Source organism: Streptomyces sp. CG 926 (assembly GCF_003148825.1).
Classification (GTDB): domain Bacteria; phylum Actinomycetota; class Actinomycetes; order Streptomycetales; family Streptomycetaceae; genus Streptomyces.
Genome location: NZ_QGGZ01000016.1, coordinates 112,985 through 154,082, shown reverse-complemented (window position 1 = coordinate 154,082; position 41,098 = coordinate 112,985). Strand labels below are relative to the sequence as shown.

Annotated in this window: 36 protein-coding genes and 2 pseudogenes (1 of these 38 only partly in view); 21 read left to right on the top strand and 17 right to left on the bottom strand. The window is 71.6% G+C overall.

The window, feature by feature from the left end:
• Positions 1 to 343 precede the first annotated feature (343 nt).
• A complete protein-coding gene (locus tag BCL76_RS39285; protein ID WP_181382858.1) occupies positions 344 to 754 on the top strand; it encodes a hypothetical protein in 411 nt (136 codons plus the stop codon).
• A 91-nt stretch (positions 755 to 845) separates the two neighbouring features.
• Here BCL76_RS39285 and BCL76_RS34135 read toward each other — a convergent pair whose 3' ends face one another.
• Complete coding sequence (locus tag BCL76_RS34135) at positions 846 to 1,469, bottom strand: TIGR03086 family metal-binding protein (RefSeq protein WP_258310066.1); 624 nt, start codon at positions 1,467 to 1,469, stop codon at positions 846 to 848.
• 333 nt (positions 1,470 to 1,802) lie between these two features.
• Here BCL76_RS34135 and BCL76_RS34130 point away from each other — a divergent pair, with 333 nt between their 5' ends.
• From BCL76_RS34130 to BCL76_RS34105, 6 genes are all read left to right on the top strand, one after another.
• Positions 1,803 to 2,207 (top strand): hypothetical protein, encoded by a 405-nt coding sequence (locus tag BCL76_RS34130; protein WP_109783243.1) that lies wholly within the window; start codon positions 1,803 to 1,805, stop codon positions 2,205 to 2,207.
• A 146-nt stretch (positions 2,208 to 2,353) separates the two neighbouring features.
• A complete protein-coding gene (locus tag BCL76_RS34125; RefSeq protein ID WP_109783242.1) occupies positions 2,354 to 3,973 on the top strand; it encodes an alpha/beta hydrolase in 1,620 nt (539 codons plus the stop codon).
• A gap of 402 nt (positions 3,974 to 4,375) precedes the next feature.
• Positions 4,376 to 5,047, top strand: a complete 672-nt coding sequence (locus BCL76_RS34120) for a DUF4097 family beta strand repeat-containing protein (RefSeq protein ID WP_109783241.1) — start codon at positions 4,376 to 4,378, stop codon at positions 5,045 to 5,047.
• Positions 5,048 to 5,524: 477 nt separating this feature from the next.
• Positions 5,525 to 6,187 (top strand): hypothetical protein, encoded by a 663-nt coding sequence (locus BCL76_RS34115; protein ID WP_109783240.1) that lies wholly within the window; start codon positions 5,525 to 5,527, stop codon positions 6,185 to 6,187.
• Positions 6,188 to 6,580: 393 nt separating this feature from the next.
• A complete protein-coding gene (locus BCL76_RS34110) occupies positions 6,581 to 8,308 on the top strand; it encodes a serine/threonine-protein kinase (RefSeq protein ID WP_109783239.1) in 1,728 nt (575 codons plus the stop codon).
• Between the two features lie 48 nt (positions 8,309 to 8,356).
• Complete coding sequence (locus tag BCL76_RS34105; RefSeq protein WP_109783238.1) at positions 8,357 to 8,929, top strand: NADPH-dependent FMN reductase; 573 nt, start codon at positions 8,357 to 8,359, stop codon at positions 8,927 to 8,929.
• A gap of 174 nt (positions 8,930 to 9,103) precedes the next feature.
• On the opposite strand, the gene BCL76_RS34100 is transcribed toward BCL76_RS34105, so the two are convergent.
• Positions 9,104 to 10,357 carry a hypothetical protein gene (locus tag BCL76_RS34100; RefSeq protein WP_258310065.1) on the bottom strand — a complete coding sequence of 418 codons (1,254 nt, stop codon included), beginning with the start codon at positions 10,355 to 10,357 and terminating at the stop codon, positions 9,104 to 9,106.
• Between the two features lie 304 nt (positions 10,358 to 10,661).
• Here BCL76_RS34100 and BCL76_RS34095 point away from each other — a divergent pair, with 304 nt between their 5' ends.
• Together BCL76_RS34095 and BCL76_RS34090 are read left to right on the top strand one after the other, a co-directional pair.
• Positions 10,662 to 11,354, top strand: coding sequence for a class I SAM-dependent methyltransferase (locus BCL76_RS34095; RefSeq protein ID WP_181382855.1), 693 nt, complete (start codon positions 10,662 to 10,664; stop codon positions 11,352 to 11,354).
• Between the two features lie 355 nt (positions 11,355 to 11,709).
• Positions 11,710 to 12,234 carry a hypothetical protein gene (locus BCL76_RS34090; protein ID WP_109783237.1) on the top strand — a complete coding sequence of 175 codons (525 nt, stop codon included), beginning with the start codon at positions 11,710 to 11,712 and terminating at the stop codon, positions 12,232 to 12,234.
• Between the two features lie 91 nt (positions 12,235 to 12,325).
• Here BCL76_RS34090 and BCL76_RS34085 read toward each other — a convergent pair whose 3' ends face one another.
• The gene (locus tag BCL76_RS34085; RefSeq protein ID WP_109783236.1) at positions 12,326 to 12,559 is read right to left on the bottom strand and encodes a hypothetical protein; all 234 of its coding nucleotides are present in this window, start codon (positions 12,557 to 12,559) and stop codon (positions 12,326 to 12,328) included.
• 696 nt (positions 12,560 to 13,255) lie between these two features.
• Here BCL76_RS34085 and BCL76_RS34080 point away from each other — a divergent pair.
• Positions 13,256 to 13,585 carry a hypothetical protein gene (locus BCL76_RS34080; protein ID WP_109783235.1) on the top strand — a complete coding sequence of 110 codons (330 nt, stop codon included), beginning with the start codon at positions 13,256 to 13,258 and terminating at the stop codon, positions 13,583 to 13,585.
• Positions 13,586 to 14,189: 604 nt separating this feature from the next.
• Positions 14,190 to 15,827 carry a sigma-70 family RNA polymerase sigma factor gene (locus BCL76_RS34075; RefSeq protein ID WP_181382854.1) on the top strand — a complete coding sequence of 546 codons (1,638 nt, stop codon included), beginning with the start codon at positions 14,190 to 14,192 and terminating at the stop codon, positions 15,825 to 15,827.
• Positions 15,828 to 16,132: 305 nt separating this feature from the next.
• On the opposite strand, the gene BCL76_RS34070 is transcribed toward BCL76_RS34075, so the two are convergent.
• Positions 16,133 to 16,369 carry a hypothetical protein gene (locus BCL76_RS34070; RefSeq protein WP_109783233.1) on the bottom strand — a complete coding sequence of 79 codons (237 nt, stop codon included), beginning with the start codon at positions 16,367 to 16,369 and terminating at the stop codon, positions 16,133 to 16,135.
• Positions 16,370 to 16,492: 123 nt separating this feature from the next.
• Entirely contained in the window at positions 16,493 to 17,863 is a 1,371-nt protein-coding gene (locus tag BCL76_RS34065; protein ID WP_375137997.1) for an AMP-binding protein, read from the bottom strand.
• Positions 17,864 to 18,141: 278 nt separating this feature from the next.
• Here BCL76_RS34065 and BCL76_RS34060 point away from each other — a divergent pair, with 278 nt between their 5' ends.
• Entirely contained in the window at positions 18,142 to 18,636 is a 495-nt protein-coding gene (locus tag BCL76_RS34060) for an anthrone oxygenase family protein (protein WP_258310064.1), read from the top strand.
• A 146-nt stretch (positions 18,637 to 18,782) separates the two neighbouring features.
• Here BCL76_RS34060 and BCL76_RS34055 read toward each other — a convergent pair whose 3' ends face one another.
• Positions 18,783 to 19,625: a hypothetical protein gene (locus BCL76_RS34055; protein WP_109783231.1), complete on the bottom strand. Its 843-nt coding sequence runs from the start codon at positions 19,623 to 19,625 to the stop codon at positions 18,783 to 18,785.
• Between the two features lie 179 nt (positions 19,626 to 19,804).
• On the opposite strand from BCL76_RS34055, the gene zwf reads away from it, so the two are divergent.
• Together zwf and BCL76_RS34045 are read left to right on the top strand one after the other, a co-directional pair.
• Positions 19,805 to 21,244, top strand: a complete 1,440-nt coding sequence (gene zwf / locus BCL76_RS34050) for a glucose-6-phosphate dehydrogenase (protein WP_109783230.1) — start codon at positions 19,805 to 19,807, stop codon at positions 21,242 to 21,244.
• Between the two features lie 111 nt (positions 21,245 to 21,355).
• Positions 21,356 to 22,387 carry an acyl-CoA dehydrogenase family protein gene (locus BCL76_RS34045; protein ID WP_146228482.1) on the top strand — a complete coding sequence of 344 codons (1,032 nt, stop codon included), beginning with the start codon at positions 21,356 to 21,358 and terminating at the stop codon, positions 22,385 to 22,387.
• Between the two features lie 40 nt (positions 22,388 to 22,427).
• Here BCL76_RS34045 and BCL76_RS34040 read toward each other — a convergent pair whose 3' ends face one another.
• Together BCL76_RS34040 and BCL76_RS34035 are read right to left on the bottom strand one after the other, a co-directional pair.
• On the bottom strand, positions 22,428 to 22,811 hold the full coding sequence (locus BCL76_RS34040) for a VOC family protein (protein WP_109783228.1): 384 nt from the start codon (positions 22,809 to 22,811) through the stop codon (positions 22,428 to 22,430).
• Positions 22,812 to 22,996: 185 nt separating this feature from the next.
• Complete coding sequence (locus tag BCL76_RS34035; protein WP_109783227.1) at positions 22,997 to 23,896, bottom strand: GNAT family N-acetyltransferase; 900 nt, start codon at positions 23,894 to 23,896, stop codon at positions 22,997 to 22,999.
• A 624-nt stretch (positions 23,897 to 24,520) separates the two neighbouring features.
• On the opposite strand from BCL76_RS34035, the gene BCL76_RS34030 reads away from it, so the two are divergent.
• The 3 genes and pseudogenes from BCL76_RS34030 to BCL76_RS34020 all read left to right on the top strand — a co-directional run bounded on the left by BCL76_RS34030 (position 24,521) and on the right by BCL76_RS34020 (position 27,809).
• Positions 24,521 to 26,131: an alpha/beta hydrolase gene (locus BCL76_RS34030; RefSeq protein WP_109783226.1), complete on the top strand. Its 1,611-nt coding sequence runs from the start codon at positions 24,521 to 24,523 to the stop codon at positions 26,129 to 26,131.
• Between the two features lie 145 nt (positions 26,132 to 26,276).
• Positions 26,277 to 26,946, top strand: a pseudogene (locus tag BCL76_RS34025) (alpha/beta hydrolase).
• A gap of 74 nt (positions 26,947 to 27,020) precedes the next feature.
• Positions 27,021 to 27,809: an alpha/beta fold hydrolase gene (locus BCL76_RS34020; RefSeq protein ID WP_109783225.1), complete on the top strand. Its 789-nt coding sequence runs from the start codon at positions 27,021 to 27,023 to the stop codon at positions 27,807 to 27,809.
• A gap of 86 nt (positions 27,810 to 27,895) precedes the next feature.
• On the opposite strand, the gene BCL76_RS34015 is transcribed toward BCL76_RS34020, so the two are convergent.
• The gene (locus tag BCL76_RS34015; RefSeq protein WP_109783224.1) at positions 27,896 to 28,306 is read right to left on the bottom strand and encodes an SgcJ/EcaC family oxidoreductase; all 411 of its coding nucleotides are present in this window, start codon (positions 28,304 to 28,306) and stop codon (positions 27,896 to 27,898) included.
• A 91-nt stretch (positions 28,307 to 28,397) separates the two neighbouring features.
• Here BCL76_RS34015 and BCL76_RS34010 point away from each other — a divergent pair, with 91 nt between their 5' ends.
• Positions 28,398 to 28,955: a hypothetical protein gene (locus BCL76_RS34010; protein WP_109783223.1), complete on the top strand. Its 558-nt coding sequence runs from the start codon at positions 28,398 to 28,400 to the stop codon at positions 28,953 to 28,955.
• Positions 28,956 to 28,986: 31 nt separating this feature from the next.
• Here BCL76_RS34010 and BCL76_RS34005 read toward each other — a convergent pair whose 3' ends face one another.
• Entirely contained in the window at positions 28,987 to 29,580 is a 594-nt protein-coding gene (locus tag BCL76_RS34005; RefSeq protein WP_109783222.1) for a TetR family transcriptional regulator, read from the bottom strand.
• 102 nt (positions 29,581 to 29,682) lie between these two features.
• Here BCL76_RS34005 and BCL76_RS34000 point away from each other — a divergent pair.
• Positions 29,683 to 30,667 (top strand): annotated as a pseudogene (locus BCL76_RS34000) (aldo/keto reductase).
• A gap of 78 nt (positions 30,668 to 30,745) precedes the next feature.
• Here the strand turns inward: BCL76_RS34000 and BCL76_RS33995 are convergent.
• From BCL76_RS33995 to BCL76_RS33965, 7 genes are all read right to left on the bottom strand, one after another.
• Entirely contained in the window at positions 30,746 to 32,101 is a 1,356-nt protein-coding gene (locus BCL76_RS33995) for an aminobutyraldehyde dehydrogenase (protein ID WP_219934009.1), read from the bottom strand.
• Between the two features lie 61 nt (positions 32,102 to 32,162).
• A complete protein-coding gene (locus tag BCL76_RS33990) occupies positions 32,163 to 33,479 on the bottom strand; it encodes a flavin monoamine oxidase family protein (protein WP_109783220.1) in 1,317 nt (438 codons plus the stop codon).
• A 76-nt stretch (positions 33,480 to 33,555) separates the two neighbouring features.
• Positions 33,556 to 34,713, bottom strand: coding sequence for an ABC transporter ATP-binding protein (locus tag BCL76_RS33985; RefSeq protein WP_109783219.1), 1,158 nt, complete (start codon positions 34,711 to 34,713; stop codon positions 33,556 to 33,558).
• A gap of 5 nt (positions 34,714 to 34,718) precedes the next feature.
• Complete coding sequence (locus tag BCL76_RS33980; protein ID WP_109783218.1) at positions 34,719 to 35,636, bottom strand: ABC transporter permease; 918 nt, start codon at positions 35,634 to 35,636, stop codon at positions 34,719 to 34,721.
• Complete coding sequence (locus BCL76_RS33975) at positions 35,633 to 36,604, bottom strand: ABC transporter permease (protein WP_109783217.1); 972 nt, start codon at positions 36,602 to 36,604, stop codon at positions 35,633 to 35,635. Before BCL76_RS33975 ends, BCL76_RS33980 begins: the two co-directional genes overlap by 4 nt.
• 1 nt (position 36,605) lies before the next feature.
• Positions 36,606 to 37,736, bottom strand: coding sequence for a polyamine ABC transporter substrate-binding protein (locus tag BCL76_RS33970; RefSeq protein ID WP_109783216.1), 1,131 nt, complete (start codon positions 37,734 to 37,736; stop codon positions 36,606 to 36,608).
• Between the two features lie 257 nt (positions 37,737 to 37,993).
• Positions 37,994 to 39,262: an aromatic ring-hydroxylating oxygenase subunit alpha gene (locus tag BCL76_RS33965; RefSeq protein WP_109783215.1), complete on the bottom strand. Its 1,269-nt coding sequence runs from the start codon at positions 39,260 to 39,262 to the stop codon at positions 37,994 to 37,996.
• A gap of 399 nt (positions 39,263 to 39,661) precedes the next feature.
• On the opposite strand from BCL76_RS33965, the gene BCL76_RS33960 reads away from it, so the two are divergent.
• Both BCL76_RS33960 and BCL76_RS33955 read left to right on the top strand, forming a co-directional pair.
• Complete coding sequence (locus BCL76_RS33960) at positions 39,662 to 40,078, top strand: hypothetical protein (RefSeq protein ID WP_146228481.1); 417 nt, start codon at positions 39,662 to 39,664, stop codon at positions 40,076 to 40,078.
• On the top strand, positions 40,075 to 41,098 hold the 5' portion of the coding sequence (locus BCL76_RS33955; protein ID WP_109783213.1) for an NADH-ubiquinone oxidoreductase-F iron-sulfur binding region domain-containing protein. It continues 281 nt past the right edge of the window; 1,024 of the gene's 1,305 nt are visible here — the first part of the coding sequence; the start codon lies at positions 40,075 to 40,077; the stop codon falls past the right edge of the window. The genes BCL76_RS33960 and BCL76_RS33955 overlap by 4 nt, the downstream gene beginning before the upstream one ends.

Below are 41,098 nucleotides of genomic sequence, written 5' to 3'. Positions count from 1 at the left end.
GCGCCCTATGGGACGACTCACCCCCACACCCCCCGAACCTCACCCACCGTCACCACACACACCCCCCACACCGACACCCAGCAGCCAGCAGCCAGACACCACCACCCCACCCAAACCAGCGGCAGCCCGGCAAAGGCCACGGCACAGGCCCCCGCACCGACCCACGCCCAGGCAGCCAGGCCAGGCCCCGTCAGCGGCGGAGGCCTCGGCCCAAGCGGTGGCCCTGGCGGCCCAGGCCCAAGCGCCGACCCCCAGCAGCGGTGGCACGGCCCCGGCAGCAGCCCAGGCAAAGACCCCGGCAGAGGCCCCGGCCCGGGCCACGGCGCCGGCCCAGGCGGTGGCGGTGGCGGTGGCGGTGGCGGTGGCGGTGGCGGTGGCGGTGGCGGTGGCGGTGGCGGTGGCCAAAGCGGTGGCGGTGGCGTGCGGTGACGGCACCACCACCGGCCGGACCGCCGTCAACGGCTGCACCAGCAGCCCAGGCAAAGGCCCCGGCAGCGGCGGAGACGGTGGCGGTGACCCCAGCCCCAGCCCGTCAGGTGCCCAGCTGGCCCGCTCCTACGGGGTGACGCAGCAGAGCATGAGCAGCGTGCTGACCAACATGGAGGGCAATCAGGCAATGCCGAACCCGACACACCCCACCCACACCGCAACGCCAGACCCGAAAGACCGACACCGAGACCCCACCAAACCGGAAGACCCGACCGACGAAACAGCACCGGACCCTAAAGGGCCCACGCCGCAACGCCAGGCCTGAAAGACCGCCCGACGCGGTGACGCCGGACCCGAAAGGGCCCGGCCGTTGAGGCCGTGCCGGAAACGAGCCCGAGGGGCCCGGCCGTCTCACGTCACGGCCGGGCGGACGGTGTCCAGCGCGGATCACGCCCGCTCAGGCCCAGGACCCGCTCCAACAGCGGGGCGTCGTCCGGCACGGGCACGATCGGGCCGAAGATGCCTCCGCCACGGTCCCCGTCCGCCGCGGCCGCCTCCAGGAACGAATGCGCGGCACGCAACGCGACCGGATCGGGCACATAGTCCTGGCCCGTGGCCCGCGCCAGATCCCAACCGTGCACCACCAACTCGTCCGCGGCCACCGCCCCCGCGACGACACCCGGCAGGTCCACACCACCCGCACGGGTCGTGCCACCCCAGGCGGCCGGGTCCCGCCACGCCTCGGCCAACTCACCCAAAACCCCGGGCAGCACCTCCCGCCAGTCGGCAGGCAGGGCGGGCGCGGCCTGGCCGGGGGCCGTGTCCGTGGTGACACCCAGATCCTTACGCGCCGCGTCACGGAAAGCCACCGACAGACCCGCGAGATGCCCCAACAGATCACCCACCGACCACACCGGACAAGGCGTACCCGCGGTGAGACGGGCATCGGGAACAGCGACCACCAGACGGGCCACCACACCGGCCTGCGGCCCCAGATCGAAGATCGTCGTACCGGCCATCCGCCACTCCTCCCACAGCATGGACCTGCACAGTAGACCCGCGACCGGACCCACACCCCGCCACGACGCGACACGACACGACGCGTACGGGCCCGCAACACACACCGACACCACACCCCCCGGTACCGCCGGACCGACGCAGGGCAACCAACACACCCCCACCCCCAACCCGCCGCACCCACGAAACAACGGAACAACGGACACACCCCCACTCAGCGGAACCACCGCCACGACGGAGGACAGCGAGCACCCCCACCCCCGCTCAGCGGACCCACCGGACCCGGGGTACGACGGGCACGCCCGCGCTCCCCCGCTCGACGGGCCCACCGCCACGACGGAGGATGAGGAACTGTGATGACAGTCCTGGTGGTCGGCGTACCCGAAGGCCCGGAACTCGAACTGCTGCGCTCACGGATCCAGCGCAACCCCCACTTCCGGGTCGTCTCCCACGCCCACACACCCGACATCGCCCTCGCCCACGCCCGGATCCTCCTCCCCGACATCACCGTCCTGACCCTCTCCGGCAACCTGCGTGAGGACCCCGCCGCCCTCGACGTCTTCCAAGGGGTCCGGGCCCTCGACCCACCCGGCGGAGTCGTACTCCGCACCAGGAACGGAACGACCACCACCGACCTCGACGGCATCACCGCCCACGGAGCCGTCCACCACGTCCGCGCCGGGGACGAAGAAGCACTCATGCGAGCCCTACGCGCCATCGGACAACGACGCGCCACCTGCGACCCCGACCAAATGCCCTGACCCGACCCACGAACCACGCGGCACCGTCAGACGACGTCGTACAACCCTCGTGGTAGCCGGGAATCAACTCCTGGCGGGCCGACAGGGGCGGTGGGCGGACGTTACTTTGTCGTCCGTTCCGAACAGCCGTGACGGAGGAGCGCCGCATGACCCGTTTGGCCGACGACCCCCGCAGGCGCGTGGCGTGGGGGATATCCCTGCTCCTGATCGCGGTCACCGCGCTCCTGGGAGGCGCACCCGGCGCCGCCCGGGCGGCGGCCGGGGCCGCGGTGGGCGCGCTGCCCGTCCCGGTGCTGGCTTGGGGCCCGTGCGATGGGGAGGAGGACGGCTTCGAGTGCGCGACCGCCCGAGTGCCGTTGGACTACCGCCGACCCACCGGGCCCACGCTGGCGCTCGCGGTCACCCGCCGGCCCGCGGGCGACCCGGCGCACCGCACAGGCGTCCTGGTGCTGCATCCCGGAGGGCCCGGCAACTCCGGGGTGGACTTCGCCCGCAACAGCTACGAGGCCCTGCCCGCGGCCCTGCGCGGCGCGTTCGACGTCATCGGGTACGACATGCGGGGTGTGGCGCGCAGCGGGCAGGTGGAGTGCTGGAACGACGAGGAGTACATGACCGCCGTCGACAAGGCGCGCGGTGCGCCCGGGCCCGGGCCTGGGGCCCTGAAAGAGGCCGTGCGACAGGGGGCCGAGTTCGCCGCCGCCTGCCAGGAGCGTTCCGGGGACCTGGTGCCGTTCGTAGGCACCGGGTCGAACGCCAAGGACCTCGACCTGCTGAGGCAGGCGCTGGGCGAGGAGACGCTCTCCTTCTACGGCCGTTCCTTCGGCAGCTACGTCGGTACCGTGTACGCCGCGCAGTTCCCGCAGCGCGTGCGGGCCATGGTCCTGGACGGGGCCTACGATCCGCGCCGCTACGCGGACGTGCCGTACGCGTACGACGCCGGGCAGTTCACCGCCCTGGACGCGGCTGTCGGGCGGTTCCTGGACTGGTGCGGGCGTGATGCGGCGGCCTGCGGATTCGGTGAGGGCCGGCCGCGGCAGGCGTTCGAGGAGTTGAAGCGGAATCTGGACGCCGACCCGGTGATCACGGCGAGCGGACGTCCGGCCACCGGCTACACCCTGGCCTACCGTCTGATGTTCAACATCAACGCGGGCAAGGAGATCTGGCCGTACCTCGGGCAGGCGCTGCGCTCGGCGCAGGCGCGTCAGGCTTCGTTCCTGCTGTCGCCGCCCTCACCCGCGTCGTTCGACTTCCTCAACGTCAACATGGCCGTGGAATGCGCCGACCGCCTCTACCCGGCCAATCGGTTGCTGCTGGGCGCACTGGTGGGCGGCGAGGCGGCGTCCGCACCCTTGTTGGGGCCGCCGATCGGCCTGGGGCCGCCGACCTACGACCACAACCACGCACCCACCTGCGCCCAGTGGCCGGCGGAACGCCCGAGCCGTTTCGGAGGCTCCTACCGGGCGGCGGGTTCCGCCCCGATCCTGGTGCTCGGGACGACCGGAGACCCGGACACCCCCTACCAGGACGCCGTGGCCCTGGCCGGGACGCTGGATCGCGGAAGGCTGCTGACCTTCGACGCCGAGGGGCACACCGCCTACCACCGCAGTGCGTGTGTGAGCACGCTGGTCGACAACTACCTCGCCACGCTGGCCCTGCCCGCGCGGGGCACCGTCTGCGCGGACGAAGCTCCCCCGGAGCCGTTCGGCCGCCGCACAACGGGCACCGAGGTCGACGAGACACGCGACGTGATCCCCGTCCTGCACTGAACGCACCCCAGGAGAGGCGGACGGAGGAGGTGGAAGGGGCCGCAGCCGACATCGGTCGGCTGCGGCCCCTTCCGCGTTGTCGCTCTCGGGTGACACCGGGGTACGAGGAGGCGGTCCTGGCAGTCAGTCACCTCATGATCCGTCATACCGCTGCGGACGATCCCGCAGTTGCGGGCACCCACCCCTCCAGCAGAGCGTTCACCTCCAACCCATTGCAACAGTCTGTGCGGGCATTGTTGCGTTAAGATCGAGACCACTGCAACGAAGTTCCTGCCCTGACCTGTAGAGATGCATATTTCACGCAACATGCATGTTGCCAGCTCATTGAATGCAACGTAGCTTTTCGTTCATCGGAAACCGCGGGGCGCACGGAGCGCAGCCGCTGATGAAGGAGAAGGAACCATGCAGAAGTTCGCCACCACCGCCCCGATCTCCGCCGTCCTGGACATCCCCGCCGGGCTCATCCGGTTCATCGCCGCCGACCGGGCCGACACCACCGTCGAGATCCTCCCCGCCGACGCCTCCGACGGCCGCGACGTGAAGGCCGCCGAGCAGACCACCGCCGAGTACAAGGACGGCGTCCTGCGGATCACCGCCGCGGCCGCGAAGAACAAGCTCGTCGGCCACCCGGGCTCAGTGGAGATCACGGTCCAACTCCCGGCCGGCTCGAGCATCGAGGCGAAGACTGCGGCCGCCGAGTTCCGTGGCACGGGGCGCCTGGGCGACGTCACCCTCGAGAGTGCCCAGGCCACGATCGAGCTGGAGGAGACTGCGGGCGCCCACCTCACCCTCCTGGCCGGCGACATCTCCGTCGGTCGCCTGACCGGCGCTGCCCGGATCAGCACCCACAAGGGCGATCTGCACATCGCCGAAGCCGTCCACGGCACCGTCGAACTGACCACCCAGGCCGGCGACATCACCGTCGGCGCCGCCCGCGGTGTCTCCGCCACCCTCGACGCCGGCACCGCCTACGGCCGCGTCCACAACACCCTCGCCAACACCGACGGCGCCGCCGCCGGCCTGAACATCCGCGCCACCACCTCCTACGGCGACATCACCGCCCGCAGCAACTGAGAACCCCCTACCGGAATGATCTGCGCCAGGTCCGGATCGCCAGGGTCGTCGAAATCGAGGGTGCGGGACCGCGCCGCCACCGAAATCGCCCTACGCCAAGGCCGAGTTACGCACGCCGGAGCCGGAGACGGGGCCGGAACCGGCCGCCTGCGCCCCGCCGAACTCAGCACCGGCGACAAGGCCGAGCCTGGCCTGGCCTGGCCTGGCCACGGTGAGGCCACGGTGAGTCGAGGGCGGCGCGCGTTACCGGGAGGCGGTGACGGACGGCACTGTCCGGCCGTTCGTGCCCGCCGAACCGGCGGCGAGCACTGGGGAGCCCAGCTTCCACCACACTCTCGCAGGGCCCTCGTACAAGGATCCGGTGACGCCCGGCGCGGTCCGCGTTGCCCTGCTCGGTAGGTGATCCTGTGTCACGGGTAGAGGAAGTGCGTACCATTCGCGTCCCGGTATCCCCTCACGACACACATCGAGGAACCTATGACCACCGCCAACAGTGTCACGCGCGTACAAGACGACTACGCCCAACAGATCGCCGGTGATCTCGCCGCGAACCGGGCCGCGCAGGAAGAACGCCGAGCCGAACTGGAGCGGCTGCAGCAGGAACTCGGAGAGCTCGGGGAGGGCGAGAAGGTCTTGCTGAGGATGCAGGACGCCCTGGGCATCGCGGCGCAGTCCAGCGCCGCTCCGTCCGGCGGGCGCGGTACGAAGCCGGCTGCGGTGCCCTCCGCGCGCACCGCGGCCAAGGCCACGAAGAAGAAGCCGCAACCGGCCCCCGCAGCCGCTGCGGCCCCGGTGAAGGCCCCGCGCCCCCGCAAGGCCACCGCCACGAGCGGCGGTACCGGCACCGCCTCCGCCGAGGTGAAGGAGGCTGCGGGCGGCCCGTCCTGGCTCGAACTCGTCACGGCCGTCCTGGCCGGGCGGACCGAACCGCGATCGGCTGCCGAGGTGACCGAAGCCATCGGTGCCGCGCACCCCACCCGCAAGGTCCAGGCTGCGGTCATCCGCAACACCCTCGAACAGGGTGTCGCCCGAGGCCTGCTGGAACGTTCCAAGCAGGGCCGATCCGTGTACTACAGCCCGACCGTCCCCACCCCGGCAGCCCCCGCCACCGAACGGCCGCAACCGCAGCCGCAACCGTAGCCGTAGGAAATCCGGTCAACCCCGTTCCCCCGTAAGGATGGTCCGTCCCCCGTCCCCCGTCCCCCGTCCCCGTACCGCACCTGGCACGGGGACGGGGGGTGGGTGTGGACCGTACCCGTGGGACGCGACCGCTGCCCCGCGGTGACGAGCAAATCGTGCGGGGTGGGTGCGAGTGCGACGCGGTGTCCGTCAGCGGGTGGGCAGGACGGTCACGGCCTGGCCGACGCTGCTTCCGTACTCCCCGTACTCCCCGTGCTTCCGGCGCTCCCCATACTCCCCTCGCCGCCCCCGGGGAGGACGCCGTCGGGAGCCGTCCTCTAGGGTCCATCACGGCGGCCCGTCGGGCGGTCCGCACGGTGCGGGCGGACAACGGCCGTAGGGCAGGGGGAACTGATGCAGTCGTTGCGGCCCGCAGACCCGCCGGAGATCGGCGGCTACCGTCTGCTGGCACGGCTCGGATCGGGCGGCATGGGCGAGGTGTTCCTCGCCCGGACGGCCTCCGGGCGGGCGCTCGCACTGAAGACCGTGCACCGCGAGCTGAGCCAGGATGCGGACTTCGCCGAACGCTTCGACCGCGAGATACGCACGAGCGACCGGGTGCGTTGCCCGTGGACGGTGTCGGTGGTGGACTTCAGCCCACCGGGGGCTTCCCCGCAGTGGCTCGCGACCGAATACGTGCCCGCACCCTCCTTGGGTGACTGGGTACGCGGCTGGGGCCCGCTGGAAGCGCCCGCCGTACGGCGCCTGGGACAAGAACTGTCCGCCGCCCTGGTGAGCGTGCGCGCCGCCGGCGTCGTCCACCGTGACATCAAGCCCGCGAACGTACTCCTCGGCGCGGAACGGCCCTTCCTCATCGATTTCGGAATCGCCCGAACCGTCCACGACTCACGACACACCCGGACCGGCACGGTCATCGGCACACCCGGATTCCTGGCACCCGAACAAGCCACCGGCACGGTCGCCGGAGCCGCGGCCGACGTCTTCTCCCTCGCCGCAGTCCTCGTGTACGCGGCAACCGGCCGCAGTCCCTTCCTCGCCGAGGGCGAGGAACTGGACCTACCAGCCCTGCTGTACCGGATCGTGCACGACGAGCCGCGGCTCGAAGGCGTACCGCAGCAGCTGCGTACGGTCGTGCAGGAATGCCTGGCCAAGGATCCGCAGGAACGTCCCGACGCCGAGGAGGTCCTGGCACGCCTCGGTGACGGCCCCGACGAAGCAGCCTGGGGACCTACGGCCCCGCAGGCCCTGGCGGCCGAAACCGGACGCCGGGAGACCGAACTCCACCAACTCCTCACCCAGTCCGACACCACCGGCCCCGGCTCCGGCCCGGGCCCCCGCCCCAGCCCCAGCCCCAGCCCCAGCCCCGGCAACAGCGCTCCCCCCGCGCACGCGCACGCCTCCGCGCCCGCGCCGCTGTCACCGCCCCCGCAGCCGCAGCAGCTGCCAGCGGTGGGGCCGGGGACGGGTCCGTTCCCGGGAGCGGGAGCACCCTCGGGTGCCGAAACCCCGCCGTACTTCCCTGCAGCTCCCGGGCGCGGGCAGGGCGTCCTGCGCTCACGGACGGCCGGTGCGGCCGCGGGCGCCGGCGCTGTCGTCGCCACGGCCGTCGCACTCGCGGTATGGCTCCCCGGACACAACGGCGGCGGGGACGGCGGTCGCGGTACCCCCTCCCCCAGCGTCGCACCCGCATCGTCCACGCCCCCACCGTCGGCGGCGGCGGGCGCGCTGCCCGTCGCGTGGGCCGGTACGTGGTCGGGGCTCGGGCCCGGAACACCGGAAGCGGACGGTGTGACGCGGGCCCGGACGGGTCAGTTCGCGGTCACGGTCACACTGAACGGCGGGGCGGTGGGCGAACTGGTGGGTCGACAGGTCAGTGACCTCGAGGAGATCTCCACAGGACGCAACCTCGGATGCACCGAAGCCCTCCAACTACGGCAGGTCCGCGGGAACAGCGCCGTGTTCGAAGCGGTCACCAGCCACCCCACCGACCGCAGCGCGGTCATCGAGTGCCCGCGAGGCAACCTGTACATACTGACGATGACCGGGACGGACCGGCTGACACTCGAGTCGGAAGGCGCGCAATCGGCAGGGGCTCCTACCTCGCTGGCCCGCCGCCCCTGACCCACACACTTTGACCTCAACCGGACTTGATGTCCTAGACATGGGGTCATGACCACCCCACTTCGTATCGCACTCGTCGTCGCCAGCACCCGGGAAGGCCGGTTCGGACCCACCGTCGCCCGCTGGTTCCAGACCGTCGTCACCGACCGCACCGACATCGAACTCACCGTCGCCGACCTGGCCGACGCCGACCTTCCCGCGCACTGGACCCCCGACCCCGCACGCCCCACCCGCGCGTTCGCCGACCATCTGGCCGCCGCGGACGCCTACGTGATCCTCACCCCCGAGTACAACCACTCCTTCCCCGCCTCACTGAAACAGGCCATCGACATCACCGGACACGTCTGGCGACGTAAGCCCGTCGGTTTCGTGTCCTACGGAGGCCTCTCCGGCGGCCTGCGCGCCGTCGAGCAACTCCGCCTCGTCTTCGCCGAACTCCACGCCACCACCCTCCGTGAAACGGTCAGCTTCCACCAGTTCCCCTTCGACGAAACCGGCACGCCCCACGACACACACAACGCCGAACGAGCCGCGACAACCCTCCTCGACGACCTCCTGTGGTGGGGCCACGCCCTACGCACGGCACGCCACGACGACAAGGCAGTAAGCGAAACCACCTGAGCCCCATACTTCGCGGCACGCTTCGAACGGGACCCGCCGGAACGAAACGGAGCCGCCGGACCCGGGCGGAACACCACCACGAACACCACGACGGTCGGGACGGTCGGGACGGTCGGGACGGTCGGGACGGTCGGGGGAAATCTGCCCCTCTCCGCACCCGGCCGGCCCCGGTCTTCAGGTGTGCACGGCCCGGGGCAGGCCAGGGGCACGCAGCGCGTCCAGGCGTGCCTGAGTCAACCGCAGAAGACGGGGGTCCAGCGCGGGCAGGGCCCGCAGAAGGTCGACCAGTTCGGGCCCCGACTCCACTACCGATGCCCGGTCCTTGAGCTGGGTCCAGCAGTACAGGGCCCCCGCCGCCGCGGCATGAACCTCCCGGCCGGCCACACCCTGACCGACCAACCGGGCCCGGCACGCCCCGATCCACAGCCCTGTGGCCAGCGGGAAATCGCCCGCCATCCGCGCCAGATCCGCCCGGATCTCCGCCCACTCGACCGCCTCCATCGAGGAGAACCCGTACGTGTGCCGGACGTGCTCCTCCCAGACCCGGGCGAGGGCAGCCGCTTCGAGATGACGACCCCCCGTCGCCAACGCGTGAATGTACGGCCGCGGATCCCCACCCGTCACCTCGTCGAGCGGCGGCCCGACAACCACCCCGGCAGTCGGAACGGCGGTCGAATCGGGGGTCGGACCGGCAATGGAGACGGAGGCCGAATCGGCGGTCCGGGCGGAGACCGGTCCGCCCCCGTCCCCCGGCCGCCCCTGCCCGCCCGGCCGGTACGGGTCCGACCTGTACGGGTCCGACCTGTACGGGTCCGACTGCGGAGCCGAGCGCGAGTCCAGCTCATGGGCGGTCGGCAGGACCAACGCCCCCGGCGGAAGCCCCGCCGCCCCCGCCGCAAGCGCATGCAACTGCACATCGCCAGGCCTGGCCGGACCGCGACGCAACTGCTCGATCCAGTGCCGGGTATAACCACTGACCGCCCCGTCACCGGCGGCGAAGCCCGGCGGACACACCACCCCGTACACCTCTGCGTGCGAAAGCCCGGGCAGCCCCCTGTACTCCCGCAACGACGGCCACGCATCTGCGTCCGCGGCCAGGTCGAGAAGTACGGTCGTCATCCCCGCGGGACGACCACGCAACTCGCTCTCCAGCCAATCCCACGGCAACGCCGTGTACCGAACGGCCGCCCGCGTCGTCCCCGCCAATGCCAGATACAGCCGCCCACGCCGGTCCGCGGTCAACCGACCCGACAGATAGACGAACAATGGACCCGGCGTCGCAGCCGCCGAACGCAGCCTGGCCAGAACGGTGTTCGGATCACGGGCTCCGTCCAGGCACACCGAGTCGGTCGGGAGGTCACTGCCCAGCAGCGCCGCGGCCGGCACCATCGCGAGAGCCGCGACATTCGCGCTCGGCGCCAACTGCACCGTCCGACGACACACAACGGTGTCCCCGGCTACGAGCAGGACATGGCCCCGCGGCTCCCCCGGTCCGTTGAAATTCATGAGCAGACCGTACCCACCCCACGACCACCACCACGAACGGAACCTCCACACCGCCCGAGCATCACACCGTCCCAACTCCCCCGTACCTCGATCGAACTGAGATTCTTCTCCCGGAGAGTGCGCTTCCTGAGCTGCTTCCCGCTGCGATGCGGCAAAGGTAGCCGTCCGTAGAGGTAGCGGAAGGGTGGTAGGGGAACGGCAGCCCGCCACGGCTCGTTGGGTGGGCATGAAGCTGAGCGTGCGAGCGGGATATCAGGGGACCGGGCCCGGAGCGATCACCCCGGACGGCTGCGCGGTCGAGCTCTACTCGCGGCTACCGGTCGGAGCCGAGCCGGACATCGTCGCTGCTGCCGTTCCGGCGGGTGTACACGTCCTGGAACTGGGCTGCGGCGTGGGGCGCGTGACGCATCCGCTCCTGGAACGGGGTTTTACCGTGACGGCCGTGGACGAGTCCCGGGAGATGCTCGACCGGGTCCGCGGGGCGCGCACGATATGCAGCACGATCGAGGACCTTGATCTGGGTGAGAGCTTCGCCGTGGTGATGCTCGGGTCGTTCCTGGTACACGCCGGAGACGTCGAAGTGCGTCGGGCGCTGCTGCGCACTTGTGTCCGGCACCTGGAAACGGGTGGCTGCGTGCTGATCCAGCGAGAGGGCGCGGACTGGCATGCGGATCTGCCACGTGAGCGCATGGACCCCAGCGGTTTCACGCTGCGGATCGTGTCGGCTGATTCCGTCGGCGAGGGGGTGAACTCGGTGTGCGCGGAGTACGAGTTCCCCGACGCCACATGGACCCAGAGGTTCCTGTCCAGGCCGCTGACGAAAGAGCAGTTCGAGGTGGCCCTCGCCGAGGTCGGTCTGCACGCCGAAACTTACCTGACGGAGGACGGGACATGGGTGCGGGCCCGTCTTGCGGCGTAGGTGCATGGCGGGGACGCGCCGGCGCAGCCGGCAGGAGGTGAAGGCCGGTACGGACGCTGCCGGCCTTGGTGAGCCGGCGCCCGGCAGCGTGCCTTCGAGACGGGCACCGTGTCGGTCGATCAGCGGTCCGGTGCCCGAGGAGCGGTCGAAGCCAGAGCAACGGCCGCCAGGGTCGGAGCGTGGTCGATCCGTCTCTTACACGGCTGTCCGCTCTCGATCACCGATCCGGAGCCCCGCTTGCCGATCTGCCGGTGCGTGCGACCTCGTCCCCCGTGCGTCACGAAATGGCAACACCGGTCACGATCCTCCGCGCGAGGCGGTCGGATGGGGCTCCTTACGCACCTCAGGGGATCTGATGAACCGAGCCACACACGCCGCCGCAGCCCTCATCACCGTCGCGCTGCTCGCCGGCTGCAGCACCGTGACCAGTACACCCAAGGCGGCCCCCATCGACCGATCCGCCTCCGCGCCGGGCCCAGGCAAAGCCGGGGCCGACGCCACCAGCGCCTTCGGCGTCGTCACCGCCTCGGTGCCGTCCGCCAGGCTCGGCGGCACAGTCACCGCCGAGAACGACCCGAACCACTTCCTCGGGCGCCCGCACCAGTACACGTCGAAGATCACGTTCACGGACGGGCGGATCCCGGCCGACCAGACCGAGGGGAACAAGCCCGGCGACGTCGAACTCGGCGGCAGCATCGAAGTGTTCCCGAACGCAGCAGACGCCAAGGCCCGTCACGACTACATCCAAGCCGTCACCAAAGGCGTCCCCGACCTCACCGAATACGACTACCTCCACGGCGTGACCCTGGTCCGCGTCAGCCGACTCCTCACACCGGCGCAGGCAGCCGACTACGAGAAGGCCGTCGCCGAACTCCCGTGACACCGAACGCCGGGACGCAGAACGCGCAGCCCCCCGCGGCCCCGTCGCGCCCGCGGGCCGCGCCCGCAGCGCGGTGTCTGCGGGGCGCGCCTCAGATGATGTGGATGCGCTCCAGAGCGCCCGCGGTGTCGCGGATCATCAGATCGTTGCCCTTGGCCCGCTCGTTCTCGATGAAGCCGAGCAGGAGCACCGCCCGGTTGATCACGTCGGACTTACTGACGCCGCTCGCGGCGGTCAGCTCGGAGACGATGGTGACCGCCGGGGGGCACAGGGTCACGGAGTACCGCTCGCTGTCGGGGTGCGCGGGAAACTGTTGCTGATCCATGGTGCCGCTCCTTCTTGGAGTCCTGCCCCGGGAGCACTGTCCTAGGATCCCGGGGAACCTGATGCGCACCATGGTTGCACCAAAGCCGCGCACTCATGCAGCATTTTTGCGCAGTGGTCGACTCGGGTCGAGCATGCGCCGAGAAGGGAACGGAACCTGCGGAGCTCCGCGGCCGACCGGTGGGAGATGCCGTGCATCCGTTGGACGGCTGGTCGGGCGGTATGCAGCCGCGGCGCACGGTCCTGGCGGACTTCGGGCTACCGGCCGGCTCGGCTGGATGCGGAGTCGGTGGCCCGGGAGAAGCCTGGGCCGATTTCATGGAGCGGGTCGCCGGCTGTGTGGGCGAGGCCCGGCTGACGGTGACCGGTGGTTGCTGGGGCTGGGATGAAGGGCGCGCTCTACCGACCGTGTTGCCGGACGCTGAGCTCGGCCTACCTGGGGCCGTCCGCCCGGCGGAACTGGTCATCCGGCTGGACGACACCGAGAGAGCGACACAATCGGCGTATCGGCCCCCGACCGCGGCGCCGTCGAACATCGCGGAATCCGGACACACCCCGGAGAAGGCCGCCGAGCTGCGCGAGGTGAACCGACAACTCGCCGCGACCTCTGCGCACCCCGAACTGCCCTCGGAGCCAGGCCGTCTCTTTCGGATCTTGACGGGCCCGCGACGCCCGGCACCTGTCATCAGGGGCCGCCGTGCAATACGCGTTCAGGACCGACGCCTCGCCTGCCGACCACGCGTCCTTCGGCGGCCGGCACGCCGCGCAGCTCGCCTCGGACTCGTTCCTCGTCTGGCTGAAGCTGCCACCGTCCGCCCTCAGCCTGAATCTCAACCCGGACGAGCCGGACCGGATCATCCACAAGCAGTTCGGCAGGACCGATGCCGGACGGGTGCTGCTGGAGACCGTCGTTCTGCCCGCTTCCCGGCGGTACGTCCGCCTCACGTCCCCGCACCGCCAACCTGCGCCGCCACCTGCCCACCCAGCCGGGCCCATTCCTGCGGGGCACGTCGACCGGTCTCCGTGACAGCCACCATGGCCTGCCTCCCCGGCCCTGGCGCGCCCGTACGAGGGCCACGTACGTGACGCGCGACCCCGTGGACATCCGATGAGCTGGGCGAGCCACGGCAGTCGCGGTCGTCGGAACACCGGTGCGCCGCGTATGTGCAGCCCTCGTCCGGAAGTTATCGGGCCGCCCCGTCGCGGATCAACCATTCGGCCATAAGTTGGCACGTAGGTGACAGCTCGACATCTGCGACGGGTTGATTCGGTCGCTGCGTTGACGTTCTCCGCGGCCGGTGCGGGGCTGTACATCCGACTTTCCTGCTGTGCGTTGCACCACAGGTGGGGTCGGGGCTGATTTCAGGCGGCCCCGATGGCAGGAAGGCGACCTCGGCCTTGGGAACCGTGCCGTGTGCGCCGTTCCCCTGAACGGCGCACGACCACAGCGGTTCCGTGGCCGGAAGCGAGCTGCCGGTGGCCCCGCTGTGGGAGGAGGCGATGGGTTTGCTTGCGGCCCCGCAAGGGTGCACACTTGCGCGAATTCCGGTCGGGCGCAGCGTCGCACCCTCATGACGGATGTACCCGGAAACCGAAGCCTGGGACATCAGCAAGCCACACGGGAGCACGTGTTGAGTACATTGGGCACCGCCCGTCAGCAGCAACTCCGAAGCCTCAGCGACGGGGAACTCTGTGCCCTGCTGCGTGGGCACTCCTCCACGTCGACGCCCGACGCGGCGGTCAGCGATGTGATGGATGAGGTGTTCGCCCGTCACCATCCGTCGGTGCTCGCCTACGCCCGCACGTGCTGCCGGGACGTGTCCACAGCCCAGGACCTCGCCGCCGAGGCCTTCGCCCGTACCTACCGAGCCATCTCCTGGGGTGCCGGGCCCGAGTACGCCTGGCGCCCGTACCTGCTGACCTGCGTGCGCCGTCTGGCGGCCACGTGGGCACGGGATGCCGCCCGTACGCGGCTGTCCGACGACTTCGAGGAATGGGCGGCCCAACTCTCCGACGGCCAGGACACCGAGGACGCCGTCTTCTCGGCGGAAGAGGGGTCGCTGGTCCTGCACGCCTACCGGTCCCTACCGGAACGTTGGCAGGCCGTGTTGTGGCACTCCGTCGTCGAACACGAACCGGCGGCCGAGACGGCGGCGCGCCTCGGCATATCGGCGGGCGGGGTCGGCTCACTGGTGTCGCGTGCACGGGAAGGCCTGCGGGAGGCGTACTTGCGCGCTCACCTGGACCAGAGCGCCAGCGACGAGTGCAAGCACTACGGCGGGCAGATCGCCGCCAGGCTGCGTCGACCGAGTACGCGTCTCACCCGGGACCTCGGCCGCCACCTCAAGGGGTGCGACGACTGTGCTCGGGCCGAGCGCGACCTCCGCGATGTCAACGGCCGGCTGGGCGTGCTGCTGCTCGGCGGCATCCTGCTGTGGAACCCTGAATCCTTCCTGGCGGCCTTGGGCGGGAACGGCGGAGTTCAACTCGCCTCGAGCGCACTGGACGGCACGCAGCTCGCCGGGGCCAAGGCCGGCACCGTGAAGTGGGTGGCGGCGGCAGCCGTGGCGGGAACGGCGGCCACCGTGGTCGTCCTGCTGCCGGCCGACCCCGAGAGCGACAGGTCCCGGCAGGCGGCAGTTCCCACCAGAACCTCTGCGGCCCCGGACGGCCCGCTGCCGGAAACCGCCCCGATCGTCGCCATAGGCCCGGCGGCTTTCGCCAAAGCCCCCGCCACGAAGCTCCCTTCCGCCTCGGCGTCCGGGTCCGCCTCGCCGACGGCCGCGCCGACCTCTGCGGCACCCTCGACGGGGCACACCGGCGCCGCCCTGATCAACGTGGCCTCGGGGCTGTGCGTCGGCGTGGGCGGCCCCGGTTCCGACGGCCCGTTGCGGCTCGAGAAGTGCACCGGCAAGGCTGGCCAAGCCTGGCAGAAGCTGCCTGCCCAGCAGAACACCTACCAGCTCCGCAACGCGGACACCGGTACCTGCATCGACGGAACCACCCGCGGTGGGAACGTCTCCGCGGTCTCCCTTCGCGCCTGCCGGACCGGTCCGGACCGCGTGACGCAACTCTGGCGGTTCGAACAGGACGCTCGGCCCGGCACGTACCGCATCTGGTTCGTGCCGAAAGTCCCGCACACCGACTACGCCGACCATCTGCTGGGCCCGCGGAACTGGCCGAAGGCCGACCCGCCGCATCCGGGGTCGGACCTGGTGCACCTGCCCAACTACTACAACTCGGCCAACATGGTCTTCGCCCTGGCGTAGGTGCTCGCGGTCCGGGCTCCCCGGCCGAGCACGGTCCTCATCCGGCCCGTCCGATCGCCAGCCCGTCTGATCGCCGGTCCGCCCATCGCCGGTCCGTCGACCGGCGCGGTACGTCGACCGGCGCGGTACGTCGGCGGGTTGATGCGGGCATGACGTGGCGGTCGATCGAACGGGTGGTGGGTGGGGGCTCGGCCGAGGGTGAACCGCCGTACCGCCGTGTACCGCAACTCCGACGGGCCTGCTCCGCACCGCCGCCGGCTCGCGGATGTGGCCGGGGCCGGGCTGCGCGGGCCGCGCCGCGTGCCTCAATCCGTGGGCTCCTGCGGCTTCGGATCGTTGTGATCATTGGGCTCAGCAGTGTGATCGGTCTCGCCGCGTGGTTCCTCCTCGGTCCCCTCGCGCTTCTCGGCATCCCACAGATCGGGCGCCGCACCGCCCAGCGGAGGAAGGTCGGGGGTGAGGGCGTCTTCGCTCTCGGGAACCTTGGCGGGCAGTTCCGGTTCGGGCGTTCGGGACATGCGGGCCTCCCCTTCATAGGTCATGTGACCCACCTGCCCCTCATTCCGGCTCGAACACCTCCCCGCAGACGCCGGTGGAAGTAGGGGACTTGGCGGCCGCGGTGAAGAAGGAGCACCCGGGCCGCGGCAGCCGTGCGGCCGAACTGCTCAGGTCCGGCGCCGCTCCTCCCCCTCCAGCAGGAGCCGCTTCTGCGGCTTCCCCATCGCGTTGCGCGGCACCGCCTCGATGAAACGGACCTCACGCGGACGCTTGTGGACGGACAGACGCGCCGCCACGAAGTCGGTGAGTTCGCCCCCGCTGACCGCCTCGGCCACCACGAACGCCACGATGCGCTCGCCCAGATCGGCATCCGGGACACCCACCACCGCCGCCTCCCGGACCTGCGGATGGTCCAGGAGTGCGTTCTCCACCTCACCCGCCCCGATCCGGTATCCACCGGACTTGATCATGTCGGTGGAGGCGCGTCCCACGATCCGGTGCACACCTTCCCCGTCGACGGCCGCGATGTCCCCCGTTCGGAACCAGCCGTCCTCCGTGTACGCGGCCGCCGTCGCGTCCGGTCGGCCCAGGTAGCCCGAGAACAGCGTCGGCCCCTTCACCTGGAGCTCACCGATCTCCGCGCCCGCCTCGGTCACGAGCCGCGTGGCGATGCCGTCCAGCGCGGTGCCGACCGTACCGGGAGCCACCTGTCCACCCGCCCGCCCGCTGATCGTGATCAGCGTCTCGGTCATCCCGTACCGCTCCACCACCCGGTGCCCGGTCGATCGCTCCAGATCGCGGAAGACCGGAGTCGGCAGCGCCGCACTTCCCGACACCAGCAAGCGGGCCCCCGCCAAAGCAGTGGCCGCTTCCGGCGCGGCCGCGATCCGCGACCACACGGTCGGCACGCCGAAGAAGAGACTCCCGCCCGCCGCCGCGGCTGCCGCGTACGCCTCCGGCGTCGGCCGGCCGGTATGCAGCAGACGACTCCCCGTCCGCAGAGCCCCCAGCACACCCAACACCAGCCCATGGACGTGGAACAACGGCAGCCCGTGCACCAGTACGTCCTGCGGACCCCACTCCCAGGCCCCCGCCAGCGCGTCCAGATCGGCGACGATCGCGGCCCTGCTCAGCACCACACCCTTGGGCACACCCGTGGTCCCCGACGTGTAGAGGATCAACGCCGGATCCTCCGCCGCCGCCGACGGTAGGGGGCCGGGCGCCGGCGCGCGCCGGGCGAAGTCCACCTCCAGCAGCCGAGCGCCGGAGTCCCGCAGGATGTGATCACGCTCCACCGGCCCCGCGTCCGGTGGCACCGGTACGCAGGGCACCCCGGCGAGCAGACCGCCGACCACCGCCGCCACCGTCTCCAGCGAAGCCGTCGCGGTCACCGCGAACGCCGGGACCGGCCCCCACCCCGCGAGATCGGCGGCCACCGCCGCGGCCGCACCCAGCAGGTCCTCGTACGACGCAGCACGGCCCGCGACCGACACCGCGTCCCCGCGGTCCCCGAACGCCCCGGTCAGAGCAGTCAGCACGACAACACACCCCATCAACATCAGCAGCTCGAGCAGGAGCAGGAAGATACGACCCAACGTAACCACAGGGCCCCAGCACCACTCCACCCCTATGATCAACTGAACCCCACCCCACCACCGGCACCGCACGGCGAAATCCGGCCCCATCCCGGCCCGGCACGGCCCGCCTACCCCGGCATCGCACGGCACCACCCCTGGCACGACCCGGCACGAACAGCCCTGCCCGGCCTCCCGGCCCGGCTGCGGGCGCCTACCGGAACACCAGAGAGAGGAACCACGTGGAAACCGCCCGAACCGCAACCCTCATCGCCGCGACGATCGCCACCGGACTCATCAGCGGCCTGTTCTACGCGTTCACCGTCGCCGTCATGCCCGGCCTCGCCCGCAGCAGTGACAAGACCCTCGTCGAAGCCATGCAGAACATCAACAAGGCCATCCTCAACGGCTGGTTCATACTCGCCTACCTCGGCGCCCCCCTCCTCACCGCCGTCACCCTCGTCCTCCACGCCACCGACCCCGACACCCGGGACGTGATCCTCCCGCTGGCCGCCGCACTCGCCGCCTACGTGGCCGCCATGGCCGTCACCGCCCGCATCAACATCCCCCTCAACAACGCCCTCGACCAGGCCGGATCCCCCGACCACACCGACACCACCACCGCGCACACCACCCGCACCGCCTACGAGACCCCCTGGAACAAGGCCAACACCTGGCGAACCGTCCTCACCACGGTCAGCCTCGGCCTCCTCGCCTACGCTCTCACCCTCCACTGACACATCCCCGACACCGGCCCAGGCACCGGCCCCGGCCCCGGCCTCGGCCCCGGCGCCGGCGGTGACGCGGACGCTGACACCGAGCCGCCCCTGTCAGGTCCGTCCACCTCCCGCCGCGATGTCGCACCCGCCGCGCACACCACCGCCTACGGCCGTTCGAAGAGCTGCAACACCCCGCCGAACGAGAAGCACAGCGCACCGGTCAACGTCCCCCAGTTGGCGATGTCGACGTTGACCAGGCTTGCGGTGGCGGGGCGGGTGAAGGCCGCCAACGCCGAGACCATGAACAGGATCGAGCCCAACTGGTTCACCGCCACCACCCACCACCCGAGACTTCGGGAGCGGATGCACGGCCAGGGCCGGTGGCAGATCTCGGCGAAGGCCAGATGCCCCGAGATCAGGAACAGCACGCACCCGATCACGTCGGGAGTCCAGATCAGCCGGTTGACCTGGCTGACGCTGAGGCCCTGCAGAAAGGAGTCCAGCAGGTTGACACCGAACACGAGCGTTCCGGTGAACAGGACGAACGTGCTCAGCCAGTCCAGCCGCATCGGCTCGTACCCCCACCACCGCCAGCCGGCCGTGGACAGGAAACCGCCGTCCGGGGCATGACGAGGCCCGTTCAGCACCTGCAGCAGCGAAACGTAGCCCCCGGTGGTGAAGAACAGCCCGCCTACGAGGTACACCCACGCGCTGACGAGCGGATCGCCCGCGCCGAACTGCGCGACCGCGGCGCCGACGGCGAACAACGCACCGCCGATGACGAACGCGGTGGAGGCGACGGCGTTGAGCCTGCGCACTCGGCGCAGCACCCCGGGATCGGCGGTCGCGACCCGGCCGACCGTGTCCCCCGGGCCCCGGACCGACAGCGTGCCGCGCTTGCGCGCCGGCCGCGAGTCCCAGACGACCGTCTCCCCCTCGGGACGCCGCCAGGTGCGCCGGGTGACGAACGGTCCTGCGCCTTCGACGCTCTCCAGAGGCTGTCCCACGATCCCGAGACTAGTGCCGAGCGCGATACCCGCCCGTCAGCGCCGCACCCGAGGGTGAACAAGGAGAACACGCGCTGCGTGTGGTGACCCGGGTGGCGGAATCCCGGGTGCCTGATCCTTGGTGACCACGCACAGTGGGTGCTCAGGGCGAGACGACCGCCCGGAACGGAAGTGCGGCGATGGCCTCAGGCACACCCGACCACGTCATCGTCCTCTTCGGCGCCACGGGAGACCTGGCCCGCCGCAAGCTGCTGCCCGGCCTGTTCCACCTCGCCAAGGCGGGGCTGATGCCCCGGCGCTACCGCATCGTCGGCACCGCCCCGGCGGCCGAGGCGCTGAGCGACCAGGAATTTCGCGCCCACGCCCGGCAGGCCGTGACGGAGTTCGGCCGTTCGCGCCCCGAAGGCCCCGTATGGCAGGAGTTCGAGTCCGCCCTGTCCTTCGGCTCGGCCGACCCGAATGCCCCGGAGCCGCTGGTGGCGGCGGTGCGCGCGGCGGAGCAGGCCGTCGGTGGCACACCGCGACGGCTCTTCCACCTCGCCGTTCCGCCCGTCGCGTTCACCTCGATGGTCGAACTCCTCGGTGCCACGGGTCTCGCCCAGGACGCCCGGGTGATCGTGGAGAAGCCGTTCGGTACCGACCTCGCGTCCGCCCGCGCGCTCAACGGGGCCATCCATGCCGTGTTCGACGAGTCCCGGGTGTTCCGTATCGACCACTTCCTCGGCAAGGAGGCGGTGGACAACATCCTCGCCCTCCGGTTCGCCAACGGCCTCTTCGAACCCCTCTGGAACCGCGAGCACATCAGCCATGTGCAGATCGACGTGCCGGAGCAGATCGACATCCAGGGCCGCGCGCACTTCTTCGAGGGCACCGGAACCTTCCGCGACATGATCGTCACCCACCTGTTCCAGTTGCTCGGGTTCGTCGCGATGGAGCCGCCGGTCGTCCTCGACGCGCAGTCGCTCCGGGACGAGCAGGTCAAGGTCTTCCGCAGCATGCGGCCGCTGGACCCCGCCCACGTCGTCCGCGGACAGTACACGGGGTACCGCGCCGAGCCCGGGGTCGATCCGGCCTCCGACACCGAGACCTTCGCCGCCCTGCGCGTCGAGATCGACAACTGGCGCTGGGCCGGTGTCCCCTTCCACCTGCGCTCGGGCAAGGCGCTGGCCGAGGGCCGGCACGTCGTGACCCTGGGACTGCGCGAGCCCGTCCTCGGCATGTTCCCCCTGAACGCGCGGGCCGCCGTGGACGGCCGGGGCAACGAACTCGTCATCGACTTCGCCGATCCCGGCTCCATCACCGCCAGGTTCCTCGTCAAGGAACCCGGCCCCACCATGCGGTTGGCGGAGGCCGACATGGTCTTCGGCTACCAGAGCTCCTTCACCGCCGACAACTCCCTGGAGGGCTACGAGCACCTCCTCCTGGAGGCGATGCTCGGCGACCAGTCCTTCTTCACCCGGTCCGACGGCATCGAACGCCTGTGGGAGATCTCGGCCCCGCTGCTGGACGCGCCCCCTCCCGTGGAGCCTTACGCGCCCGGGACCTGGGGGCCGGACAGCATCGACGCGCTCGTCGCCCCGTACCGCTGGCACCTGCCCGCCCGACCGACACGGATGTGACGGACGGGCGGTGAGTCCGGATCGAGGTGGTCGCTGATGCGAGGGGTACCCGGCGAGGGGACGGCCTTGGGGACGCCGCCTCACCTGGCGGCCGAGCCATTGATCGAGTCGGTGACACGCACCGCGACCTCCGTGCTCCGGCCTGATGCGGAGCGCACCGCCGTCGAAGGTGTCTCCAGCGCCCAGTTGGACGAGCTGGCGCTGAGCGGCGCCTACGGGATCCTCGGGTACGAGCCGACGCCCGAGAGCGGCTGCACCGGGACGCAGGTGGTCCGTGAGGTGCACGAGATCCTCTCCGCCGTCGATCCGTCCACCTGGTTCGTCTATACGCAGCACTTCGCCCTCGTGAAGGCGCTGATGAAGAGCGCCGACCCCGATCTGCGGGACCGCTGGCTTCCTGACCTGGTCACGGGCGCACGGCGGGCCACGGCCGCCTTCGCGTACCTGCGCCATCCGCAGCCGCCCGTGTCGGCGGAGCGCTGCGCGCAGGGGTGGCGGCTCCGTGGCCGTGTGCCCTGGATGACCGGCTGGGGTCTCGCGGACATGGCGATCGTCGGGGCCGTCGCCGCCGATGACCGGGTCCTGTTCGTACGCGCGGACACGGGCCCCGGCATGGCCGCGGTGGCATCGCCGCCGCTGTGGGCGATGGGCGCGACGCACACGGCGGCCGTCGAGCTGCGGAACGTCGTCGTTCCGCCGCAGGACGTGATCTCCGTCGAGTCGAGGCGGGACTGGGCCCGGTCCTACGATCTGGAGAACGCGAACGCCAATCCGGCCGTCTTCGGGCATCTGCGCGCAGCTGTGGATCTGCTGCTGGCGGCCGCGCCCCGGGCCGGAGCCGCCTACGAGACCCTCGCCCACCGGCTGGCGGACGAGGCCGCCCGGCTGCGTGACGAGGCGTACGGCATGCGCGACGAGCTGGCCCCCGAGCAGGGGGTACCGGCCCGGACCGAGGTGCGGGCCGCGGCCCTGGACCTCGGGGTGAGGGCCGCCACCGCCTGTGTGGCGGCGACGGGCGGGCGCGCGGTGCATTACGGGAACACGGCGGGCCGACTGGCGCGGGAGGCCTTGTTCCACCTGATCCAGGCGCAGACCTCACAGCTGCGGGAAGCCACTGCCGAGGTGACGCTCCGCGGGATCTGAGGCGGTCGGCGTGCGGTCACGCGCTGCCGCGCGCTCGATGTCAGAGGGGCTGGAGTCGCCTGCGCAGGAGGCAGAACTCGTTGCCTTCCGGGTCGGCGAGGACGTGCCAGTTCTCGCTGCCGGTCTGACCCACGTCGGTGGGCCTGGCGCCGAGGGCGAGGAGTCGCTCCAGCTCGGCGTCCTGGTCGCGGTCGGTGGGGTTGACGTCGATGTGCAGTCGGAGCTTCCCGGCCCGCGGGGCGCTGCTGGGGCTCAGGATGAGGGTGGGCTGCGGCCCGCCGAAGCCGGCGTCGGGCGGCCCGATCTCGATGCTTCCGTCGTCCTCCCGGCCGAGTTCGACGTAGCCGAGGACCTCGCTCCAGAACGCGGCGAGCCGGTCGGGGTCGGCGGCGTCGATGACCAGTTCGCTGATGCGGCATGCCATGCCCGTCAGTGTACGGAGAGCGCCCGGGCGTCGACCGTCAGCCGCGCGCAGGGCCGGGTGGCGACCCGGTCGCGTAGGAGCGGTGGGGGGTGACGCGCGGCTCGCTGCGGCGGCCGTGGCCGCGGACGGCCTCGCCCCGCGCCGAGAGCATGACGGCGCGGGGCGAGGGACCGGGACCGCTGGTGCTACGCGGTCGGGGCGGCGGGGTGGAAGTTGATGCGTTCACGCACCACGGGGAAGCCGGCCTTGGCGAAGTTCGCGGCCATGGGGAAGTTGCTCCGGTCCGTGGCTCCGGTGACGGCCTCGGCGCCGTGCTCCACCAGGAAGTGCGTGCACTCGGCGAGCAGGTCGTAGGCGTAGCCGCGACCGCGGTGTTCCGGGAGGACTCCGATGAAGCCGACGGTCGGTCCGGAGGGGTTGTGCGCGGGGATGTGGATGCCGGCCAGGTCGCCCTCGGGCGTGTGGGCGACCTGCCACCACTCGCGCGGGGACGGGCACCAGTGGAAGAAGTCGAGCTCTTCCTGGGCGGCCTGGTCCAGGCCGCCCTCCGCTATGGCCTTCAGCGAGTGGGCGTCGAGGGTGACCGCGTGGATGCGGCGCAGCGCCTCGAAGAAGACCGCATCGTCGGGTTCGGCGGCGAAGACGAGGCGGCCGGGCCGTTCGGGGAGTCCGCGCTCCGGGGTCCAGCGGTACAGGAAGCGTTCCACCAGGAGTTCGTAGCCCGCCGCTCGGGCGGCGGCGAAGCGCGTCCGGGCGGCGGCGGCGAGGGCCGGGTGGTCCCGCCAGTCGCCGGGGAGGTTGATCTCGAGCTCGACCTGCCAGGGGGCGGAGCGCAGGAGTTCGGCCCCTGCTTCCACCTCGCCCTCGGCGACGTCGAACCAGTTGACGTTGATGGGTTCCTTGTCGTCGGTGCCGCCCCACCAGGCGCCGCGGGCGACGACCGTGCCGTCGCGCAGGGCGACTCGCTTCCAGTCGGGGCGGTGCGTGGTGCGCTCGTGGGCGGCGCGGGCGTTCAGCGGGTCGGGGTGTGCGTCGAACAGGTGGGCGTCGCTCTCGTCGAGCACGCGGATGACCGGATCGGTCATGGATTCCTCCGGGATGTGTTCTGCGTGGGGCGCTCCCGGTCTTGGATCAGAACCACACCGGGGTAACGGGGAGGGAGCGCTGGTTGGTTGAGATCTGCACGGCACTCGCCTCCTTCCGTTCGTCTCGCGCGACGTGGTCCGAGGCCGGACGATACTTGGTCATCGACGGGTGCGTCCATGCAATTTGCGTTGTGGAGCGGCACGTTGCGTGTGGGGGACGCGCGAGACACACCGCCTGGAGAAGGAGTCGGTCGAGGCAGGCATGGGATGTCACCGATCTCCCCCATCGGCGCACCGCGGGTGCCGACGCTCGGCGTCCGAACCGGGTGGCCGTGCGGCCGTGCGGCCGTGCCGCCGAATCCTGTCCACAAGATCCCTTGTCGCTCGTTCTCGTCGGTTGTCCTCCCTGAGAGGGAGGGGACTACGGGTGGACGGGCGGGTCCGGTCCGGAAGCCCCGGCGATTGCATGGATCTTGGGGTTGAGTCTCGGCCACGTGTCCGGATCTCACGTGGTACGCATGGGGGACGGAAGATCGGCTCTCGGGAGGGATCCGGTCCGACCTGCTCGTCCAACACAGTGGAGACGCAAGCGATTTCACCCGACGAAGGAACGGGGCCACACGCATGAAACGTCTCGCACCACTGCTCGCCACGGCCGGTCTCCTCGCCACCGCTCTTCCCGGGCTGGCGGCGTCACCGGCCTCCGCCGCCCCGACCCCCGCGTACATGCGGCAGACGCCGGCCTGGCACCGCTGCAGTCCCGATCGGCCGGCGGAGTACGAGTGCGCCACCCTAAAGGTGCCGCTCGACTACCGGCGTCCCGAAGGGCGCACCCTGAACCTCGCCATATCCCGGATGAAGAGCGAGAACCCCGCCCAACGGCGTGGCGTCCTCCTCCTCAACCCCGGCGGCCCCGGAGCCTCTGGGCTCTACCGGCCGATCCGGGCGAATGCCGAGATGCCCAAGGACGTCCGCGACCGCTACGACCTCGTCGGCTTCGACCCGCGCGGCGTCGGTGAGAGCAGCCCGATCGGCTGTGGCGAGCTCACCGAAGTGGAGGTAGGCGTCGGCGGGGCGTACCGGCCCGAGACCTTCGCCTCGGACGTGTCCTGGGCGCGCGGAATCGCCGACAAGTGCCGGGCGAACTCGGGCGATGTGATTCCGTACATCACCACCCGCAACACGGCGCGCGACATGGACGTCATCCGCGCCGCACTGGGGGAACGGACGGTCTCGTACCTGGGCTACTCGTACGGGACGTACCTCGGCGCGGTGTACTCCCAGATGTTCCCGGAGCGCACCGACCGGTTCGTCCTGGACAGCGGCATCGACCCGGGGCGCGTCTGGCGCGGCATGATCCAGGCGTGGGGGACCGAAGCCGAGCCCGCCTTCGAACGGTGGACGCGGTGGGCGGCGGAGCGTTCGGACACCTATGGGCTCGGTGCCACGCCCGAGGCGGTCTCGGCCGGCTTCTGGGCGCTGGTGGCGCGGGCCGACCGGGACCCGTTCATGCACTACGGGGAGAAGGTGACGGGTGACTACATCAGGGCCGAACCTTCGCTCTTCTTCGATCCCCACGGCGCCTCGGTCGTCGTCAAGTCCATCAAGGCATCCGCCGACAAGGCGCCCCAGCCGCCGGGTGGCACGACTCCGGGCGTGAGCGGGAAGGGCGCCGACCGGAAGGGGCCGGGCACGCAGTCACCGCTCCGCGGCGTCCGGGCCGGCGGCCCCGGTGTCGACGCGGGAGGCGCGTCGGAGGGTTCGGACACCAGTTCCGCCAACAACGCCACCGCCGTGTACTGGGCCGTGGTGTGCGGGGACACGGACAACTGGCCCCGCGATCCGGAGCAGTACGCGCGGGACGCGGCGCGGGACAAGGTGAAGCACCCGCTGTACGGGGACTTCGCCTCGAACATCAAGCCGTGCGCCTTCTGGCAACGGCCGCTGGAGCCCGCCACGCCCATGAAGACGCGGGCGGATGTCCTGACCGTGCAGAACGAGTGGGACCCGATGACCCCGCTCGCCACCGGCCAGGGGCTGCATCGGGCGCTCAAGGGGTCGCGGATGGTGCTGGCACTGGGGGGTGAGGGGCATGGTGCGTACCTCTCCAACCCCACGGCCTGTGCCAACATACCCGTCAACGCGTACCTGTCGACGGGACGGCTGCCCGCGAAGGACGTGACCTGCCACAACCCGCCGCCCACCCCCGATCCGGAGGGCGCCGGAGCCCGCTGACGGCAGGGCCGGGCGTTCGTCGACGGGACGGCCGCCCGGCCGACCACGCCTCGGCGGACCCCTACGGAACGCGCGTAGGCCGCTGCGTCGTATGCCGATCGAGGTGCCAAGTTCATGGGGTCGTCACCGACCCGAGGAGGGCGAATTGGCCGCCGTGATGCTCGTTCATGGCCTGTACCACCGTCCTGAGCACTTCGCCGACGTGGCGGAGCGGTTGAGGGCGGCCGGGACCGAGGTTGTCGTTCCCGAACTCCACCGGGGTTCGCTGCTCGCCGATACGGCCGCGGTCCAGGCTGCCGTCGACGCACTGCGGGAGCCTCCGGTCGTACTCGGCCACTCCTACGGCGGTTCGGTGATCACGGGGGTGCGCGGAGCGGGACACCTGGTGTACCTGGCGGCCTTCGTGCCCGATGCCGGTGAGAGCGCGGCCGGTCCGGGTGGGGGGGTCCGCGCAGCTGCGGGACGCGATCCGCCCCGGGCGGGACGGCACGACCACGCTGTGCCCCGACGGGGCCGCCGCCGTCCTCTACGGCGACTGTCCCGCACCGCTCGCCGCCCGGGCGGTCGCTCTCCTACGGGCCCAGGCTCCCGGCTGCGGGCGAGGAGTTCCGGAGCGGCACGGGTGGCGGCACACGCCTTCCACGTACGTCGTCTGCGCCCAGGACCGGGCCGTCGACCCGGTCCTGCAGCGCAGGATGGCGTCGCGCTGCACCGAGATGCGCGAGTGGCGGACGGGCCACTCCCCCTTCGTGGGCCGGCCCCCGCTCGTCGTCGGACTCCTGCGGGAACTGCTCGCATCCACGACCGCCCCATGAGGCGTTGCGGGCGCACGCGGTCCCCTGCCGGGAATTCCATCGCCTTCGCGGACCTGACCTGGGACTATCTGCGCATGCTTATGCTTGCCGACGATCTCGGCCATCTTTCCTACACCGTCTCCGGCGAAGGTTCGCCCGTGGTGCTCGTACACGCCGGCATCGCCGACCACACCATGTGGGACGCCGTCGTGCCCGCCCTGGCGGAGCGGCACACCGTCATCCGCTACGACCTGCGCGGCTTCGGCGAATCCGCTCCCCCGGTCGGGCCGTTCAGTGAGACCGATGATCTGTGCCGTCTCCTGGACCACCTCGGTCACGAGAGTGTCCGGCTCATCGGCGCGTCCTGGGGCGGGCGGGTGGCCGTGGACTTCGCGCTCGCCCACCCCGGTCGCGTGCGGTCCCTGACGGTGCTCGCGCCGCCGTGGCCCGGCTACGAATGGTCCGCGGACATGGTGGCCTACGACGAGGCCGAGACGGCGGCCTTGGCCGCGGGTGACCTGGACGCCGCGGTCCGCGTGAACCTGGACATGTGGCTGCGCGGGCCCGGCCGCGGGTGGGAGGACGTCGCCCCGGGGCTGGCCGATCAGCTCCGGACCCCGGTACGGACGTCGCTGGTCAACCAGGACGTCGTTGGGGAGCACTCCCAGGGCGGCCCGGCGGGCGACATCGCCTCGATCGCCGTTCCCACGCTGGTCGGGATCGGCCTGCTGGACGTCCCCGACTTCCAGGACATCGCCCACCGGTACGCGGCCGGGATCCCCGGCGCCACGCTGGTCGAGTTCCCCGCTGCGGCCCACCTCATCGCCCTGGACGCGCCCACCGAACTCACCGCCGCGCTGCGGCCGTTCCTCGCCCGCCACTGAGTGCGTTCGGCGAAGGTCCGGCTGTCGGCGCATAGGTTCGCCTGCGCCCGACGCCCCGGTCGGACCTTCGCCCGCGCGGGGCCGCCTCAGGCCTGGTCCGCCACCACCTGGGTGTTCTGGCAGGCCGTCAGCAGCCAGCGGCCGTCCGGCTCGCGCGTCATCACGTAGAGCGGGGCGCCCTCGGTGTCACCGGCCGGCGAACGGTAGAGCTGACGCACCTTCACGGCCGCGACGTCCGGGCGCAGGAACTGCGTGTGCACCACCTCGTAGGTGACCTCCCCGTCCCAGCTCGCCGTCGGCAGCACCGCCCGCGTGAACTGCGCTATCGCCTCGAAACCGATGAGGACCTTTCCGTGGGCGGTGGTCCACAGGGCCTCGGGATGGAAGAGCGCGAGGAATCCCTCGGCGTCCTTGGTGCGTTGTGTCCGTTCGACCGTGGCGACGACCTGCGCGATCGCGTCGAGGGAAGCGGTCCTGGCCGCCTGTTCCGTGTTCATGGACACGATCTTGGACCCTCAACCACGCTTGAGGTCAAGGAGCGCGGAAAACTCGGTGACCGCGTGCCCCGCGACGGGGCAGGATCGATCCATGGACAACAAGGTCATGACACGGCTCGCCGAGGCGTTGTCGTCGGGTGCTCCGGTCCGCGTTCACCGCTCCGGGATCCGGGACGGGGACCGGCTCGACGGTTTTGTCGTCGGCGCCGGCGCGGCGTGGACGCTGATCGCCCTGTGCAGTGACATCCAGCTCGACGGCTGGGCGGCGGTCCGTACCTCGGACATCACGAAGGTCGGGTGGCGGGGCGGTACGGACTGCCTGACCGTCCGGGCGCTGCGGCGGCGCGGTCGCTGGCCGGCCAGGGCGCCCGAACCGGCGCTCGACCTCGACGGGTTGGCGGAGCTCGCGCAGGGTGCCTCCCGGGCCTTCGGGCTGGTGTCCCTGCACACCGAGCGGGACGCGCCGGACGCCTGCTGGATCGGCGAAGTGGCCGGGGTACGGCCGAAGTCGCTGCGGCTGCGGGAGGTCGACACCGAGGCTCGGTGGCTCCCGGAGCTGTCGAAGTTCCCGTTCGAGGTCGTCACCCGAGTGGGCTTCGGCGGGCGGTACGAGCGGACCCTGATGGAGTTCGCCGGGCCGTACCGCTGACCGTCGACCGACTCCGCCCTAGGCCGACGGCCTAGGCTTCGTCGGTCGGGGGTGCGGGCGTGGTGATCCGGCGGACGGCCTCCACCACCGCCGCGCGGTGCTCGGCGAGCCGCTCGGCGGCCCAGCCGGTGCCCGCCGCGCCGGCCGCCGGACCTCCCACCGCGCCGAACCAGGCCTGCGACAGGCCCATGACCAGCGTCAGCACATCGGCCGCGGGCACCCCGGCATCGATCCGGCCCGCTTCCTGCGCCCGTCGAACCGCCGCGATCTTGCCGTCGTAGGACGAGGTCTCCTCGTCGGTGGACCCCGGGCGCTCCAGTTGCTTCCACAGCACGAGGCGCATCAGCTCGGGCCGCTCGACGAGGTGGTCGAAGACCGCCCCCGCATAGCCGGGCAGATCCTCCACGTCGAAGGCGACGGATTCCGAGCCCGTCGCGAGGGCCCGCTGGAGCACGGCGTCGAAAAGCTGCTCCTTGTTGCCGTAGTAGACGTAGATGAGTCGCTTGTTCGCCTGCGCCGTCTCGGCGATGCGGTCGACGCGCGCGCCCGCGATGCCGTACGTGGCGAACTCGGTGAAGGCCGCGTCGAGCAGACGCGCCTTGGTCGCGTGGGAATCCCGTGCCATGGACCGCAGCCTAGCAAGTAACTATCCAGTTATTGACAAACAGGGTCGACGCGTCGCAGACTCGAACTATCCAGTTAGTTACTTCTGCACGAGGAGCACGCCATGGAGATCCGCGCACTGGGCCGTCAGGGGCTGAAGGTCGGCGCCGAAGGCCTCGGCCTGATGGGCATGAGCGCCCACTACGGCGCCACCGACGAGACCGAATCCCTCGCCACCATCGACCGAGCCCTGGAGCTGGGCGTCACCCTGCTCGACACCGCCGAGGGCTACGGTCCCTTCCGCAACGAGCAGCTGCTCGGCAAGGCGCTGGCGGGCCGCCGGGAGGCCGCCGTGGTCGCCACGAAGACCGGCGTCGAGTTCTCCGACGAGGGCGCCCTCCTCGGCCACAACGCGAGCCCTGAGTACATCCGCCGGTCGGCCGACCGCTCCCTGCGTCACCTGGGCACCGACCACATCGACCTCTACTACCTGCACCGCGTCGACCCGAACGTGCCGATCGAGGAGAGCGTCGGCGCCCTGGCCGAGCTGGTCGAGGCCGGCAAGGTCCGCCACATCGGGCTGTGCGAGGTCTCCCCCACCACGATCGCCCGCGCCCACGCCGTGCACCCGCTGGCCGCCGTACAGACGGAGTACAGCCTCTTCGAGCGTGGCATCGAGCACGACGGCGTCCTCGACACCCTGCGCGACCTCGGCATCGGCCTCGTCGCCTACTCCCCGCTCGGACGCGGCTTCCTCTCCGGCGCCATCACCAGCCCCGACGACTTCGCCGCCGACGACTTCCGCCGCACCGACCCCCGGTTCCAGGGTGAGAACTTCCACCGCAACCTGGCCGTCGTGGACCAGGTGCGCAGGCTCGCCTCCGAGAAGGGTGTTCACCCCCTCCCAGCTCGCCCTGGCCTGGACCCTCCAGCAGGGCGCCGTTCCCATCCCGGGCACCAAGCGGCGCCGCTACCTGGAGGAGAACATCGCCGCCACCGCGGTGACGATCACCCCCGAGGAGCTGGCCGCCATCGACGCGGTGGCGCCGCACGGCGTGGCCTCGGGCGACCGCTACGCGCCGGAGCTGATGGCCTCCCTGAACGGCTGATCCTGTCCGGGTACGGATCCGGGCCGGTCCGGGGGCGTACGCCGCACGCCCCGGACGCCCCGGACGCCCCGGACGGCATCACAGCATGACGTGCTTGACCTGCGTGTAGTCCAGGAGGCCCGCCATCGAGAGGTCGCTGCCGTAGCCCGAGTGCTTGACCCCGCCGTGAGGCATCTCGGAGACGGTGGTGCCGTGGGTGTTCACCCAGACGATGCCGGTGTGCAAGGCACGGGTCGCGCGCATCGCACGGTCGTGGTCCCTCGTCCACACACTGGCGGCCAGACCGTGACGGACGTCGTTGGCCAGGTACAGGGCCTCCGCCTCGTCCGCGAAGGACTGCACGGTCACGACGGGGCCGAAGATCTCCTCCTGCACGATCTCGTCGTCCTGACGCACACCGGCGACGACGGTGGGTTCGTGGAAGAAGCCCGGCCGGTCGAGGCGGGCGCCGCCCGTGACGACGTCGGCGCGTCGCGGCAGCCGGTCGAGCAGCGACCGTACGGAGGCCAGCTGGGCCGCGTTGTTCAGCGGGCCGAAGTCGGCGTCCGGCTCGTCCGGGCCGCCCGTGCGCAGTGTGCCCGCCTCGGCCGCGAAGGCCGCGAGGAACGCGTCGTGCACCCGCTGGTGGACCAGCAGCCGGGTGGGTGCCGTGCAGTCCTGGCCCGCGTTGTAGTAGGCGACCGCGGCGAGGGCGGCGGCGGTCGCCTCGATGTCCACGTCGTCGTGGATCAGGACGGGGGCGTTGCCGCCGAGCTCCAGGTGGACCCGTTTGAGGTCGGCGGCCGCGGCGGCGGCGATCTGCCGGCCGGCGCGAACGCTGCCGGTGACCGCGATGAGGGCGACATCGGGGTGGGCGGTGAGGGTGCGGCCGGTGTCGCGGTCGCCGCACACCACGTTGAACACGCCGGGCGGGAGGTGCTCGGCCGCGACGCGGGCCAGCAGCGCGGACGACGACGGGGTGGTGTCGGCGGGCTTGAGCACGATCGTGTTACCGGCGGCGATCGCGGGGGCGATCTTCCACACGGCCATCATCAGCGGGTAGTTCCACGGGGTGATCTGGGCGCAGACCCCGACGGGTTCGCGCCTCAGTACGGAGGTACGGCCCTCGGTGTACTCGGCCGCGGCCAGGCCCGGCAGGTTGCGGGCGGCTCCGGCGAAGAAGCGTACGGTGTCCACGATCGCGGGCAGTTCCTCGGTCCGGAACAGGCGGGCCGGTTTGCCGGTGTCGCCGGTCTCGGCCGCCACGAAGGCCTCGGCGTGCTCCTCGATGGCGTCGGCGATGGCGAGCAGGGCGCGCTGGCGTTCGGCCGGTGTGGTCGTGGACCAGTGCGCGGAGGCCGCCCCGGCCGCCGTACAGGCGGCGTCGGTGTCGGCCCTGCCGGAGCGTGGGGCGTGGCCGTGCACGGCGCCGGTGGCGGGGTCGACCAGTTCCATGGTCTCCCCCGAGGCGGCCGGCAGGTCCGTGCCCGCGATGTGGTTGAGCACGGGGTCGGTGTCAGCCACGGCGCAGCGCCTCCTCGGCGGCGTCGCGTCCGGTGCGTACGGCGCCTTCCATGTAGCCGGCCACCCACTGGTCGGATCCGCAGACGTAGAAGGGTGGCTCGTGGGTGCCGTGGAGGGGGCCGACGGCCATGACGTCGCCCGGGGTCCACTGGGTGACGTACCCCTGGGTCCACGGGTCGGTGCCCCACATCCGGACGTACGTGGCCAACGGCCCGTACGCCGCGTCGCCGTAGAGGCGGGCGATGTCGGCGAGGAGTTCACGGGTGCGCAGCGAGGTGGGTGCTCCGAGCAGAACGCCGAGCCTCTCCGGCGGTACCAGGGCGGAGAGGATCCCGTCGCTCTGCGGCCAGGTGCTGCCGAGGACCCCTTCGCATTCGGAGAGGCCGTTGCGGCCGAGGTCGCGCCAGAACGGCCGGTCGTAGGCGGCCACGAACTTCGCCGCGAGTGCCTGGCGTTGGCGGTACAAGGAGGCCAGTCGCCCGTCGGAGACGCCGGTGACGGAAACCTGGCGGAACGGGCCGACGGGCAGGGCGCTGACGACGGCGTCGGCGGTGAGGGTCTCGCCGCCGGCCAGTCGTACAGAGCACCGGCCGGGTCGGCGGATCGTGACGGCCTCGACGGGTGCGCCCGTGCGGACACGTCCGCCGAGGGCGGCGGCCATGCGCAGGGCCACCGTGGCGGAGCCCTCGGCGACCCGCAGGCCCTCCCAGGCTTCGTAGTCGTAGGCGTCGGGGCCGGGGACGGCCGCGTGCTTGCGCAGGGCGGCGAGCAGGGACGTGCGCTCGCACGAGCCGTCGGCGAGGGCGAGTTGGCCTATCTCCCAGAGGCGGACGACGGCCGGGGTCGCGCCCTGGGCACGTAGCCAGGCGCCGACGGAGGTGCTGTCGAGGGTCGTGGCGTCGGGGTGGGACCAGGGGTCGGTCGGGTCGACGGTCCGGGCGAGCGCGCAGAAGGCGGCGGTGACCTTCTCGTGGCAGGCGTCGTCCCCGGGGCCGAACCAGTGCGGCGCATCGCCGGCGGAGACCCCTTCGGGCGTGGCGCGGGTGAGGGTGCCGGGCTCGGCGACGTAGCTGGGGACCAGGGTGAGGCCGAGTTCGGCGGCGAGACCCAGGTAGGCGGTGTGGGCGCGGCCGACGACCTCGCCGCCGAGCTGGACCAGCCGGCCGTCGGGGAGTTCGGTCTGTTCGACGCGTCCGCCGACCCGGTCCCGGGCCTCGACGACGAGGACGTCGGCTCCGCCGGCGGCGAGGTCGCGTGCGGCGGCGAGGCCGGCCAGGCCGGCGCCGAGCACGATGACGTCGTGGTTCATGGGGGTGTCCTTCGGTGAGGGCGCGGTGGGCTCGGAACCGGGGCGGGCCGGGCCGAGCCGGGGGGCCGGGGCGGCTTCAGTCCAGGACGAGGCAGTGTTCGGGCTTCCAGCCGATCTCGACGCGCTCGCCGCCGCTCCAGCGGTCCTCCCGGCGGGAGCGGACGGTGTTCTGCTCCAGTACGGACACCGTGATGCCGGGGGCCAGTTCGATGAGGTAGGTCGTGGTGGGGCCGCAGTAGACGGTCTCGCGGACGACTCCGGCGGCGCGCGCCATGTCCGGCTCCAGGTCGGACAGCCAGATCTTCTCTGGGCGGATCGAGAGGTTGACCCTGCTGCCCTCGGCGACGGCGGGCCGCTGCCCGACGGGCAGCTCGGGGCCGTCGTCGAGGACGACCCGGCCGGCGCGGTAGGTGCCGGGGACGAGGTTGGAGGTGCCCATGAAGGAGGCGGTGAAGCTGCTCGTGGGGCGCTCGTAGACGTCCTCGGGCGTACCGCACTGCTCGACTCGGCCCTCGTTCATGACGGCGAGGCGGTCCGACATGGTCAGTGCCTCGTCCTGGTCGTGGGTGACGAAGACGAAGGTGATGCCGACCTCGCGCTGGATCTGCTTGAGCTCGACCTGCATGTGGCGGCGCAGTTTGAGGTCGAGGGCGGCCAGGGGTTCGTCGAGGAGCAGCACCTGGGGCCGGTTGACGAGGGCGCGGGCGAGGGCGACTCGTTGTTTCTGGCCGCCGGAGAGCGTGGTCGGCTTGCGGGCGGCCAGGTGGCCGAGCTGGACGAGGTCGAGCATGTCGCTGACCCGTTCGCGGATCTCGGCGCGGCCGACGCCCTTGCGCTTGAGTCCGAAGGCCACGTTGTCGGCGAGCGAGAGATGGTCGAAGAGGGCGTAGCTCTGGAAGACGGTGTTGACGTTGCGCTTGTTGGGCGGCAGGCCGGTGACGTCCTGACCGTCGAGGAGGACGCTTCCCGTGCTGGGGTCGGAGAAGCCGCCGATCATCCGCAGGAGGGTGGTCTTGCCGCAGCCGGAGGGGCCGAGGAGGGAGAAGAACTCGCCCGGCGCGATGTCGAGTTCGACGTCGCGTACGGCGTAGGTGCCGCCCGCGGCGGGGTACTGCTTGCTGACGCGGTCGAGCCGGACGGCGGGGGTGGGGTGGATGGGTGTCGGGGTCAGGGGGGTCGGGGACGTCGAGGAGGTCTGCGCGTGGGTGGTCGGGTGCTCGGGTGTCGCGGGCATGGGTGTCACTTCCCGGAGAGCAGGTCGAGGCCGCCTTTGCGCCCGAAGAGGCGCGGGATGGCGAGGGCGAGGACGATGAGGCCGATGGAGCCGACCAGCATCAGGGTGCCGACGGCGTTGATGGTGGGCTGCACGCCGAACCTGATCGCCGAGTAGATGCGCACGGACAGCGGTTGCGGGTCGACGCCGGTGGTGAAGTAGGCGAGGACGAAGTCGTCGAAGACGAGGGCGAAGATCAGCACCGCGGACGCCAGGATGCTGGGTAGCAGCGCGGGCAGGGTCACCAGGCGCAGTGCCTGCCCCCGGGTGGCGCCGAGGTCCATGGCGGCCTCTTCCACCTCCGGGTTGAGTGCGGCGATGCGGGAGCGGAGGATGACCGTCACGTAGGAGATGGAGAAGGTGATCTCGGCGAGCATCACGGTGGTGGTGGAGAGGGTGATGCCGAGGCCCTTGAAGAGGAGCATCGCCGCGACGCCGGTGACGATCTCCGGGGTGATCAGTGGGACGAGCATGATCAGGCCGGCGAAGGAGCCGAGGCGGCTGCGGCTGCGTACGAGGCCCAGCGCCAGGGCCACGCCGAGGACGAGCGAGCCGGCCATGGCGACCAGGGACACCCGCAGGCTCATGCCGAGCGAGTCGAGGAGTACCTCGTCGTGCAGGAGGGCCGTGTACCAGCGGAGGCTGACGCCGTCGAGGACGGTGAGGGATTTCTGGGAGTTGAAGGAGAAGAGGACGACGACGCCGACGGGGAGGTAGAGGAGCGCGAAGAAGAGGGCGGTGACGGCGATGGCGAAGCGGGGGCGGCGATCGGCGCCGCGCCGGCGGCGCCGCGGGCTTCCGGTACCGGTGGCGGGGCCTGTGCCGGTTTCGCTGCTGGTGGCGCTGCTCACGGTCGTACCGCTGGTGCTGGTGCTGGCGCTCATCGGGCGGCCTCCGCCTCGTCCTTGCGGGTGCGGCGCAGGTAGCCGAGCATTCCGAGGAACAGGACCGCCATCAGCAGCATGGTGAGGGCGGAGCCCAGCGGCCAGTTCTGGCCCTGGAAGAACTTGTCCTGGATCAGGTTGCCGATCATGATCTGGTCGGGTCCTCCCATGAGCTGGGCGCTGACGAAGTCCCCCATGGCGGGCAGGAAGACAAGGACGCAGCCGGCGGCCGCTCCCTGCCGGGTGGCGGGGACGGTGACGAAGAGGAAGGTGCGCAGGGGGCCGCCGTAGAGGTCGCGGCCGGCCTCGATGAGCGAGGTGTCCATGCGCTCCATCGCCGCGTACAGCGGGATGATCATGAAGACCACGAAGCCGTAGACGAGTCCGGCGATGACCCCCACCCCGGTCTGCAGGATCTTGGTGTCGCCGTCGGCGAGACCGATCGCGCGCAGGGCCTTGAGCAGCGGTCCGTCGTCGGAGAGGACGACGGACCAGCCGTACATCCGGACCAGGTAGTTGGCGAAGAACGGGACGACGATCGCGGCGATCAGCAGGTTCTTGAAGCGGCCGCCGCGCAGCGCGATGGCGTAGGCGACCGGGTAGGCCACGGCCAGGCTGATGAGGCAGGTGATCAGCGCGTATCCGAGGGAACGCAGCAGGACGGTGCTGTAGGCGGGGTCGGCCAGTGCGGTGAGGTTGGCGAAGTTGAGTCCGAAGCGCGGGTTGCCGAGGGGGTCGGTGGTGCCGAGCGCGAGGGTGGCCACGAGCAGGAGGGAGGCGACGAGGAAGCCGGTCATCCAGAGCGTGCCGGGGAGCAGGAGCCAGGTCCACAGGCGTGGCTGCCGGGTCCGGGCGCCGCCGCGGGGGATGGCCCCGGTCCGTGTCCGGTCCGGTGACGGCTTTGTCGGTGTGTCCGGGTCCTGGGGCGGCCGCGGCGCGGTCCCGGTGCGGTTGGTGCGGGTCGCCATGTCAGCCGGCCTTCACGTCGGTCCAGGCGGCGTCGCGGGCCCGTTCGGTCCCCGCGTCGCCGTTGCGGAAGAAGAGGTCTGCCGCCAGGTCGTCGGCGGTCACCAGGCACTGGGGGAACGGCTCGACGAGCGCGGCGTAGGTGTCCTCGGTGCCACGGACCGGCATCGGGTAGCCGATGTACTCGATGTTCTTCTTCACGTTCTCCGGGCGGAGCATGTAGTCGATGAAGAGCATCGCGGTGCCGGGGTGCTGTGCGTTGGCCGGGATGGCGTAACAGTCGGAGTTGACGGGGGCGCCTTCGCGGGCGACCTCGAAGCCGAAGACGGACGGGTCCTCGGCCTGGGCGAGCATGGCGGCCATGTCTCCGCTCCAGGCCTGGGTCATGTCGGCGTTGCCGTTGAGGAGGTTGTTGTAGCTGTCGCTGGAGAAGCCGCGCAGGCGGGGGCGGAGCGAGCGCAGGGTGTCCGTGACGCGGGCGAGGTCACCGTGGTCGCCGGTGGTGAGGCCGAGGCCGAGTTTGAGCGCGCCGAGGCCCAGCACCTCGTCACGGTCGTCGAGGACGAAGACCTTGCCCTTGGCCTTCTCGTTCCACAGGTCCTCCCAGGAACCGGTCAGGTCGCCGAGCCGGTCCCTGCGCCAGCCGATGCCCGTCTTGTACATGGTGAACGGGACGGTGTGCGCGGAGCGGGGGTCGTACCAGGGGTCCGCGAAGTAGTGGTAGCCGCCGAACACGGCCTCGGCGCCGCGCAGCCGGGAGTGGTCGATCGTACGGAGCCGGCCGCCGGTGGCGAGGCGCTCGGCCCATTTCGCGGTGGGGAAGATGATGTCGTAGCGGTTGCCGGCGTTCAGTTTGGCGGCCATGCCCTCCATGGAGTCGTAGTTCGACTGGACGACCTTGACGCCGTACTCCTTCTGGAAGCCTTCGAAGACGGTGGGGTCGACGAAGTCCGCCCAGTTGAAGTAGACGAGGTCGCCGTCGACCTTGACGTCGATGGGTGCTTCCGCATTCGCCTTGCCGGCCGGGTCGTCGGAGGTGGCGAAGCCGCAGCCGGCGGCGGTGAGGGCGAGGGCGGCGGCGGTGCCGGCGCGGAGGAACGAGCGTCTGGTCGGGGGGAGTGCCTCGGGGGACATGGGGTCCTCTCCGTAGGGGCCGCAGGGGGACGGCGGGAACGAGCGGTACGTGGGGGCTCGGTCGTGCGGCGGGCGCGGCTCCGGGGGTGCCGCGATGCGGTGCGGTGCGGTGGCGCGGCCGTGCGGTGCGGTCGTGCGGTGTGGCGCGGTCGTGCGGTGCGGTCGTGCGGTGTGGCGCGGTCGTGCGGTGCGGCCGGGCGGTGCGGTCGTGCGGCATTGCTGTCGTCCGGCGGTGGGGACGCAGTGGTCGCGGCCGGCTACGGAGCGGCGCCGTCGAGGTCCGACCGGATGCGGCCCGCGAACCAGCCGACCGCCGACTCACGGCGTGACAGCGGTCCGGGCTCGAACCCGGGGGTGGAGAGCCCCTTCTGCACGCGGGCGACCAGCTCGGCGTCCTCGTCGTTGGTGATCCAGCCGATGTGGATGTTCAGGCGCCGCGCGAGGCGGGTGCGCAGGCTGGTGCCGCGCCGGGTGTAGAACGCTCCCGGTACGGCCACGCGGTCCACCGCCGTGGGGATCGCGGTCCAGGCCAGTACGTGGTCGGGGTAGAAGTCGATGAGGGTGTTCGGGTAGATCACCGCGTACCGCCAGATCCGCCGGTCGGCCTCGCCGAGGCCCGGCATCGGTGCGGCGATGCGCTGGTAGAGGCGCTCGGCCCAGTTCGAGGAGGGCTTGTCGCGCAGCGGCGAGGCGAAGAGCGCGTAGGACTCCTCGATGTCGCAGGTGTAGCCCTGGTAGTCGAGCAGCCGCATCAGGCCGGGGTGGGCGACCGGTACGTGGTAGCCCTCCAGGTAGTTGTCGACCGCCACCTTCCAATTGGCCTGCTGCACCTCGGCGGCGGCCAGGTCGTGGATACGGGCGCGGCCGATGGGCACGAGGTCGGCCCCGGCGTAGTGGCCGACCGCCTCGGCGAGGCCGGCGCAGCTCGTGGCCAGCGGAACGGCGTCGGGGTCGAGGTTGACGAAGACGAAGCCGAGGAAGGACTCGACGCGGGCCGGGAAGAGACCGAGCTTCGGCTTGTCGAGGCAGGGGATCTGGCGGGCCTCCGGGGCGCCGACCAGGCTTCCGTCCAGGCGGTACGTCCAGCCGTGGTACGGGCAGCGGATCGCCTTGCCGTCGGGCTCGGGGGCGGTCACCAGGCGGGTTCCGCGGTGGCGGCAGACGTTGAGGTGCGCGGCGAGGCCGCCGTCCTCGGTGCGGACCACCAGCACCTCACGGTCGGCGACCGTGGCGGCGAGCCGCGCTCCGGGGTTCGGCAGGTCGGACTCGTGGCAGACCAGCTGCCACGACCTGCCGAAGACGTGCCGGGTCTCGGCGGCGGCGGTCTCGGGATCGGTGTAGTAGCGGGCCGGAAGGGCGGGCCCGGGGATGTCGGTGGGTTCGGCGCCCTCTCGGCCGGCCGGCCCGACGGTCGAGGCGTGGCCCGGTGGTCCGCCCGGGTCGGTACGGGCGGTGCCGGCGATGCCGGGGGTGTGCTCGGTCCGGTCGGCAGGGCCGGTCGGTGATTCGGGAGCTCTTGAGTGCATCGGTGACTCCTCCGTGCCGGCGTGCGGCGATCGGTGTCGGCGTTCGATGGCGAGGCAAGGCGGGTGGGGCGGGGGGCAGGGCCGGGACAGGGCAGGGCTGCCCGGCGACGGACAGGCGGTCGGGGCGGGAGACCCGGACCGGGCTGACCGATTGGACAGCCACATTGCTGGCTGATTTCCGCCGGGTCAAGACTTGTTCACTGACCGATCGGTCAGCTAGCGTAATTCTTGCCTGACCGATCGGTCAGCAAACGTGCTTTCCTGTCGCCGCACCGGCCCCGTTCCCCGTTCGCCCAGCTCATGGGGGCGGACCAGGCCGTGCGGCCCGCCCGGGCCGTCCCGGGCCCGCACCCCGGATCTCCCGATCTCCTCGATCTCCTGATCTCCCCGGAGGCACGCATGAGCGGTCATCGGCGTCTGGACTGGCTCGGGCTCACCCCCGAACCGGAGCGCGAACTCCCCACCGCGGTCGCCGCCCTGCGCGCCTCCTCGCACGGTGCGACCGCAGGGCTCCCCCCACAGGACCTGGCGGCCGGCGAACGGCGCCGCGTGGAGCGCCTGATCCTGCGCGGCAGCCGGCACAGCTGGCTCCGTTACCTCGCCGAGGTCACCGACCTGGTGACGTCGGTGGCCGCCGGGTCCCGTCCGGGCGACCCCGCCGCCGCCCTGCTCGCCGGCGAGGTCGTCCTCGATCACCACCGCATGCTCATCGGCCTCCCGGGCCCCGGATACGGCCGCACCGCCGAGGACCGCACCGCGCTGGAGAGCGCCGTACGGACCCTACGCACCCACACCACGACAGGAGCCGGCCGATGACCACGATCCGACTCCCGACGGCGCCGCCGCCGGGCACCGTCCTCGGAGCGGCGCCGCACCTCACGGAGAGCGCCGACGCCTACCGCGCCACCGGCGGCTACGACCCGGCCGTCGACCCGGAGGAGCTGCTCGCCCACCTCGCCGCCTCCGGGCTGCGCGGTCGCGGCGGGGCCGGCTTCCCGGCCGCCGTCAAACTGCGCTCCGTACGCGGCCGCGACGACTCCCCCGTCGTCGTGGCGAACGGCGAGGAGGGGGAGCCGGGCTCGGCCAAGGACCGCTGGCTGCTACGGGCCCGGCCGCACCTGGTGCTCGACGGCCTCGTCCGTGCCGCCGCCGTCACCGGGGCCGTACGCGGCTACGTGTACCTCTCGGACGCGGCGGCGGGCGAGAGCGTGCGCCGGGCCCTCGCCGAACACCCGCCGCCGCTGCCCGTCGAGGTGGTCGAGACCGGCCACACCTACGTCGCCGGTGAGGAGAGCGCGGTGGTGCGCCGGATCGACGGCGGCCCGGCGCTGCCCACCGCCAAGCCGCCCCGCCCGTTCGAGCGTGGGGTCGGCGGTGCGCCGACCCTCGTCTCCAACGTCGAGACGCTCGCCCGTATCGCCCTCACCGCCACCCGGCCCGACCTGCGGCGCGCCATCGCCCGCAGCACCCTGGTGACCCTGTCCGGCGGCCCGGCCGCACCCATGCTCACCGAGGTCCCCTACGGCATCCCGCTGCGCACCCTGGCGGCCCGGTACGGAGCCCCGGAGGCGGCCGGCGCCCTGATGGGAGGGCTGTTCGGCGGCCTCGTCGACGCCGACGCCCTGGACCTCCCCCTGGAGCCCGGCGCGCTCACCGCCGCGGGCACCGCCCTGGGATGCGGGGCCGTCCACTTCCTCGCCCCCACCCGCTGCCCGGTGACCACCGCGGCCGACGCGGCCGCCCACCTCGCGGCCGAGAGCGCCCGGCAGTGCGGGGTGTGCGTGTCCGGCACCTCGGCCGTGGGCAAGGCGCTGAACGGCCTGGCCGCAGGCACCG

What these genes read in the sequence shown, in the direction of transcription:
- BCL76_RS34135 (WP_258310066.1), bottom strand. Translation starts at nt 1,469, where the DNA reads ATGCTGTGGGAGGAGTGGCGGATGGCCGGTACGACGATCTTCGATCTG.
- BCL76_RS34130 (WP_109783243.1), top strand. Translation starts at nt 1,803, where the DNA reads ATGACAGTCCTGGTGGTCGGCGTACCCGAAGGCCCGGAACTCGAACTG.
- BCL76_RS34125 (WP_109783242.1), top strand. Translation starts at nt 2,354, where the DNA reads ATGACCCGTTTGGCCGACGACCCCCGCAGGCGCGTGGCGTGGGGGATA.
- BCL76_RS34120 (WP_109783241.1), top strand. Translation starts at nt 4,376, where the DNA reads ATGCAGAAGTTCGCCACCACCGCCCCGATCTCCGCCGTCCTGGACATC.
- BCL76_RS34115 (WP_109783240.1), top strand. Translation starts at nt 5,525, where the DNA reads ATGACCACCGCCAACAGTGTCACGCGCGTACAAGACGACTACGCCCAA.
- BCL76_RS34110 (WP_109783239.1), top strand. Translation starts at nt 6,581, where the DNA reads ATGCAGTCGTTGCGGCCCGCAGACCCGCCGGAGATCGGCGGCTACCGT.
- BCL76_RS34105 (WP_109783238.1), top strand. Translation starts at nt 8,357, where the DNA reads ATGACCACCCCACTTCGTATCGCACTCGTCGTCGCCAGCACCCGGGAA.
- BCL76_RS34095 (WP_181382855.1), top strand. Translation starts at nt 10,662, where the DNA reads ATGAAGCTGAGCGTGCGAGCGGGATATCAGGGGACCGGGCCCGGAGCG.
- BCL76_RS34090 (WP_109783237.1), top strand. Translation starts at nt 11,710, where the DNA reads ATGAACCGAGCCACACACGCCGCCGCAGCCCTCATCACCGTCGCGCTG.
- BCL76_RS34085 (WP_109783236.1), bottom strand. Translation starts at nt 12,559, where the DNA reads ATGGATCAGCAACAGTTTCCCGCGCACCCCGACAGCGAGCGGTACTCC.
- BCL76_RS34070 (WP_109783233.1), bottom strand. Translation starts at nt 16,369, where the DNA reads ATGACCTATGAAGGGGAGGCCCGCATGTCCCGAACGCCCGAACCGGAA.
- zwf (WP_109783230.1), top strand. Translation starts at nt 19,805, where the DNA reads ATGGCCTCAGGCACACCCGACCACGTCATCGTCCTCTTCGGCGCCACG.
- BCL76_RS34040 (WP_109783228.1), bottom strand. Translation starts at nt 22,811, where the DNA reads ATGGCATGCCGCATCAGCGAACTGGTCATCGACGCCGCCGACCCCGAC.
- BCL76_RS34035 (WP_109783227.1), bottom strand. Translation starts at nt 23,896, where the DNA reads ATGACCGATCCGGTCATCCGCGTGCTCGACGAGAGCGACGCCCACCTG.
- BCL76_RS34030 (WP_109783226.1), top strand. Translation starts at nt 24,521, where the DNA reads ATGAAACGTCTCGCACCACTGCTCGCCACGGCCGGTCTCCTCGCCACC.
- BCL76_RS34020 (WP_109783225.1), top strand. Translation starts at nt 27,021, where the DNA reads ATGCTTATGCTTGCCGACGATCTCGGCCATCTTTCCTACACCGTCTCC.
- BCL76_RS34015 (WP_109783224.1), bottom strand. Translation starts at nt 28,306, where the DNA reads ATGAACACGGAACAGGCGGCCAGGACCGCTTCCCTCGACGCGATCGCG.
- BCL76_RS34010 (WP_109783223.1), top strand. Translation starts at nt 28,398, where the DNA reads ATGGACAACAAGGTCATGACACGGCTCGCCGAGGCGTTGTCGTCGGGT.
- BCL76_RS34005 (WP_109783222.1), bottom strand. Translation starts at nt 29,580, where the DNA reads ATGGCACGGGATTCCCACGCGACCAAGGCGCGTCTGCTCGACGCGGCC.
- BCL76_RS33995 (WP_219934009.1), bottom strand. Translation starts at nt 32,101, where the DNA reads ATGGAACTGGTCGACCCCGCCACCGGCGCCGTGCACGGCCACGCCCCA.
- BCL76_RS33990 (WP_109783220.1), bottom strand. Translation starts at nt 33,479, where the DNA reads ATGAACCACGACGTCATCGTGCTCGGCGCCGGCCTGGCCGGCCTCGCC.
- BCL76_RS33985 (WP_109783219.1), bottom strand. Translation starts at nt 34,713, where the DNA reads ATGCCCGCGACACCCGAGCACCCGACCACCCACGCGCAGACCTCCTCG.
- BCL76_RS33980 (WP_109783218.1), bottom strand. Translation starts at nt 35,636, where the DNA reads ATGAGCGCCAGCACCAGCACCAGCGGTACGACCGTGAGCAGCGCCACC.
- BCL76_RS33975 (WP_109783217.1), bottom strand. Translation starts at nt 36,604, where the DNA reads ATGGCGACCCGCACCAACCGCACCGGGACCGCGCCGCGGCCGCCCCAG.
- BCL76_RS33970 (WP_109783216.1), bottom strand. Translation starts at nt 37,736, where the DNA reads ATGTCCCCCGAGGCACTCCCCCCGACCAGACGCTCGTTCCTCCGCGCC.
- BCL76_RS33965 (WP_109783215.1), bottom strand. Translation starts at nt 39,262, where the DNA reads ATGCACTCAAGAGCTCCCGAATCACCGACCGGCCCTGCCGACCGGACC.
- BCL76_RS33960 (WP_146228481.1), top strand. Translation starts at nt 39,662, where the DNA reads ATGAGCGGTCATCGGCGTCTGGACTGGCTCGGGCTCACCCCCGAACCG.